Origin of the sequence: Actinomadura rugatobispora (genome assembly GCF_042656285.1) — a bacterium.
Lineage (GTDB): Bacteria > Actinomycetota > Actinomycetes > Streptosporangiales > Streptosporangiaceae > Spirillospora > Spirillospora rugatobispora.
The window spans coordinates 1-45,764 of sequence record NZ_JBHSON010000102.1 but is presented as its reverse complement, the minus strand read 5'-3'; the positions used below and the strand labels follow the sequence as shown (position 1 = coordinate 45,764).

The 45,764-nt window shown below is 74.2% G+C and carries 46 protein-coding genes; 20 read left to right on the top strand and 26 right to left on the bottom strand.

Going from position 1 to position 45,764, the window contains the following annotated elements:
• The coding region (locus tag ACFPZN_RS46355; RefSeq protein WP_378289728.1) for an ABC transporter ATP-binding protein at positions 1-450 on the bottom strand (450 nt) is incomplete at its 3' end.
• Positions 451-1,647: 1,197 nt separating this feature from the next.
• Here ACFPZN_RS46355 and ACFPZN_RS46350 point away from each other — a divergent pair.
• The 9 genes from ACFPZN_RS46350 (at position 1,648) to ACFPZN_RS46310 (ending at position 6,978) form a co-directional block, all read left to right on the top strand.
• Positions 1,648-2,220, top strand: coding sequence for a hypothetical protein (locus tag ACFPZN_RS46350; RefSeq protein ID WP_378289726.1), 573 nt, complete (start codon positions 1,648-1,650; stop codon positions 2,218-2,220).
• Between the two features lie 48 nt (positions 2,221-2,268).
• Positions 2,269-3,525, top strand: a complete 1,257-nt coding sequence (locus tag ACFPZN_RS46345; protein ID WP_378289724.1) for an SRPBCC family protein — start codon at positions 2,269-2,271, stop codon at positions 3,523-3,525.
• Positions 3,522-3,950: a gas vesicle protein GvpJ gene (gene gvpJ / locus ACFPZN_RS46340; RefSeq protein WP_378289722.1), complete on the top strand. Its 429-nt coding sequence runs from the start codon at positions 3,522-3,524 to the stop codon at positions 3,948-3,950. Before ACFPZN_RS46345 ends, gvpJ begins: the two co-directional genes overlap by 4 nt.
• Entirely contained in the window at positions 3,947-4,753 is an 807-nt protein-coding gene (locus ACFPZN_RS46335) for a GvpL/GvpF family gas vesicle protein (RefSeq protein ID WP_378289720.1), read from the top strand. The genes gvpJ and ACFPZN_RS46335 overlap by 4 nt, the downstream gene beginning before the upstream one ends.
• Entirely contained in the window at positions 4,741-4,986 is a 246-nt protein-coding gene (locus tag ACFPZN_RS46330) for a gas vesicle protein GvpG (RefSeq protein WP_378289718.1), read from the top strand. Before ACFPZN_RS46335 ends, ACFPZN_RS46330 begins: the two co-directional genes overlap by 13 nt.
• Before the next feature lie 88 nt (positions 4,987-5,074).
• Positions 5,075-5,566 (top strand): gas vesicle protein, encoded by a 492-nt coding sequence (locus ACFPZN_RS46325; RefSeq protein ID WP_378289716.1) that lies wholly within the window; start codon positions 5,075-5,077, stop codon positions 5,564-5,566.
• Positions 5,556-6,341: a GvpL/GvpF family gas vesicle protein gene (locus ACFPZN_RS46320; protein WP_378289714.1), complete on the top strand. Its 786-nt coding sequence runs from the start codon at positions 5,556-5,558 to the stop codon at positions 6,339-6,341. Before ACFPZN_RS46325 ends, ACFPZN_RS46320 begins: the two co-directional genes overlap by 11 nt.
• The gene (locus ACFPZN_RS46315; RefSeq protein ID WP_378289712.1) at positions 6,326-6,625 is read left to right on the top strand and encodes a gas vesicle protein; all 300 of its coding nucleotides are present in this window, start codon (positions 6,326-6,328) and stop codon (positions 6,623-6,625) included. The genes ACFPZN_RS46320 and ACFPZN_RS46315 overlap by 16 nt, the downstream gene beginning before the upstream one ends.
• Entirely contained in the window at positions 6,619-6,978 is a 360-nt protein-coding gene (locus ACFPZN_RS46310; protein ID WP_378289710.1) for a gas vesicle protein K, read from the top strand. The genes ACFPZN_RS46315 and ACFPZN_RS46310 overlap by 7 nt, the downstream gene beginning before the upstream one ends.
• 51 nt (positions 6,979-7,029) lie before the next feature.
• Here ACFPZN_RS46310 and ACFPZN_RS46305 read toward each other — a convergent pair whose 3' ends face one another.
• The 5 genes from ACFPZN_RS46305 to ACFPZN_RS46285 form a co-directional block, all read right to left on the bottom strand.
• Positions 7,030-8,352, bottom strand: a complete 1,323-nt coding sequence (locus ACFPZN_RS46305; RefSeq protein ID WP_378289708.1) for an FUSC family protein — start codon at positions 8,350-8,352, stop codon at positions 7,030-7,032.
• 130 nt (positions 8,353-8,482) lie between these two features.
• On the bottom strand, positions 8,483-9,454 hold the full coding sequence (locus ACFPZN_RS46300; protein WP_378289730.1) for an alpha/beta hydrolase: 972 nt from the start codon (positions 9,452-9,454) through the stop codon (positions 8,483-8,485).
• Positions 9,455-9,580: 126 nt separating this feature from the next.
• Positions 9,581-10,531: an anti-sigma factor RsbA family regulatory protein gene (locus ACFPZN_RS46295; protein ID WP_378289706.1), complete on the bottom strand. Its 951-nt coding sequence runs from the start codon at positions 10,529-10,531 to the stop codon at positions 9,581-9,583.
• Between the two features lie 252 nt (positions 10,532-10,783).
• Complete coding sequence (locus tag ACFPZN_RS46290) at positions 10,784-11,887, bottom strand: carboxylate-amine ligase (RefSeq protein ID WP_378289704.1); 1,104 nt, start codon at positions 11,885-11,887, stop codon at positions 10,784-10,786.
• Positions 11,888-12,145: 258 nt separating this feature from the next.
• Entirely contained in the window at positions 12,146-12,355 is a 210-nt protein-coding gene (locus ACFPZN_RS46285; protein WP_378289702.1) for an HGxxPAAW family protein, read from the bottom strand.
• A 281-nt stretch (positions 12,356-12,636) separates the two neighbouring features.
• Between ACFPZN_RS46285 and ACFPZN_RS46280 the strand changes: the two genes are divergently transcribed.
• The 7 genes from ACFPZN_RS46280 to ACFPZN_RS46250 all read left to right on the top strand — a co-directional run bounded on the left by ACFPZN_RS46280 (position 12,637) and on the right by ACFPZN_RS46250 (position 21,839).
• Positions 12,637-14,490, top strand: coding sequence for a methylmalonyl-CoA mutase family protein (locus ACFPZN_RS46280; RefSeq protein ID WP_378289700.1), 1,854 nt, complete (start codon positions 12,637-12,639; stop codon positions 14,488-14,490).
• A complete protein-coding gene (gene scpA, locus ACFPZN_RS46275; RefSeq protein WP_378289698.1) occupies positions 14,487-16,709 on the top strand; it encodes a methylmalonyl-CoA mutase in 2,223 nt (740 codons plus the stop codon). Before ACFPZN_RS46280 ends, scpA begins: the two co-directional genes overlap by 4 nt.
• Positions 16,706-17,683, top strand: coding sequence for a methylmalonyl Co-A mutase-associated GTPase MeaB (gene meaB, locus ACFPZN_RS46270; RefSeq protein ID WP_378289695.1), 978 nt, complete (start codon positions 16,706-16,708; stop codon positions 17,681-17,683). The genes scpA and meaB overlap by 4 nt, the downstream gene beginning before the upstream one ends.
• A gap of 44 nt (positions 17,684-17,727) precedes the next feature.
• Positions 17,728-18,714 carry a GNAT family N-acetyltransferase gene (locus ACFPZN_RS46265; RefSeq protein WP_378289693.1) on the top strand — a complete coding sequence of 329 codons (987 nt, stop codon included), beginning with the start codon at positions 17,728-17,730 and terminating at the stop codon, positions 18,712-18,714.
• A gap of 357 nt (positions 18,715-19,071) precedes the next feature.
• Entirely contained in the window at positions 19,072-19,509 is a 438-nt protein-coding gene (locus ACFPZN_RS46260; protein ID WP_378289691.1) for an HNH endonuclease, read from the top strand.
• Between the two features lie 493 nt (positions 19,510-20,002).
• A complete protein-coding gene (locus tag ACFPZN_RS46255) occupies positions 20,003-20,977 on the top strand; it encodes a coiled-coil domain-containing protein (RefSeq protein WP_378289689.1) in 975 nt (324 codons plus the stop codon).
• A gap of 37 nt (positions 20,978-21,014) precedes the next feature.
• Complete coding sequence (locus ACFPZN_RS46250; protein WP_378289688.1) at positions 21,015-21,839, top strand: endonuclease/exonuclease/phosphatase family protein; 825 nt, start codon at positions 21,015-21,017, stop codon at positions 21,837-21,839.
• On the opposite strand, the gene ACFPZN_RS46245 is transcribed toward ACFPZN_RS46250, so the two are convergent.
• The 10 genes from ACFPZN_RS46245 to ACFPZN_RS46200 all read right to left on the bottom strand — a co-directional run bounded on the left by ACFPZN_RS46245 (position 21,833) and on the right by ACFPZN_RS46200 (position 33,227).
• A complete protein-coding gene (locus ACFPZN_RS46245) occupies positions 21,833-22,888 on the bottom strand; it encodes a Gfo/Idh/MocA family oxidoreductase (protein ID WP_378289687.1) in 1,056 nt (351 codons plus the stop codon). The two genes, ACFPZN_RS46250 and ACFPZN_RS46245, sit on opposite strands and share 7 nt — an antisense overlap.
• A gap of 71 nt (positions 22,889-22,959) precedes the next feature.
• Positions 22,960-24,102, bottom strand: coding sequence for an acyl-CoA dehydrogenase family protein (locus tag ACFPZN_RS46240; protein ID WP_378289686.1), 1,143 nt, complete (start codon positions 24,100-24,102; stop codon positions 22,960-22,962).
• Positions 24,099-26,396, bottom strand: coding sequence for a molybdopterin-dependent oxidoreductase (locus ACFPZN_RS46235; RefSeq protein WP_378289684.1), 2,298 nt, complete (start codon positions 26,394-26,396; stop codon positions 24,099-24,101). The genes ACFPZN_RS46240 and ACFPZN_RS46235 overlap by 4 nt, the downstream gene beginning before the upstream one ends.
• Positions 26,393-26,809, bottom strand: a complete 417-nt coding sequence (locus tag ACFPZN_RS46230; RefSeq protein WP_378289682.1) for a 4Fe-4S binding protein — start codon at positions 26,807-26,809, stop codon at positions 26,393-26,395. The genes ACFPZN_RS46235 and ACFPZN_RS46230 overlap by 4 nt, the downstream gene beginning before the upstream one ends.
• Positions 26,806-28,398, bottom strand: coding sequence for an FAD-binding protein (locus ACFPZN_RS46225; RefSeq protein WP_378289680.1), 1,593 nt, complete (start codon positions 28,396-28,398; stop codon positions 26,806-26,808). The genes ACFPZN_RS46230 and ACFPZN_RS46225 overlap by 4 nt, the downstream gene beginning before the upstream one ends.
• Positions 28,395-29,183: an ABC transporter ATP-binding protein gene (locus ACFPZN_RS46220; RefSeq protein WP_378289678.1), complete on the bottom strand. Its 789-nt coding sequence runs from the start codon at positions 29,181-29,183 to the stop codon at positions 28,395-28,397. Before ACFPZN_RS46220 ends, ACFPZN_RS46225 begins: the two co-directional genes overlap by 4 nt.
• On the bottom strand, positions 29,183-30,166 hold the full coding sequence (locus ACFPZN_RS46215) for an NrtA/SsuA/CpmA family ABC transporter substrate-binding protein (protein WP_378289675.1): 984 nt from the start codon (positions 30,164-30,166) through the stop codon (positions 29,183-29,185). Before ACFPZN_RS46215 ends, ACFPZN_RS46220 begins: the two co-directional genes overlap by 1 nt.
• Positions 30,167-30,244: 78 nt before the next feature.
• Entirely contained in the window at positions 30,245-31,039 is a 795-nt protein-coding gene (locus ACFPZN_RS46210) for an ABC transporter permease (RefSeq protein WP_378289673.1), read from the bottom strand.
• Positions 31,036-32,022 (bottom strand): ABC transporter substrate-binding protein, encoded by a 987-nt coding sequence (locus tag ACFPZN_RS46205; protein WP_378289671.1) that lies wholly within the window; start codon positions 32,020-32,022, stop codon positions 31,036-31,038. Before ACFPZN_RS46205 ends, ACFPZN_RS46210 begins: the two co-directional genes overlap by 4 nt.
• A gap of 35 nt (positions 32,023-32,057) precedes the next feature.
• A complete protein-coding gene (locus ACFPZN_RS46200) occupies positions 32,058-33,227 on the bottom strand; it encodes an LLM class flavin-dependent oxidoreductase (protein WP_378289668.1) in 1,170 nt (389 codons plus the stop codon).
• 92 nt (positions 33,228-33,319) lie between these two features.
• On the opposite strand from ACFPZN_RS46200, the gene ACFPZN_RS46195 reads away from it, so the two are divergent.
• Positions 33,320-33,823, top strand: coding sequence for a cupin domain-containing protein (locus ACFPZN_RS46195; RefSeq protein WP_378289666.1), 504 nt, complete (start codon positions 33,320-33,322; stop codon positions 33,821-33,823).
• Positions 33,820-34,629 (top strand): IclR family transcriptional regulator, encoded by an 810-nt coding sequence (locus ACFPZN_RS46190; protein ID WP_378289664.1) that lies wholly within the window; start codon positions 33,820-33,822, stop codon positions 34,627-34,629. Before ACFPZN_RS46195 ends, ACFPZN_RS46190 begins: the two co-directional genes overlap by 4 nt.
• A 57-nt stretch (positions 34,630-34,686) precedes the next feature.
• On the opposite strand, the gene ACFPZN_RS46185 is transcribed toward ACFPZN_RS46190, so the two are convergent.
• Entirely contained in the window at positions 34,687-35,481 is a 795-nt protein-coding gene (locus ACFPZN_RS46185; protein ID WP_378289661.1) for a class II aldolase/adducin family protein, read from the bottom strand.
• Between the two features lie 199 nt (positions 35,482-35,680).
• On the opposite strand from ACFPZN_RS46185, the gene ACFPZN_RS46180 reads away from it, so the two are divergent.
• Both ACFPZN_RS46180 and ACFPZN_RS46175 read left to right on the top strand, forming a co-directional pair.
• A complete protein-coding gene (locus ACFPZN_RS46180; RefSeq protein WP_378289659.1) occupies positions 35,681-36,859 on the top strand; it encodes an RsbRD N-terminal domain-containing protein in 1,179 nt (392 codons plus the stop codon).
• A complete protein-coding gene (locus ACFPZN_RS46175; RefSeq protein WP_378289657.1) occupies positions 36,856-37,707 on the top strand; it encodes an LLM class flavin-dependent oxidoreductase in 852 nt (283 codons plus the stop codon). Before ACFPZN_RS46180 ends, ACFPZN_RS46175 begins: the two co-directional genes overlap by 4 nt.
• A 25-nt stretch (positions 37,708-37,732) precedes the next feature.
• On the opposite strand, the gene ACFPZN_RS46170 is transcribed toward ACFPZN_RS46175, so the two are convergent.
• From ACFPZN_RS46170 to ACFPZN_RS46130, 9 genes are all read right to left on the bottom strand, one after another.
• Positions 37,733-38,128 (bottom strand): YkvA family protein, encoded by a 396-nt coding sequence (locus tag ACFPZN_RS46170; RefSeq protein WP_378289655.1) that lies wholly within the window; start codon positions 38,126-38,128, stop codon positions 37,733-37,735.
• Between the two features lie 37 nt (positions 38,129-38,165).
• Entirely contained in the window at positions 38,166-38,705 is a 540-nt protein-coding gene (locus ACFPZN_RS46165; protein WP_378289653.1) for a hypothetical protein, read from the bottom strand.
• Positions 38,706-38,809: 104 nt separating this feature from the next.
• The gene (locus ACFPZN_RS46160) at positions 38,810-39,664 is read right to left on the bottom strand and encodes a helix-turn-helix domain-containing protein (RefSeq protein WP_378289651.1); all 855 of its coding nucleotides are present in this window, start codon (positions 39,662-39,664) and stop codon (positions 38,810-38,812) included.
• A gap of 58 nt (positions 39,665-39,722) precedes the next feature.
• The gene (locus ACFPZN_RS46155; RefSeq protein WP_378289649.1) at positions 39,723-40,472 is read right to left on the bottom strand and encodes a hypothetical protein; all 750 of its coding nucleotides are present in this window, start codon (positions 40,470-40,472) and stop codon (positions 39,723-39,725) included.
• 159 nt (positions 40,473-40,631) lie between these two features.
• A complete protein-coding gene (locus ACFPZN_RS46150) occupies positions 40,632-42,038 on the bottom strand; it encodes an aldehyde dehydrogenase family protein (protein WP_378289647.1) in 1,407 nt (468 codons plus the stop codon).
• A 114-nt stretch (positions 42,039-42,152) separates the two neighbouring features.
• Positions 42,153-42,656, bottom strand: coding sequence for a hypothetical protein (locus tag ACFPZN_RS46145; protein WP_378289645.1), 504 nt, complete (start codon positions 42,654-42,656; stop codon positions 42,153-42,155).
• A 104-nt stretch (positions 42,657-42,760) separates the two neighbouring features.
• Entirely contained in the window at positions 42,761-43,375 is a 615-nt protein-coding gene (locus ACFPZN_RS46140; protein ID WP_378289643.1) for a hypothetical protein, read from the bottom strand.
• 12 nt (positions 43,376-43,387) lie between these two features.
• Positions 43,388-43,987, bottom strand: coding sequence for a hypothetical protein (locus ACFPZN_RS46135; protein WP_378289641.1), 600 nt, complete (start codon positions 43,985-43,987; stop codon positions 43,388-43,390).
• 125 nt (positions 43,988-44,112) lie between these two features.
• Positions 44,113-45,764: DUF6077 domain-containing protein (locus ACFPZN_RS46130; protein ID WP_378289639.1), on the bottom strand; the 1,652-nt coding region annotated here is incomplete at its 5' end.

The following is a 45,764-nucleotide window of genomic DNA, read 5'->3' as shown; positions in this document are numbered from 1 at the left end:
CCCGGCCCGCTTCTTCATACCGCCGGAGATCTCGCCGGGAAGCTTCTTCTCGGCGCCGAGGAGACCGACCATCTCCATCTTCTCCATGACGATGCGCTTGATCTCACCCTCGGACTTCTTGGTCTGCTCGCGCAGCGGGAAGGCGATGTTGTCGTAGAGGTTCATCGAGCCGAACAGCGCGCCGTCCTGGAACAGCACCCCGAACAGCTTGCGCATCTCGTACAGCTGGGCCTCCGGCAGGTAGGGCAGGTCCCGCTCGCCGACCCAGATGTGACCGCGGTCGGGCTTGAGCAGGCCCATCAGGCACTTCAGGAAGACCGACTTGCCGGTGCCGGAGGGGCCCAGGAGCACGGAGATCTCTCCCGCGGGCACCGTCAGCGACACGTCCTGCCAGATGGTCTGGCGGCCGAACGACTTGGTCAGCCCTTCGACCCTGATCTCGATGCCCACTCGTCACCTTTCGTCCGCGCCGGAAAGCGGCAGGCCAGAATGCGACGCTGCGTGACAATTGCCGCTACGTGCCTCATGAGGCTAAGGCTCCGAGAATGCGCTTATCAAGCCTCGCGGGGATGTTTGGACTCCATGGCCGCCCTCGCTGACGTGAACTGGCCGTTCCGCTGCGACGTCGACCGGGGGCGGTGTCGGCGGGGTGCAGGCGTGGCGGTTCAGGTGGTCATAGCAGATTGCGGTCGGTCGCTCACATTGGCGGCGGTGACGAAAATGCCATGGCGCGCAGATCTTCGATGGGGGATGCAGCGCCGGTTGGCGCAGGTGGGCATGGTCGGCCTTGGACTTGTCACCTGGCGGAGACGAGTTCGGCCAGGTGGTGCAGCGAGACTGCGGCACCGCCGACCAGTCGTAGGTGAGCGTGACCGTGGTCTTGGACGGGCCGAGCGGGGCACCTGGACCTTGTCGGCCACCCGGTAGTCACCGTTGGGATGGCCCGGGTGGTACATGTCCATCCGGAAGATCCGCCCCACTTCGGTCAGCGGGGCTCGGTCGGCGGGTTGCCGAACCCCGCCGGTGCCGTCGATCGCGGAATGGGCCGCCGGGTCCGCCGGCACCGCGAACACCCTCGCGGCCGGCGCCTCGACGGTCAGGGTCGCACTCACGTGCTCCTGGTCCACGGTGTGCACTCTCCTTATCTCGGCCGTGTGGACGGAACCCGCACCCAGGGCCACCCAGGGGTGTTCGTGGGCGATCGCGTGTCGTCGTGCTCTCACCAGCGGAAGCGCCCTGGGACGCGTGGACGGCTCGGGCGCATTGGTCGGCCGTCATAAAAGATCGAGGTTGGTGCGGTCGGCTTGCTCAAATGTGCTGGAGCATAGGTAAAGAAAGTGGCGATCGTGCATTGGGCGCCATGTCCGTGTAAAGAACGTACAAGGCCAGAAGCGCCCGGTTTCGGGCTTTTGGCCCAGGGTAGGGCGCGCTGCGTAACATGCCGCGACCCGCTGTTGTGGCCGCTGCCGAAGCGGTTTCGCCGAAGCAGTCGATGCGGGGCCAGATCCGGTGGGCGCGTTGGGGCTGGAGACGTTTCGTCATTGACAGCCGTAATGCCGTGACGCCGATGGAATCTCGCCTCTGCTCGCCCATCACCTGCCGTCGCTCCATATCGCCGCCCTGGGTCGTGCAGGGGAGGAGAAGGGCATGAAGTGCGGAAGCCGGATGGCGGTCGCCATCGTCGGCGGCTACCTGCTCGGACGGAGCCAGAAGACGCGGCTGGCCGCGGTGATGGCGCTACTGGCGGCGGGCGGGAAGCTCCCCGTGGATCCCGGTGATCTCCTACGCCGCACGCCCCTGGGAGCCGAGGGCGGTCCGCTGGACAAGGTCACCGGCGACCTGGGGACTCAGTTGGTCGACGCGGGCAAGTCGGTGGTCATGGCGGCCGCCAGCAACCGTATCGATTCGCTGAGCGACAGGCTGCAGGAGCGTGCGGACCGCCTGCGCACCCCGGACGTCAAGGTGGGCAAGGAGCGGCCGAAGGACGAGGAGCCCCGGCGCGAGCGGCCGCGGCCGGACGAGGACGAGTACGACGACTACGACGAGTACGAGGACGAGTACGAAGAGGAGCCCGAACCCGAGGAGCCGGTGGCTCGGAAGGCGCCTCGCCGCTCGGCCCCGCCGCCGCGGCGGGAGGAGCCCCGCCGGCGGGCGTCCGAAGGCGAAGAGGCGCCCCGGAGGGCCCGCGCCGGTTCTGCGAGGGCACGCGCCGGACGATGAGGGGACAGCGCGATGACCGATCGGCAAGCGCCTGCGAGGAGCACTGATGTGACCGAGCGGCTGCCCACGGAGAGGCTCGCACAGGAAGCCCAGAACTTCCTGAACGCTCTCGCGGAGAAGGCGCTGCTCTCGATCAGTGAGAGGCTCAACGAGACCACGGACCAGTTGGTCGACCACCTGGAGCACGGCGGCCCGGGCATCAAGTCGGCGCTCAGCGGCGTCTCCGCGCTGGCGGCGGGCAAGTCGCCCTTCCGCGCGGTGGCGAACGCGGGGGCGACCGGGCTGAAGGAGAAGGTCAAGCAGGTCTTCGGCGGCGGCAAGGGCAAGACCGGCAAGGGCGGCAGGTCGGCGCTCAAGCTCACCAACATCGTCGAGCAGATGGACGTCGGGGTCCCGCTCCGCCTCGCCTATGACCAGTGGACGCAGTTCGAGGACTTCCCGGGCTTCATGAAGAAGGTCGAGGGCGCCGACCAGGAATCCGACGAGAAGATCAACTGGAAGGCGCAGATCTGGTGGTCGCACCGTAACTGGGAATCGTCCATCATCGAGCAGGTCCCCGACGATCACATCGTGTGGCGGTCCAAGGGTCCGAAGGGGTTCGTCGACGGGGTGGTGAGCTTCTCCGAACTGGCCCCGAACCTCACGCGGATCCTGCTCGTCATGGAATACCACCCCCAGGGGTTCTTCGAGCACACGGGCAACCTGTGGCGCGCCCAGGGACGGCGCGCCCGCCTGGAGTTCAAGCACTTCCGGCGCCATCTCATGGCGCACGCGATCCTCCAGTCCGACGAGATCGAGGGCTGGCGAGGTGAGATCCGCGACGGTGAGGTCGTCAAGACGCACGAGGACGCCCTCAAGGAGGAACGCGGTCGCGAAGAGGGCGGGGCCGAAGAAGGGGCGAAGCGAGAAGAGGCCCCGCAGGACGAGGACAGAGCCGCGCGGGCGGAGGAAGAAGCCGCCGGCGAGGAGGAAGAGTACGCCGAAGGCGAGCCTCCCGAGGAGAGGGAGGAAGCCGGCGCTGAGCCCGAGGAAGAGCCCGAGGAAGAGCCCGAGGAAGAGCCCGAGGAAGAGCCCGAGGAAGAGCCCGAGGAAGAGCCCGAGGAAGAGCCCGAGGAGACCCGGGCCGGGGCTTCCCGCAAGACCAAGGCGCCCCGCGAAGAAGAGGAACCTGAGGAGGAGACCCGCCGGAGGCGTCCTCCCGAGCAACGGCGCCGCAAGGCCCAGGAGGAGACCGAGGCCGAGCCCGAGCAGGCGGAAGAGGAGCGCGAACGACGGCCGGCGAGGCGAAGGAGTGGTGTGCGATGACCGTCTCTCAGGTTCCGGGCCCGCAGGTGGAGCGGTCGTCCGGCGGCACCCTCGCGGACGTCGTCGAGCTGATCCTGGACAAGGGCCTGGTCATCGACGCGTTCGTCCGCGTGTCGCTGGTCGGCATCGAGGTCATCACGATCGACGCGCGCATCGTCGTGGCGAGCGTGGACACCTACCTGCGCTTCGCGGAGGCCACCAACCGGCTCGATCTCTATGAGAAGGGCGGCGGCGGCCTGCCCGAGCTCGCCGAGAACATCACGGAGGGCGGCACCCGGGCAGGAGCGAAGGGCAAGGCCAAGGGGGTGCTCGACGCGGCCGGGGAGACGATCCAGGACGCACTCTCCGGCGGTGAGGACGACCGCGAGGAAGAGGAGGCCCGCGAACCGCGGCGCACCCGGTCACGGAGGGAGCGCGAGCGGTGACGGCGCATCCGGAGGCCGAGGCCCGCGAAGGCCGGGCCGGGGGAGAGGCCGTGTACGTGTACGCGATCGTGCCGGGCGACACCGAGGTGCCGGAGGGATTGAGCGGCACCGACGGGGCCGGGCTCTCGCTGGTCCGGCATGGCGACCTGGCCGCGGTCGTGAGCGAGGTCGTCACGGGCAGGCCGTTCGGTGCCCGGGAGGACCTGCTGGCGCACGAACGCGTCGTGGAGACCCTGGCGGGGGAGACGACCGTGCTGCCGCTGCGGTTCGGCGCGGTGGTCCGCTCCGCCGACGCGGTGACCGACGAGCTGGTGGCTCCGCATCACGACTGGTTCGCGAACGTCCTCGCGGACTTCGCCGGCCGGGCCGAGTTCATCGTCGTCGGCACCTATGTGCAGGACGCCGTGCTCCGCGAGGTGCTCATGGAGGACCCCGAGGCGATGCGGTTGCGGGAGAGCGTGCGGCGGAAGCCGGAGGACGCCGGGTACTACGAGCGCGTCCGGCTGGGCGAACTGATCGTCCAGGGCCTGGAGGCCAAGCGGCAGGCGGACGGCGCGGCCCTCGTGGAGGCGATCGCGCCGCACGCCGTGGCGGTGACTCCGCGCCGGCCCGCCGGCGACGAGGCCGCCGCCGACGTGGCCTTCCTCGTCGCCGAGGCGGAACGGGAGCGGTTCGAGCAGGCCGTGGACGACCTCGGCCGCCGCTGGGCCGGTCGCGTCCGGCTCCGGGTGATCGGCCCGCTCGCGCCGTACGACTTCGTCCCGCCGATCACGGAGCGGGAGGCCGCGTCATGGGGCTCCTGACCGGGCTGCTCACGTTGCCGCTGGCGCCGGTGCGCGGTGTCGTCTGGCTGGCGGAGCGGATCCGCGACCAGGCCGAACAGGAGCTGTACGACCCGGTGGCGATCCGCGGCCAGCTGGCGGAGGTCGACGCGGCGCTCGCCGCGGGCGAGCTCTCCGAGGAGGAGGCCGCGGAACTCCAGGACCTGCTGCTGGACAGGCTGAGGACCGGCTCGTCCGCCCGGACGGGCATGTGATCATGGGCGCCGACCCCCCACCGGCGCAGCCGAGGCGATGCGCGCGGCCGAGCGCCGGAAGAGGACGGTCGAGCAAGGGGAGAGTGACGTGACGGATCCGATGGAGGTCAGGGCACCGGGCGGAGTCCGGTCGCCCACTCCGGCACGGCGCCACGAGCCGGCGAACCTCGCCGACATCCTGGAGCGGGTGCTGGACAAGGGGATCATCATCGCCGGCGACATCCAGGTGAACCTGCTGGACATCGAACTCCTGACCATCAAGCTGCGGCTGATCGTCGCCTCGGTCGACCGGGCCAAGGAGATGGGCATCGACTGGTGGGAGCACGACCCCACGCTCTCCTCGCACAGCAGCGAGCTGGCGGAGGAGAACCGGGAGCTGCGCCGGCGGGTCTCGGCCCTGGAGGCCGGTGACGAGCGCGAGCCGACGTCCCGGGCCGGCCTGGAGGAAGGCGAGCCGACGTCCCGGGCCGGCCTGGAGGAAGGCGAGCCGACGTCCCGGGCCGACCCGGAGGAAGGCGAGCCGACGACGCGGGCCGGCCGGGAGGAGCGCGAGGCGTCCGGGAGGCGGCGTGGCGACTGAGACGGGCGTGTACGTCTACGCGATCACCCGCGACCCGCCCGCGAAGCTCGTCGAGCGGACCCGCGGCGTCGGCGGGGCCTCGGTGCGCGCCATCAGCCACGAGGGGGTGACGGCCCTGGTCAGCACCGTCGACCTCGCGGAGTTCGGCGAAGAGGCGCTCCGGCGCAACCTGGAGGATCTCGGATGGCTGGAGGGCACCGCCCGCGGCCACAACGCGGTGGTCGCGGACGCCGCCGCGCTCGCCGTGACCCTCCCGATGCGGCTGCTCACGGTCTACCGGAACGACGCGCGCGTACGCGAGGCGCTGCGGGACCGGAAGGAGGAGTTCGCCGAGGCGTTCGACCGGATCGGCGGGCGCGGGGAGTGGGGCGTGAAGGCCTTCGCGGAACTGCGCGACCTCATGACGGACGCCGCGGCCGGCGAGGACTCCGATGCGGGCCGCCCGGGGACCAGCTACCTGCTGCGCCGCCGCGCCGAGCGGCACACCGAGGAGGAGGCGCGGCAGGAGGCGATGCGGCGGGCGACCGAGATCGACACCCGGCTGAGCGAGATCGCCGTCGCCCGGCACCTCCACCCGCCGCAGAACCCGGAGTTGTCCGGACACCAGGGGCTGATGGTGCTGAACGCCTCCTACCTGGTCGACGACGAGCGCGTGGAGGAGTTCCGCAAGGCGGTGGCCTCGCTGGGAGGGCTGCGGGGCATCTCGGCGCAGCTGAGCGGACCGTGGGCGCCCTATTCCTTCGCGACGGAGGAAGGGCCGTGGACCGCGCGCTGACCGGCGTGCCGGTGCCGCCGGAGGAGGCCGAGCTCGCGCCGGCCGAGCGCATCGCGCTGGTGGACCTGCTGGACCGGCTGCTCGCGGGCGGGGTCGTCATCGCGGGGGACATCACGATCTCGATCGCGAACGTCGATCTCGTGCACATCTCGCTGCGCGCGATCATCGCCTCGATCCGCCCGGAGGTGGAGCGGTGCCTGCCCGACGCGGACGGACCCGCGCGCCCGGCCCCGTCCGGGCGGGACGGGACCGGGCCGCCGCCGCCCGGGGACGCGGCGTGGTAGACGGGCCCGGGCCACGGCGCGACGGCAGGGTCGCGCGGCGGCCGGCGTCGTCCCCGAACCGGGGGAGGACCAGCCGGCTGCAACAGCGTCTGGAGACCGACGCGGAGCAGGTGCAGCGCGACCTGGTCCGGCTGGTCCTCACCATCGTCGAACTCGTGCGGCAGCTCATGGAACGCCAGGCCCTGCGCCGGGTCGAAGGCGGTGATCTCTCCGACGACCAGGTGGAGGAGCTCGGGCTCGCCCTCATGAGGCTGGAGGAGGCGATGACGGAGCTGCGGGGGCGCTTCGACCTCGACGCCCGCGACCTCAACCTCGACCTCGGCCCGCTGGGTCCGCTGCTGCCCCCCGACTGAGCTTCGGTCCGGACGGCCAGGCGGCGGGCTCGAGTGCGACACCGGCCGTGATCACGGCCCGTCGGGCGGGTCGTCAGGATCCCGGGCGATCCGTTCGGCCTCGGCGTTGGCCTCGGCGGCCTTGCGGAGCTGGTGCCGTGCCTGCTGGACGGCGCGGGCCGGAAGCTCGGGCAGGTGCCGTGCCGCGCCCCGCTGCCGCCTCCAGCGCTGGCGTGCGCGGGCCCGGTGCTCGACGCGCAGGTGCCCGATGAGGCGGTCGACGTTCATGGAGACCTCGCCGTACAGCGGCCAGATGTCCCCGGCCGCGGCCCGTTCGTGCAGCCTCCGGGCGAGCCGGGCGCGCCGCTCGCGGGCCACGTCCACGCGCACCTCCAGCGCCTGCTCGGCGAGGAAGGGGCGGGCGTCGCGGGCCAGGTCGGAGCGGGTGAGCCGCCCGTAGGCGCTGATGCCGCCGGCGATGGCCTCGAGCGCGTCGCCGAGCTCCTCGCGCAGGTCTGGATCCGTCAGCAGCCGGCCCCGCGCGCCGAGCCGCTCATCGTCGGCGAGGGAGCGGGTCAGGCCGCGCAGCGACAGCGTGAAGTGCTCCATCGTCTCCATGGCGTCGCGCAGCGCCACACCGGCGTCGATGAGCTGCCGTGCCCGCGTCCGGGGGTTGAGGCGGACGCTCTCCTCGGCGGCGCCGAGATCCCGGTCGGTGCGGCCGATCTCGCGGGCGAGCTGCTCGGCCTTGTCCTGCCACCCGGCCGCCTCGTGCTCGGCGGGCGGGCCCCGCAGCCCGCCGGCGATCTGCTGGATCAGCTCCCGCAGCCGCTCGGCGATGTCCTCGACCGCCTCCTCGGCCGGCCGCACCCGCACCGACGGCACCAGCAGCGTCGCCGCCAGCCCCGTGGCGGCGCCGATCAGCGTCTCCAGCAACCGTTCGACGGCGCCGCTCTCACTGGCCGTGCCCAGCGCGAAGATCAGCATCGCGGAGATCGGCACCTCCAGCACGTGCTCGCCCAGCCGCATCACATGCCCGATGACCAGCGCGGCGAGGATGGTCAGCCCGAGCGCCCACCAGGAGAACCCGATGGTGCCCGCGGCCAGCACCGCGACCAGCACCCCCGAGGTGACCGCGGCCACCCGCAGGATGCCCGCCTTGATCGTCTGGTAGATGGAGTACTGCACGACGAGCAGCGCCGTCAGCGGCGCCAGCAGGGGCTGCGGCCCGTTCGGCGGCAGCAGGGAGAGGGCCAGCACGAACGCCAGCACGGCGGTGACGGTCAGCCGGGTGATGCGGTACACCGTGGACGGGACCTCCGTCGCCAGGCCGAGCGGCGATCGGCCGGCGCGGGCTTCCCTGTCGGAACGGCGGTGGAAGAACGCAGGTGTCATCTGCAGGCGCGAGTCGGTCGTGAGCGCCGGGTCCGTCGCGGACGTGAGGCGCTCGGACGTTCACGTGTACAGGTACCGTGTGCCCGCTCCGCCCCGGGGGCAGCCCGGCGCCGGCACAGATCTAACGGCCCTATTGAACGGCTTTGCGGTCCGTTGGCGGGGCGCCGCGGTTCAGACGGTCGTCCCGGGCGTGATCGTGCCGCACCAGTCCAGGAGCCTGTCCCACAGGAGGTGGCGGGTGGTGGCCATGTTGTGGCAGTGGGCGCTTCCCGGCAGCAGGTAGAGGGTGACGTCCGCGGCTGTCGCGGTAGAACGCCGGTTCCTGGTGGGGGTCGGGGGAGACGTCGACATCGCCGTAGCTCAGGAAGACGGGGACATCGACGGCCGCCGCCGCGTCCGTGGCGAAGCCCGGGACGGAGGCCTGCGCCGCGGGCCGCCGTGGGACGACGGTGAGCGTGGCGGCACGGTCGGCCTCCACCACGGTTCCGGGCACGTCGTCGAGGTAGAACCACGAGCGCATCGGGGTCCGGTCGGGCGCGGCGAAGCGTTCGGGGAGGGCCGCCTCGATCCGCTCGGCGAGAGCGGCGCGCCCTTCCGGGGTCCGCGCCGCCGCGGCCATCTCCGGCGTGGGCGGACGCTGGGCGACGTACTGGTTGGTGGTGCCGAGGATGGCCAGCCCGGCGTAGTCGTGGTGGCCGGCCTGCTGGAACATGGCGACGTATCCGCCCATGGAGTGGGCCACGGCCAGGAACGGACCGGGCTCCCCGAGCACCTCCGGCATCCGGGCCACTGCCGCCGCGACCGCCGCGGCCTGGTCGGCCAGGCCGAACTCCTGCGCCGGCCGGCTGCTGGCGCCGGTGCCCAGCAGGTCCAGCGTGACGACGCCGTAGCCCCTGGACGCCGCGTACCGCGCGAAGCTGTAGCCGGTCCGCCCGGGAACCCGCAGGTCGAAGTAACCGCGGTCGTAGGTGCCGCCGGGCAGGCAGACCAGGACCGCCCTGGCCGGCCCGGAGTTCTCGGGCGGGACGTACGTGCCGGCGAGCCGCGCGGCCTCCCCTTCGCGCCCGCCGACATCGAACTCCACCGTTCGCGGTTGCCGCACCGTCAAGGCGTGCCCCTCCCCGGCCCCGGCCGGTGCCGGGGCCCGCGTGCCGGAAAATGCCGATCTGGCATCCGAGAATTGTATTCTCGGCGGGCCGGTGATCTCCAGGCCGCCGGGCGGGCGGGGTCAGAGGCGCATGTAGACCCGGAACGTGGTGCCCTCCGGGGCGGTGTGCACGCGGACCAGGTCGGCCAGGTGGTTGACCATGAGGACGCCCCGCCCGCCGTCGGTCCGCATCCCCGCGGGGCGGCGGCCCATCAGGGGATCGGTGATCCGCCCGGAGTCGCGGATCTCGCACACCACATGGCCGTCCTCCGCCCAGACCCGCAGCACGCCGGCGCCTCCGCCGTGCAGCGCCGAGTTGGCGGCCAGCTCGTTGACGGCCAGCTCCAGATCGCCCGTGCGGGACGGGCCGAGGCCGAGGGCGGCGGCGCGGGCGGCGGCCAGGGCGCGGATCAGGGGGATGGCGTCCAGGTCGAACGGGGTCGCCTCGACGTCGGCGCGTTCGGGCAGCGGGCGGTTCCAGGCTCGCAGGACGCGGTCGGGGGCGTACTCGGAGCTGGAACGCTCCCCGGCGCCGTCGATGATCACGGGGTGGGTGGCGCGGGCGTCGGCGACGACGGCGCCGTCCAGGCCGGCGACGTCGTACGGGCACAGGATGGTCGCCGCGCGCCCCGCGAAGGCGACGTTGATCAGCGCCTCGTGCTGGACGCAGGCGGGGTACTCGGCGGACGACCGGCCGGCCCAGATCGGCTCGCCGATGATCCGCACCCGGGCGGGGGAGTGCCGGTCGCTGAAGGCGCGCAGCACCCCGGGGATGATCCGGCCGGGGTTGCGGCCCGCCTCCGACATGTCGATCCACTCCACCAGCGCCGCCGCCTTGGCGGAGGACCGGCGGACGGTGTCGCGCAGGATTCTCAGCCGCGGCCCGGGGACGGCGACCGCCACCGGCTCGCCGGCCTCGCACCCGTCCAGGACGAACGGCACGGTGCCGTCCAGGTATTCGGCGCGGTCGCGGTAGAAGAGGGCCGGATGGACGAACGCGTCCTCCGGCGGCGCGCCTGGCCCGGTGGTCATCGGCCGGTCACCTCGTTCGGCGCACCATCGGTGTCGGATGGTGCAGCGTCATGCTGGGGTCCCCTCTGTCGGGTCGGCCGGGCGGGCGGGCATCGTCATCATGACCGCTACCCGCCCGACATTGCGGAAAAACGACCCATTTAGGGCAGGTAGAAAGCCAGGTTCGGTAGGCCCGGGTCATCTCCATGATGCCGGTTCCGGGCGGATGCTCACGACCGTGGTCCGCCGATCACGTCCGCGACGACCCGACGATCATCCCCGGGACGGCGGGCCCCCGTCCAGCACCGCGACGTCCACCACGTCGGCGAGCCGCTCGCGGCGCCGGTAGGCGGCCCGCTGCCGCTGCGCGCCGTTCCCCTCCTCCAGCACGGCCGCCAGACCGGCGGCGGCGCGGTCCAGGTCGCCGGCCTCCGCCAGCGCGGGCCGGACGTGCGCGAGCAGGTCTCCGGCCAGCCGGCGGAACGGGACCCGCCGCCCCGTGCACACGTCGATGCCGTCACCCGGCAGGCCGTTGCGGGCGGCCAGCCAGTAGGCCGCCCGCAGCAGTTCCGGCGCGGGGTCGGGCGCCGGCTCGCGCGCCTCCACGGCCGTCAGCGAGACCCGCACCAGCGCCCGGGCCAGCGCGGCGAACAGCACCGCCTCGGCCACGGTCATCGCCACGTCGCCGAGCCGGATCTCCAGGGTGGGCAGCCGCGCCGAGGGCCGCACGTCCCAGAAGATCGTCCCGGTGTCCATCAGCGCGCCGCAGCCCAGCAGCGTCTCCACGAGCTCCTCGTAGTGCGCCAGGGAGCGGAAGAACGGCGGCGGGCCCGCCACCGGCCAGCGCGCCCACGTCATCACCCGCCAGCAGGCGTACCCGGTGTCGCGGCCCGCCCAGTACGGGGAGTTGGCGGCCAGCGCCACCAGCGTGGGCAGCCAGGGCCGCAGATGGTTGCTCACCAGCACGGCCCGTTCCGGATCGGGCATCTCGACGTGCACGTGGCAGGCGCAGATGCACTGCTCGTCGTCCAGCGCCCGGTAGGTGGCCAGGCTCTCGGCGTACCGGGCGCCCGCGACGATCGGCGGCGGCAGCAGGTCGCCCAGCACCGGGGTGCCGGTGGCGGCCAGCAGCACCCCCTCGCGGGCGGCGGCCGCGGCCATCGCCGCCCGCATCTCCCGGATCTGCTCCTCCAGCTTGCCCAGATCGTCGCAGGGGGAGGTCTTGGCCTCGGCGAGGAAGGCGATCAGCTCGGTGGAGGCGCGCTCGCCCAGCGCCTCGGACGCCCGTTCCACCACCGCGGGCGCGCGGGGGACCACCATCCGGGAGCCCGGGTCGGCCACGAAGTACTCTTCCTCGACTCCGAATCTGAGGGCCATTCCACCACCTCGTGCTCGGGAGCAGAGCAGGCGGCCGCGCCGTGGCGAAGCCCTTCCGACGTTACGTCGTGACGGGCACATTCGCACGCCCGGCCGGTCAGGGGCCGGGGCCGAGGGAAGAGAGGAGGGCCGTGCTCGGAGTGGCGGCCCCCTTCAACAAGCCCCCGCCCGCGCCGCCTCGCGGCGTCGCATTCCTGGAACGGGGGCCGGTTGAAGGGCGTCAGGCGTCAGGCGAGCGCCCTGACCGTGGTCACCGGCTCACTGGCGAGGGTCGTCGACGACGACGTCGCTCATGATGTCGACGATCAGGGAGAGCACGCCGCCGAGTGCGATGACCACCGCGCCGGCCCAGAACATCGGCCAGTTCGGGCCCACGCACAGCGCCACGCCGCCCACGGTGAAACCGACGAAGATCACGGCAACGGCGACCCAGGACTTCGGCCGTCCCGCGTGGCTGCCAGTCGACATGCGCTATTCCTTCTTGTCCGAGCTGATCCAACCCGAGCGTTGTGCCGGGGGTTTTCCGCCCCGAACACTAGCAACGCCCGTGCCCGGACCGGATCCGGGGTGGCTTCCGGCGCGTCCCCCGGGCCCGCGGGGACGGCAGGATCCCGTTCCCGGCGTCCCGCCCCCTAACCGGCCCGTCCGGCCAGGCCCTTCGCACCCGGCCTCCGCACCCGGCTACCCGGGCCGCCAGAAGGGCCACCCCGGTCGCCCGCCGCCCATACGCGCTCGCTTAGCATCCAGGCATGACGGTGCCGCCTGAAGAACTCGAACTGGCCGCCGCGTTCCCCCCGGCGGAACGTGACCGGTGGCGCGAGCTGGTGAAAGGGGTGCTGCGCAAGTCGGGCGCGGCGAGCGAGGACACCCCTCTCGACGAGATCGAGGGCCTGCTGACCCGCGAGTCCTACGACGGCGTCTCTGCCGCGCCCCTCTACACGCGCGACGACACCGTGCCGGGGCGGCCCGGCCTCGCCCCCTACCTGCGGACGGTGCGCCCCGAGGGCGAGGGCCTGGCGGGCTGGGACGTGCGGCAGCGGCAGGTTCACCCCGACCCGGCGGCCGCCCGCGAGGCGATCCTGGCCGATCTGGAGAACGGCGCGACCTCCGTCTGGCTGGGCCTCGGCGAGCCCGGCCCGCCCGTGGAGTCGCTGCCCGAGGTGCTGCGCGGCGTCCACCTCGACCTGGCGCCCCTCGTGCTGGACGCCGGCGCCCGGACCGCCGAGGCCGCCGAGGCCCTGCTCCGCCTGATCACCGAGCGCGGCCAGGCCGGCGAGCCCACCGGCGGCCTGGGCGCCGACCCGCTGGGGCTGCGCGCCCGCACCGGCGAGCCCGCCCCGATCGAGGGGCCCGGCGGCGCGGCCGAGCTGGCCGTGCGGTGCGCCCGCGAGTTCCCCGGCCTGCGCGCGATCACGATCGACGCGACCGCCTACCACGACGCGGGCGGCGGCGACGCCGAGGAGCTCGGCGCGGCCGTCGCGGCCGGGGTCGCCTACCTGCGGGCCCTCACCGCCGCCGGGCTCGGCCTGGACGAGGCGTTCGGGCAGCTGGAGTTCCGGCTGGCCGTGAACGCCGACCAGTTCTCCTCGATCGCCAAGCTGCGCGCGGCCCGCCGCCTGTGGGCCAGGGTCGCCGAGGTCTGCGGCGCCGGCGGGGACGACGCCGCCGGACGGCGCGCCGCCCGCCTGCACGCGGTGACCTCCTCGGCGATGATGACCCGCCGCGACCCGTGGGTGAACATGCTCCGCACCACCGTCGCCGCCTTCGCCGCCGGGGTCGGCGGCGCGGACGCCGTCACCGTGCAGCCCTTCGACGTCCGGCTCGGCCTGCCCGACGACTTCGCCCGCCGCATCGCCCGCAACACCCAGACCCTGCTGCTGGAGGAGTCCAGCCTGGCCCGCGTCGTCGACCCGGCGGGCGGCTCCTGGTACGTCGAGCGGCTCACCGAGGAGACGGCGCAGGCCGCCTGGGCCTGGTTCACCGAGATCGAGAAGGCCGGAGGGCTGGCCGCTGCCCTTGACTCCGGGCTGGTCGCCGGACGGCTCGCCGCCACCTGGGAGCGCCGCCGCAAGGACCTGGCCCGTCGCAAGGCCCCCCTCACCGGCGTCAGCGAGTTCCCCGACCTCGCCGAGAAGCTGCCCGAGCGCGCCCCCGCGCCCGAGCCGGCCCCGGCGGGCGGCGGGCTGCCCGTCGTCCGGTACGCGCAGGACTTCGAGGCCCTCCGCGACCGCTCCGACGCCCACGCCGAGGCCACCGGGGCCCGCCCGAAGGTCTACCTGGCCACCCTCGGCCCGATCGCCGTCCACACCGCCCGCGCCTCCTTCGCCGCCAACCTCTTCCAGGCCGGCGGGATCGAGACCGTCAGCGGCGACCCGGAGGGGTTCGCCGCCTCCGGCGCCACCGTCGCGTGCCTGTGCTCCAGCGACAAGCTCTACGGCGAGCAGGCCGAGGACGCCGCCCGTACTCTCAAGGAGTCGGGAGCGGTGAAGGTGTGGCTCGCGGGTAAGGGGACCTTTGAGGGAGTGGACGCGCACGTGTTCGCGGGCTGCGACGCGGTCGCCGTGCTGGAGACCACCCTCGACGATCTAGGAGTGAACCGATGATCCCCGACTTCTCCGAGATCGAGCTCGGGACGGCGGCCCCCGCCGACGAGGCCGCCAAGCGCTGGCGCGCCGCGGTCACCGAGGCCACCGGCCGCGACCCGGACGCCGAGACCTGGGAGACCCCCGAGGGCATCGGCGTCAGGCCGCTCTACACCGGCGACGACCTCACCGGGCTGGACTTCCTGGACACGCTGCCGGGCGTCGCCCCCTACCTGCGCGGCCCGTACCCCGCGATGTACGCCACCCAGCCCTGGACGATCCGGCAGTACGCCGGCTTCTCCACCGCCGAGGAGTCCAACGCCTTCTATAGGCGCAACCTGGCCGCCGGGCAGAAGGGCCTGTCGGTGGCCTTCGACCTGGCCACCCACCGCGGCTACGACTCCGACCATCCGCGGGTGGCCGGCGACGTCGGCATGGCCGGGGTCGCGATCGACTCGATCTACGACATGCGGCAGCTCTTCGACGGCATCCCGCTGGACCGGATGAGCGTGTCGATGACCATGAACGGCGCGGTGCTGCCCATCCTGGCGCTCTACATCGCCGCCGCCGGGGAGCAGGGGGTGGAGCCCGAACGGCTGGCCGGGACCATCCAGAACGACATCCTCAAGGAGTTCATGGTCCGCAACACCTACATCTACCCGCCCGGGCCGTCGATGCGGATCATCTCCGACATCTTCGCGTTCACGTCCCAGCGGATGCCCAAGTACAACTCGATCTCCATCTCCGGCTACCACATCCAGGAGGCGGGGGCCACCGCCGACCTGGAGCTGGCCTACACCCTGGCCGACGGGGTCGAGTACATCCGGGCCGGGCGCGACGCCGGCCTGGACATCGACGCGTTCGCGCCGCGGCTGTCGTTCTTCTGGGCGATCGGCATGAACTTCTTCATGGAGGTCGCCAAGCTGCGCGCCGCCCGGCTCCTGTGGGCCAGGCTCGTCAAGGGCTTCGACCCCAAGAACCCCAAGTCGCTGTCGCTGCGCACCCACTCCCAGACCTCCGGGTGGTCGCTCACCGCGCAGGACGTGTTCAACAACGTGGCCCGTACGTGCATCGAGGCGATGGCCGCGACCCAGGGGCACACCCAGTCGCTCCACACCAACGCGCTCGACGAGGCCCTCGCCCTGCCGACCGACTTCTCCGCCCGCATCGCCCGCAACACCCAGCTGCTCCTCCAGCAGGAGTCCGGCACCACCCGGACGATCGACCCCTGGGGTGGCAGCGCCTACGTCGAACGCCTCACCTACGACCTGGCCCGCCGCGCCTGGGCGCACATCGCCGAGGTCGAGGAGGCCGGGGGGATGGCCAAGGCCATCGACGAGGGCCTGCCCAAGCTGCGCATCGAGGAGGCCGCCGCCCGCACCCAGGCGCGGATCGACTCCGGACGGCAGCCGGTCATCGGCGTCAACAAGTACCGCCCCGACGCCGACGAGAGCATCGAGGTCCTCAAGGTCGACAACGCCTCCGTCCGCGCCCAGCAGATCGACAAGCTGCGCCGTCTCCGCGAGGAGCGCGACGAGGACGCCGCGCAGGCCGCCCTCACGGCCCTGACCGGCGCCGCCGAGGCCGCCGACCGCGGCACCCGCGGTTCCGGGCTGGAGCAGAACCTCCTCGCCCTGGCCGTCGACGCCGCCCGCGCCAAGGCCACCGTCGGCGAGATCTCCGACGCCCTGGAGCGGACCTACGGCCGGCACGCCGCCCAGATCCGTACCATCTCCGGTGTGTACCGGGAGGAGGCGGGACAGGTGACCGCGATCGAGAAGGCCCGCGCCGCGACCGCCGCGTTCGAGGCGGCCGAGGGCCGGCGGCCCCGCATCCTGGTCGCCAAGATGGGCCAGGACGGCCACGACCGCGGCCAGAAGGTGATCGCCACCGGCTTCGCCGACCTCGGCTTCGACGTCGACGTGGGCCCGCTGTTCCAGACCCCGGGCGAGGTCGCCCGGCAGGCGGTGGAGGCCGACGTGCACGTCGTCGGCGTCAACTCCCTCGCCGCCGGCCACCTCACGCTGGTGCCCGCGCTGCGCGAGGAACTGGCCGCGCTCGGCCGCGACGACGTCATGATCGTCGTGGGCGGGGTCATCCCGCCGCAGGACTTCGACGAGCTGCGCGCCGCCGGCGCCGCCGCGATCTTCCCGCCCGGCACCGTCCTGGCCGAGGCCGCGCTCGGCCTGCTCGACGACCTCGCCGCCAGGCTGGGCCACCAGGCGGGGACCACGGCTTGAGCCCCGGCCTCGACGACTACGTCAAGGGGGTGCGGGAGGGCTCGCGGGCGTGGATCGCGCGCGCGATCACGCTCGTGGAGTCCACCCGCCCCGACCACCGGGACCTCGCCCAGCGGCTCCTGGTGGAGCTGACCCCCTACACCGGGCACGCCCGCCGGATCGGCATCACGGGCGTGCCCGGCGTGGGGAAGTCCACCTTCATCGACGCCCTCGGCACCGACCTCACCGCCGCGGGGCACAAGGTGGCCGTGCTGGCGGTCGACCCGTCCTCCACCCGCACCGGCGGCAGCATCCTGGGCGACAAGACCCGCATGCACCGCCTCGCCACCGACCCCGCCGCGTTCATCCGCCCGTCGCCGACCGCCGGGACGCTCGGCGGGGTGGCCAAGGCGACCCGCGAGGCGATGGTCGTCATGGAGGCCGCCGGGTACGACATCGTGCTGGTGGAGACCGTCGGCGTCGGCCAGTCCGAGACCACCGTCGCCGAGATGGTCGACTCGTTCCTCTTCCTCACCCTCGCCCGCACCGGCGACCAGCTGCAGGGCATCAAGAAGGGCGTGCTGGAACTGGCCGACGTCATCGCCGTCAACAAGGCCGACGGCCCCCACGAGATGGAGGCCAGGAAGGCCGCCCGCGAGCTCGCCGGCGCCCTGCGCCTGCTGCGCAGCGACGAACGCGTCCGCGACACCCCCGTCCTGACGTGCAGCGCCCGTGAGAACATCGGCCTGGACGCCCTCTGGCAGCACCTGGTCGACCACCAGGACGCCCTGGCCGCCACCGGCGAACTGGAGGAGCGCAGGCGGCGCCAGCAGGTCGGGTGGACCTGGTCCATGGTCCGCGACCGCCTCCTGGCCGAACTGCACGCCGATCCCGCCGTCCGCGACCTGGCCCCCGAGCTGGAGGCGGCCGTCGCCGACGGGACGCTGACCCCCGCCCTCGCCGCCGAGCGGATACTCAACGCCTTCACCCGGTGACGGTTTGAGGGTCGCGGACGCCCCGGATCCTGTACAACAGGCTGATGGACGTCATCTCGCTCGATGATCCGACCGACGCCCAGATCGGGCAGTGGCACGCCGTGCTCGAGGCCGTCCACGCCGGCGACCCCGCGGGCGAGCCGGCCCCGGCCAGGGAGCAGACGGCCGAGCACCTGCTGGGCGCGCCGCACCAGCGCCTGTGGGCCGCCGTCGAGGGCGGCGAGGCGGTCGCCGTGGTGGTCCTGCGACTACCCGGCGGGCCGGGGGCCGACCGCCCCGGCGAGATCGACATCCGGGTGCACCCCGCCCACCGGCGGCGCGGGCTGGGCACCCGGCTCATGGCCGTGGCCGCCGAGGGCCTGCGCGCCGACGGCCGCACCAGCGTCATCGCCCAGGTCCTGGCCGGCACCCCCGCCGTCCCGTTCCTGGAGTCGCACGGCTTCGTGTGCGTGCTCACGCTCAGCGGCCTGCTGCTGCGCCTGGACGACCTGCCGCCCGACCGCGTCCCCGCGCTGGTCGCCGCCGGCCCGCCCGGATACCGGCTGGTGCGCTGGCGCGGCTCGGTGCCCGACCGGTACGCCGACGCCCTCGCCCGCGCCAAGCACGCCATGGCCGACCTCGCCGAGTACGAGGGCCTGCCGTGGAACGCCCGGCGCGTCCGGGAGATGGCCGACATGGTCGCCAAGCGCGGCGACGACCTCTACACGGTCGCCGCCGTGCAGGGCTCGACGGTCGCCGGTTTCACCGAGATCGTGGTGCCCGCCGAGGCCCCCGAGCGCGCCGCCCAGTACGACACCGCGGTCGTCCCCGAGCACCGCGGCCGCCGCCTCGGCATCTGGGTGAAGGCCGCGATGCTGCGGTGGCTGGCCACCGAGCGCCCCGAGGTCCGCGAGATCGAGACCGACAACGTCGGCGACAACGCGCATATGCTGGCCGTCAACGAGGAACTGGGATTCCGCCGCCAGCGCGAGTCCCGCGAATACCAGGCGGCCGCCCGCGACCTCCCGAGCATCCACAGATCGCCCCTCTAGTTGTGTTCCCGAGTCCCGGCCTACGGTGCTCGCCTGGCGGCTCGCGCCTGACCGGGCCTTGGCGAGCGCGGCATCGCTTCGCGATCTGGCCGGTGATGCTCGCCTCCGGCGTCGCACCACCGCCCGGGTAACGCGCTCGCGTGGTCCCTCAGCCCGGCCGAAAATGCGTTGCCGCCCGCAACGAGGATCGGCACTCTGAAGGAGGTCTTCGGAAAGTCCGCGGGGCCGGGAAATTAGCGGATCATTCCTTTCGTGTTCAATGGTGGTCGTCGTGCCGTTAAGGCCGGCGGACCATTGCTGGGACGGACGGGCGCCGGGCCCGCGGGCGGAGTGGACGCGACGGGGAGGAGGTGGCCGATGAACGTGCTCGTACTGAACGCTTCGTATGAGCCCTTACAAAACGTGGACCTGCGGCACGCCATCCGCATGCTGGTGCGCGAGGTGGCCGTCGTCGAGGAGGCGGAGGAGGGCCGGACGATCGGCCGGTTCCCCGTGCCGCGGGTGCTGAGGCTGGTCAGGTACGTCGCCATGCGGTGGCGGCACGGCAGGCGCCCGCCGTGGAGCAAGCGCGGAGTCTACCTGCGCGACCGCGGGGAGTGCGGGTACTGCGGCAAGCGCGGTCACACCATCGACCACGTCCTGCCGCAGTCGAGGGGCGGCGGCGACACCTGGGAGAACACCGTCCTGGCCTGCGGCAGGTGCAACAACCGCAAGGGCAGCCGCACGCCGCGGGAGGCGGGCATGAAGCTGCGCGTCAAGCTCCGCGTCCCCCACTGGAACGAACTGGTCCGCTGAGCGGGGGCGGTCTGCCGGCCGCCCCCGCCCGGTCCCCGCACCCTTCACGAGGTGCCTCCGGCCCCCGGCTTCCGGTCGCTTCATCTCTCGGCCCTCCGTGTCGTCTTCTCCGAGGTCTGTGGAGCCCTCAGGCCCCGCCGCGGGTTGCGGGACGTTCTTCCCCACCCGCCGATGCGTGTGCTCGGGCGGTGGTGCGCCGGGGGCGGAGCGTGACGTGCGTCGCCGGATCGAGGGCGGGCGCCGGTGCCGCCGGGGTGTGATGTGGTCGTGATCTGAGATCGAAAAGGTCCTTGTTTTCAGGGGGTGTGGCGCGATCCCCGGTGGGCATTTTAAGGATTGGTCATGCGGGGAGTAGTTTCTGTGTAACGCTATGTGTTGTCGAGAGCGTCAAGGGCGAAATGGGTGATTGTGGTAGCGTGCCGCCAATCTTCTCGTTGGTGCTAAGGAGAAATCAGTGGCGGCCCTCGATCCTCACGGCAGCGCACGGAGCTCGTTGCGTGCGCGCGCGGCGCGGAGCTGTGCCGTCATCGCCCTCCTCGCGGCGGCCTCCGCCGCGCTGCCGGCCGGCCCTGGCAGCGCCGCCGGGCTGGCCCTCGCGCCCGACGACCCCAAGGAGCTCGCCAAGCTCGAGAAGCGGGCCGCGCAGCTATCCAAGGACTACCGCGGCGAGCTGGTCTCCCTGGACGAGGCCAAGACGGCCGCGCAGCGCGCCCGCAAGGACGCCGAACGGCTCGCGCGGGAGTTCGAGGTCGCGCGGTCCGACGTCCGCCGGATCGCCGCGTCCACGTACATGACCGGCAGGCTGGACACGACCACGATGGTGTCCGCCGACGACCCGCGGGCCGCCGTGCGCGACGCCGCGGTCATCGAGCACATGTCGCGCAACAACGGGATGCGGCTGCAGAGCCTGGAGACGCTGTCCGTGCAGGCGGCCCAGTCGCAGCGGACGGCCAAGACCAAGGTCGACCAGGTGCGCAAGGAGGTCGAGGACCTGGAGGGCCAGCGCGCACGGGTCAAGAAGCTCCTGGCCAAGTACAAGCCGGAGGCCCCCGTCGCGCCCAGCAGCCCGGCGGGCAGGCCCGACGGCGCCGGCGGCACCAAGTCGAGCATCATCGGCAACTCGATGACCGCCCGCATGCGCACGGCGATGGTGGCCATCGACTCCAAGTTCGGCCCGTTCCCGGCCATCGGGTGCGCCCGGCCCGGCGACGCGCAGGACCACGGCAAGGGCCAGGCCTGCGACTTCATGGAGAGCACGGGCGGGCAGATGCCCAGCGCCTCCGCCCGCGCCCACGGGGACGCCGTCGCCCAGTACGTGATCGACAACGCCTCCCGGCTCGGCATCAAGTACGTGATCTGGCGCCAGCGCATCTACGACATGCGCGGCAGCGGCGGCTGGCGCCAGATGGAGGACCGCGGCAGCATCACCCAGAACCACTACGACCACGTCCACGTGTCCGTCCTCTGACCTGATCCCCGCGCCGCCGTCATGGCAGGCTCGGCGCATGGACTACGACATCGAGCGGCCGTACGGCCCGCTGATCGAGACGACGGCGCGGGTGGCGTCGTGGAACGTGTGGGCGCGCCACGGCCCCTGGCCGGAGCGGGAACGCGCGATCATCGCCGTGCTCGCCGCCGCGGCCCCCGACATCGCGGTGCTGGTGGAGGCATGGGAGGACGGCGCGGAGACGCAGGCCGTCCGGCTGAAGGAGGCACTGGGGCTGCCGCACCACCGGTTCGGCGGCGCCGACCCGGCGTCCGGGGTGGCGATCCTGTCGCGCTGGCCGCTGACCAGGTGGGACATGCGGCGGCTCGGCGGCGCGGAGCTGACCGTCGCGGACGCGGGGCTGGCGGTGTTCGCCCGGGCGGAGGGGCCGCGCGGCCCGGTGCAGGTGTTCGGGGTCGCGCTCGGCTGGAAGCTCGGCCACAGCCGGCAGCGGCAGGAGCAGGTGCGCGACCTCGGCGCGTTCGTGCGGTCGGCGGCGGGCCACGAGGCTCCGGTGGTCGTCTGCGGTGATTTCAACGCGCCCCCCGACAGCGACGAGATCCGCATGCTGACCGGCCGTGCCGCGGTGGCGGCGCCGGGCGTGGTGTTCTACGACGCCTGGGAGGCGGCCGGCGACGGCACGCCCGGACACACCTGGTCGGGCGCCAACCACTGGACGAAACCGGTGCTGTGGCCCGATCGCAGGATCGACTACGTCTTCTCAGCCTGGCCCCGGGCGGGCGGTGCGGGGCATCCCGTCCACTGCGAACTGCTGGGCACCGAGCCGGTGGACGGCGTCATCGCCTCCGACCACTACGGCGTGCTCGCCGACCTCCGCTACTGACCCGCCCCCGGCCCCCCGGCGTGCTCGGCGGCCTGCTCGATGGCGGTCTCGATGATCTCAAGGCCGATGATCGCGTCGTCGAGGGCGACCGGGGGAGGGGCGTCGCCGCGCAGGGCCCGGGCCACCTCGGCGTAGAAGTCCTGGTACGCGCCCGGGAGGGTGGGCTCCGGGCGGTCGGCCGTGGGCGTGCCCAGGCGGCCGTACGCCTCGGGCGGCGCCTGCCCCCAGCCCGCGTCCTTCGGGGTGCGGCCGGCGCGCAGCGCCTTCTCCTGGCCGTCCATGCCGGAGACGGTGTACGCGGCGTCCGACCCCAGCACCCTGAAACGCGGCCCGAGCTGGGCGGCGGTCGCGCTCATCCACAGGTGCGAGCGGACCCCGCCGTCGTGGGTGAGGGCGAGGAAGACGTCGTCGGCGGTGGCCGCGCCCGGACGGCGGACGTCGATCTCGGCGTAGACCCCGCGCGGGCGCCCGAACAGGGTGATCGCCTGGTCGATGAGGTGGGAGCCCAGGTCGAAGAGGATGCCTCCCGCGTCGAGCGGGTCCGTGCTCTCCTTCCACCCGGCCGAGACCTCGGGACGCCAGCGCTCGAAACGGGACTCGAAACGGCGCACGCCCCCGAGGGCGCCGTCGGCGACGAGCCGCCGCAGGGTGCGGAAGTCGCCGTCCCAGCGCCGGTTGTGGAACGGGATGACCGGCAGCCCGCGCACGGCCGAGAGCGCCGCCAGGGAACGGGCCTCGTCGGCGGACGCGGCGACCGGCTTGTCCACCACCACCGGGAACCCGGAGGTCAGCGCGGTACGGGCGAGCGGGGCGTGCTGCCGGTTGGGCGCGGTGACCACGACCAGGTCGTAGTCCTCGGGCGTCTCCCACAGCCGGTCGGCGCTGTCCAGGACCTTCGTCCCGGGGTAGCGGCGCCGCGCGGCCTCCTGCCGCCCGGGGTTCCTCGTGACGACGGCGGAGAGCCGCAGGTCGGACACCGCGTCGATGAGCGGCGCGTGGAACACCGCGCCGCCGGTGCCGTAGCCGATGAGTGCCACCCGCAATGCCATGCGCCGATCATTTCGCACGTCCCGGGGCCGGGTGCGCGCCGGGTCCGTCTCAGTGCCGTCTCAGGGCTTCTTCAGGGGGTCAGGGCGGTGCTCCCGGCGTCGAGGAGGATGGTGTCGTCCTGCGGCGTGTGGATCCGGCTGCACAGCACGTTGCGGTAGTGCCGTTCCAGCGGGTTGCGGCGGGACAGCCCGGGGTTGCCGGTCAGGGAGAGCGCCAGCTCGACGGCCTGCATGGCGTTCCCGGTGACGGTGTGCTTGATCAGCCCGGCCCGCGCGGTGTCGGGCGCGGTCAGCAGGGCGTCGTTGGCCAGCAGCAGCCCCTCGACGCGGCCGACCGCGGTCTGGAAGCGCGGCAGCGTCGCCAGCGGCCTTCCGAGGTTGGACGGGGCGCGCTCGTTGAGGTAGCCGACCAGCCAGTCGCGGGCGGCGCGGGCGACGCCGTCGTAGATCGCCGTGATCAGCAGCGCGTTCCAGAAGGCGACCCAGGGCGCCGGGCGGGACGGGCGGCCGGTCGCGGGCGCCAGCTCGACGGCGTGGCCGGCGGGCACGGTGACGCCCTCCAGGATCACGTCGTCGCTGCGGGTGGCGCGCATGCCCAGGTGGTCCCAGGTCGGCTCGACGCGGTAGCCGGGCGTGCCCGCCGGGACCAGGAACGATCCGGCGGACGGCTCGTCGCCCGCGGTGCGGGCCCAGACCAGCAGCCAGCGCAGCCCGGGGATCCCGGTGGAGTAGATCTTGTGGCCGCGCAGCGTCCAGCCGTCGCCGGTCCGCTCGGCGACGGTGCCGGGCAGGCCGCCGCGGGCGGGGGTGCCCAGGTCGGGCTCCACCCGCAGCCCGTTGATCAGCGCGACCCCCTCCAGGGAGCTGCGCTGCACCTCGGCGCGGACGCCGGGCGGCCAGGCGTTGTCCGGGTGCCGCAGCGCCGCGTGGTTGATCAGGTGCATGGCCAGGACGAGCGCGACCGACGGGTCGGCCGCCCCGACGGCGCGGACGACCCGGATCGCCTCGGGCAGGTCGGCGCCGCCGCCGCCCAGTTCGGCGGGCACGGTCAGGTTCAGCGTCCCGGCCCGGTGCAGCGCCTCGAACGCCTCGAACGGGAACGAGGCGTCGCGGTCGTGCTCCGCGGCCCGGTCGGCGATCCCGGCGAGCGCGTCCTCGAACGCGGCGGAGGCGCCCGGGGCGGCGGGGGCGGTCGTCTCGGCGGGCAGGGTCATCGCGGTCTCCTGACGATGGGCGGCGGTGCGGTGTGGCGGAGCGGCGGGAGCGGGCCGATGTGGCGTTCGACCTGGACGAACGCGTGCTGCCCGCTGCACCCCTGCGACAGCACGGAGGTCGGGGCGTCGGCGGTGAGGACGTTCGGGTTGCCGTGCACGCACAGGCCGCCGAGGTCGTCGGCGGGGTCGTACCAGGCGCCGGTGGCGAGCTGGACGACGCCGGGCCGCAGCGCGTCGCTGAGCCGCGCGCCCGCCAGGCAGGCCCCGAGGTCGTTGAACACCCGGACCACGTCGCCGTCGGCGATGCCGCGGGCGCGGGCGTCGGCGGGATGGATCCGGATCGGCTCCCGTCCGGAGACCTTGGAGTCCCGGCTGGTGGCGCCGGGGTCGAGCTGGCCGTGCAGCCGGGTGGCGGGCTGGTTGGCGATCAGGTGCAGGGGGTGGCGGCCGGTGGGGCGGCGGCGCGGCGGCAGCCACGCCGGGTGGCCCGGGCAGTCGGCGTACCCGAAGGCCGCGATGACCTCGGAGATGAGCTGGATGCGGCCGCTGGAGGTGTCGAGCGGACGGCCCTCGGGGTCGGCGCGGAAGTCCGCGAACAGCGTGCGGTGCTCCGGGCCGGACGGCAGGACGTACTCGCCGGCCTCCCAGAACGCGGCGAACCCGGGGACGTCGTGCCCCCGCGCGACCAGGTCCTCCCGCCAGGTCTCGTACAGGTGCTCCAGCCACTGCCGGACGGTGCGGCCCTCGGTGAACGCCTCGGCCGCGCCCCCGCCCAGCCGCCGCGCCAGCCCCGCGAGGATCGCGTGGTCGTCGCGGGCCAGGCCGAAGGGCGCGGCGGCGCGCCGCATCGCGATCAGGTGGGTGTCGCGCCGCCCGCCGCCGATGTCGTCGCGCTCCAGCGTGGTCGTCACGGGAAGGACGATGTCGGCGTGCCGGGCCGCGGCCGTCCAGTACGGCTCGTGCACCACCACCGTGGCGGGCCGGCCGAACGCGCGGCGCAGGCGCCCGAGGTCCTGGTGGTGGTGGAACGGGTTGCCGCCCGCCCAGTACACCAGCCGGACGTCCGGGTAGGTCAGGCGCAGCCCGTCGTAGTCGTAGGTTTCGCCCGGACGCAGCAGCATGTCCGCCACCCGCGCGACCGGGATGAAGGTCGCGACCGGGTTCTCGCCCTGGGGGAGATGGGGGAGCCGCAGGTCGGGGCCGTGGTCGCCGACGTCGCCGATGGAGCCGTAGCCGTGCCCGAACCCGCCGCCGGGCAGGCCGATCTGGCCGAGCATCGCCGCCAGCGCCAGCCCGGCCCACACTGGCTGCTCGCCGTGCTCGATCCGCTGCAGCGACCAGGTCACGGTGACGAGCGTGCGCGTCGCGGCCATCCTCCTGGCCAGCCCGACGATCGCGTGCGCGGGGACGTCGCAGATCGCGGCCGCCCAGCGGGCGTCCTTGGGCGTGCCGTCGGAGGCCCCGCGCAGGTACTTCTCGAAGTCCTCGAAGCCGGAGCAGTACCGGTCGAGGAACGCCCGGTCGTGCAGGCCCTCCGCCAGCAGCGTGTGCGCGAGCCCGAGCATCAGCGCGGCGTCGGTCCCCGGCCGGATCGGGTACCAGCGTGCCGCCGCGCTCGTGGGCGCGTCGTCGCGCAGCGGGCTGACCAGTGCCACCTCGACTCCGGCGGCGCCGAGCGACTCCAGCGCGGCCGAGGAGGCGTGCCGGGTGACGCCGCCGGGGGTGACCGCGACGTTCTTGGCGGGCAGCCCGCCGAAGGCGACCAGCAGCCGGGTGTTCGCCAGGATCGACGGCCAGCTCGAGCCGCGCCGCAGCACCGCTCCGGCGTCGCCGACCAGGTGCGGCAGCAGCACCAGCGAGGTGCCCAGGCTGTAGGAGTTCCGGGAGGAGGTGTAACCGCCGATGATGTTGAGGAAGCGGTGCAGCTGGCTCTGCGCGTGGTGGAACCGCCCGGCGCTGGACCAGCCGTAGGAGCCGCCGTAGACCGCCTCGTTGCCGTGCTCGCGCCGCACCCGGTCCAGCTCGCCCGCCACCAGGTCCAGCGCCTGATCCCAGCCGACCTCGACGAACTCCTCGCGGCCGCGCCGGTCGGAGGGGCCCGGGCCGTTCTCCAGCCAGCCGCGCCGGACGGCGGGCGCCGCCACGCGGGTGCGGTGCCGGGCCGCCGCCGCCACGTTCCCCAGCAGCGGCGAGGGAGCCGGGTCCTCCGGATGCGGCCGCACCAGCAGCGCTCCATCGGTTCCGGTGGCGACCTGGTACGCACCCCAGTGCGAGGTCGTCGTGGACCACTTCATGAGGTCTCCTCCTCCGCGACGTCCCCGCCATGATCGCCCGGACGCGGCGGGCCGGGATGCGGCGGGGCCTCGCCGAGCAGCCGGTACGCGGTCGCGAAGATCTCGCCCATCCGCCAGCTCTCGTTGGGATGGGCGCGGCGGTGGCGGCCCCACCCGGAGTCGCGCCGGTACTGCCCCGGCCAGTCGGTGCCGGCGATCTCCTCCTCACGCGCCGCGACGGGACGACGGCAGTCGGGGTCCACGTACAGCGTGTCCGCCGGGCAGTAGAGCTTGCACATGAAGCAGGTCTGGCAGTCGGCCTGCCGCGCGATCACCGGGACGCCGCCGGGCCCGGTGTCGAACACGTCGGTCGGGCACACCCGCACGCACAGATCGCACCCGACGCAGCGGTCGGCGAGCACCAGCTCGATCATGACGGCCCCACCGGAAGCGGGCGGGTCCTGACTTCCGCCAGGCCGCCGACGGCGACGCGGTGGGCGCGGGCCGGGTCGGCGCCCGGCGCGTCCACCCGCCAGTGCATGCCGCGCGACTCCCGCCGGTGCAGGGCCGCGGCCTTCACCCACCGGCCCATCGCGACCAGCGCCGCCGTCTCGCGCGCCCGCACGGCGGCGCGCTCGGCCCCGGGCCCCGGCGCGGCCGCCAGGTGGTCGCCGATCTCGCGCCACGCCGAGTCGAGGAGGCCGGCGGACGCGCGCAGGCCCGCCTCGCTGCGGAACATGTTCTTGCCGTAGGCGTTGAGCTCCTCCCGCACCAGGTCCGTGATCGCGTCCGCGTCCACGGCTGCGGTGGCCCTGGCCGGGCGCAGACCGGCGCGGCCCGCCGGGCGGGCCGGGCCGCCGTGCGGTCCTGAGCGGGCGTGCCGCACGGCCGCCGCGCCCGCCCATGTCCCGGACGACACCGCCCACGCCGAGTTGGGGGAGCCGCCGCCCGACACCGCCCCCACGATGTGCTCCCGGGATGCCACGTCCCCGGCGGCGAACAGGCCCGGGACGCCCGCCGAGCAGCCGGCGCCCGTCACCGCGATGCCGCCCGTCCCGCGGACGGTCCCCTCGCCGAGCAGGGTCACCTCGAACAGGTCGGTGAACGGGTCGATGCCGCGCGGCGCGAACGGCAGCAGGAAGTTCGGCTGGACCAGGTGGATGACGCGGCGGACCTCGTCGGGGGCGCGGTCGAGCCGGGCCCGGACCGGGCCGCGCTGCATGGCCCGGCCCAGCGCCCGCATCCGCCCGTGCTGTCCGGCGGGCAGCTCGATCTCCGCGCCGTCGGCGTCGACGTAGGTGCCGAACATGTACGACATCGAACGGGCCATCGTGGAGTAGGCCGGCGCGAGCGTGTAGTAGTTGGAGAATTCCATCCCGCTGAGGGCAGCCCCGGCCTCGGCCGCCATCAGGTGGCCGTCCCCGGTGTTCCCGCGCGAGCCCAGCAGGTGGGACCGGAACGTGGTGCCTCCGGTGGCGAGGACCACCGCGCCCGCGCGGATCCGCCAGCGCCCGCCCTCCCGGCGCCGCACGCCCGCGGCGCCCGCCACCGAGCCGTCGTCGCGGACCAGCAGCTCCAGGGCGGGGTGGTGGTCGAGGATCCGCACGCCCGAGCGTCGCGCCAGGCCGCGCATGGCGCGCAGGTACTCGGGGCCCCGGACGTTCTGGGCGCGGTCGGGGGCGCCGTCGGGTCCCTTGGGGAAGGGGTAGCGGCCGTCCAGGTCCGGGAGGCGCTGCCAGGTGGTGCGCAGGACGCGCAGCGCCCATTCGGGATCGGACAGGCCCGCGGCGCCCTCCTGGCGCTCGGCGACGGCGCGCCGCCAACGGCCCGGAGGGACGAACCAGTGTGTGACCCCGGCCGTCGCGGTGACCCCGCTCGTGCCGCAGTAGCCCTTGTCGACAAGGATGACCGAGCCGCCCTCCCGAGCCGCCGACAGCGCCGTCCACGTCGCCGCCAGGCCGCCGCCGACGACCAGCACGTCGGCCCGCGCCTCGAGCGCGGCCCGCCCGCCGGGGCGGGTCACGCGCCGCCCTCCCCGGCACCGGCCGCCTCGCCGCCCTCGGAGCCCGTGTCCTCGGTCACGCCCAGCTCGGCCAGGAGGGTGGCGCGCAGCCGCTGGAACTCCGGGTCCTGGCGGCCGCCGCCGCGCGGCGCGGTGATCGCGTGCTCGGCGGCCAGCCGGCCGTCCCGCATGGTCACCACCCGCTCGGCCAGCAGGATCGCCTCGTCCACGTCATGGGTGACCAGCAGCACGGCGGGCCGGTGCCGGTCGACCAGGCGGCGGACCAGGGTGTGCATCTTGATCCGGGTCAGCGCGTCGAGGGCGGCGAACGGCTCGTCCAGCAGCAGCAGCTCCGGGTCGCGGACCAGCGCCCGGGCGAGCGCGACGCGCTGGGCCTCGCCGCCCGACAGCGTGCGCGGCCAGGCGTTCACGTGCGAGGCCAGGCCGACCTCCTCCAGCGCCTCCTCGGCCGCCCCGCGCGCGTCGCGGTCGCGCAGGCCGATCGCGACGTTGCGCCAGACGCGCCGCCAGGGCAGCAGCCGGTGCTCCTGGAACACCACCATCCGCCGCTCCGGGACGCGCAGCGCGCCGCCGTCGGGACGGTCGATCCCGGCCAGCAGCCGCAGCAGGGTGGTCTTGCCGCAGCCGCTCTTGCCGATGAGCGCCACGAACTCGCCGCGGCCGATGGACAGGTCGAGGCCGTCCAGCACGGTCCGCGCCCCGAACGCCCGCACCAGCCCGTCGACCTGGACGGGCGGCTGGACGGGCCGCCGGGCGGGCGGGGCGGTGAGCGTGTCGCCGGCCATCACAGCTTCACCGTGTGCTCGGCGATGTCGATCTTCCCGGAGAGGATCCTGCGCTCGGTGAGCCAGTCGGCGCCCCACTGGAGCTGCCGGATCCCCTCGTCGTTCATCAGCGTGAGGTTCTGCCGGGTGCGGTGCCGGACGATCTGCGCGACCACCTCCGGCGGATACTTGGACACGTCGTTGCCCAGCTCGATGCCCTCCTTGAAGTGGTCGTTCTGCCACTGCTGCTCGACCTGGAACGCCTTGATGACGGCCCGGACCGTGTCGGGGTGCTTCTCGGCGTACTCGCGCCGCACCAGGAACGACCGGAAGTCGATCTGCCGCTCCAGCTCGTCGCCCTCCACGAAGATCGCCCTGGCGCCGTGCCTGATCTCCGCGATCTCCCGGAAGCCCTCCCAGATCGACCAGGCGTCGATCTTCCCGGAGGCGAACGCGGCCGCGGCCTCCGGCGGGTTCATGTACAGCACCTTCACCCGGTCCCGCGGCACCTTGTACTTCTCCAGCGCCGCGACCAGCAGGAACTCGCCCAGTCCGGCCTTGTTGACGGCGACCGTGCGGCCCGCGAGGTCGGCGACCTTCGCGATGCCCGAGCCGGTCCGGGCCAGGACGGCGGTGGTGCGCGGCTCGGTGGTCGCCCACGCCACGTACACCAGGTCGGCGCCGGAGAGGATGGCCTGGTCGGCGGGGGTGCTGCTGCCGCCGAAGCTGAAGTCGGCGGTGCCGGTGGCCACCGCCTGCAGGGTGGGGGCGTGGTTGGGGAAGGGGCCGATCCACTTCACCGTGATGCCCTGGGACCTGAGCGTGCGGTCCAGCACGCCGCGGATCTTGGGGACGGAGATGTTGCCGTGCGTGAGCCGTACCGTGCTCGCCGAGCCGCCGCCCGTCCCGCCGTCCGCGGAACCGCAGCCGGTCAGCGCGGCCAGCGCGCCGAGCCCGGTGGCCGTCAGCACGGTCCGGCGGGTGACGCGGGGATGTTCGATCAATGTGGGTCAACTCCAGGGGACGGGGCACGGAACGGGGCGGCGGAGGGCGACGGGGTGCTGGGGCGGCGGCGGGCGGGGTCAGGCGCTGAGGCCGGCGTAGGTGGCGTGCCAGCTCAGCAGCCGCCGTTCCAGGAGCCGGGCGAGCAGGTCGCAGGCGATGCCGATGACCGCGTACAGCACCACCACCAGCACGATCACGTCGACCTGCAGGAACTCGCGGGCGTTGGTCGCCATGAAGCCGATCCCGGCGGTGGCGCCGATGGTCTCCGCGATGACCAGGGCCAGCCAGGCGTGGGTGAGCGAGAGCCGCAGCCCGCCCAGGATGGAGGGCAGCGCGCCGGGCAGGATCACCCAGCGGACCCGTTCCAGCCGGCCCTGCCCCACGACCCGGCTCATCTCCAGCAGCCTGGGGTCGATCTGCCGGATGCCCAGCACGGTGTTGAGGTAGAGCGGGAACGCGGTGCCCAGCGCGATCAGGAAGATCTTGCCGGACTCGCCCACCCCGAACCACACGATGACCAGCGGCAGCACGGCCAGGAAGGGGATGGCGCGGACCATCTGGACGCTGCGGTCCACCAGCGCCTCGGCCACCCGCGACAGCCCGACCGCCACGCCCAGCGCGAGCCCGGCCGAGGTGCCGATGGCGAAGCCGGACGCCGCGCGGCGCAGGCTGGCCAGCAGGTGCCGGGGCAGTTCCCCGTTGGCGGTGAGCTCGGTGGCGGTGGCCGCGACGGTGCTGGGTGCCGGCAGCACCTGCGTGGGCAGGACTCCGCCGCGGGCCAGGGCCTCCCAGAGCGCCAGCACGCACACCGGCGCGAGCCAGGAGACCGTCCTGTACGGGAACGTGCGGGGCAACGCGATCGACGTGCTCACGGTGCCGCCGCCAGGTTCCGGTAGACGTAGGGCCCGAGGTCGCGGCGGCCGCTGACCACGCCCGCCGTCACCCAGGTGTCGTGGGTCCGCTGCAGCTGCCCGGCGAACGCGTCGTCCATCGCCAGCCGCCGGTACTTGGCCTCCTCCGGCTGCACCTGGGCCGCCACCGACTCCGGCTGCCCGGCGAACTCGGCGAACCACCTGGTGAACGGCCCGGGGTTCTGCCTGCCCCAGGCGTAGCCCTTGTCGACGCGTTCGGCGAAGTCGGCCATCGCCTTCACCTTGCGGCCGTCGCCGAGGGCGGTGTCGGTCGCGCTGAGCACGTACAGGCCCGCGTTGATGCCCCGGCCGTCGAGCAGCACCCGCGCGCCGAGCTGCCCGCGCGTGCGCGCCGCGAAGACGCCCCAGGTCACCCAGGCGTCCAGGCGCCCGGTGGAGAACGCGGCGCTGGCGTCGGCGGGGGCGAGGTAGTTGAGCTGCACCTCGTGCGCGCCCACACCGGCCTGCTTGAGCGCCCCGAGCAGCAGGTAGTGGGCGACGCTGCCCTTGGTGCTGGGGGAGACCCGCTTGCCCCTCAGGTCGGCCACGCTCCGGACGGGGCTGTCCTTGGGCACCAGGATGTAGGTGCCGGTGCCGCCGTTGCTCCAGGCCGCCACCGCCTTGATCTTCGAGCCGCCGGCGATGGCGGCGACGGTCGGCGAGTCGGCGGCGCCGCCGATGTCGACGGCCCCGGCGCGCAGCGCCTCGTGCAGGTGCAGCGCGGCGGGGAAGCGGGACCACTGGATCTTGTACGGCAGGTCGTCCAGGAGCCCGGCCGCCTCCAGCCGCGACTGCGTGATGCCGGTCTGGTCGCCCACCCGGAGGGTGACACCGCCGGACGCCCCGTCCGTCGCGCCGGCCGGGCCCGTCCCGCACGCGGCGGCGGCGAGCGCGAGCACGGACGCGCCGAGCGCGGCGGTGAGGGCCTGTCGCCGGTTGCGCATCTGCTTCCTCTCCCTGGTCGGTGCGGCCGGCGCGCTCACCGGGCGGCGGTCTCGGACCCGGCCCCTGCCCCGGTGCTCTGCAGGGGGTCGTTGCGGGAGTCGCCGGGACGGGACGCCTCGCGCGCGGCGAGCTCGGAGCGCACCAGGGGCAGCAGCCGGCGGCCGTAGTCCACCGCGTCCTCCAGCGGCTCGTAGCCGCGGATCAGGATCGTGGTCACGCCGATGTCGATGTAGTCCAGCAGCGCCTGGGCCACGGTCTCCGGGCTGCCGACCAGGGCCGTGGAGTTGCCCGCCGCGCCGGTCGCCCGCGCCGTGGCCGTCCACAGCGCGCGGTCGTGCCGCTCGCTCTTGTCCGCCGCGGCCAGCAGCCGGTGCGACCCGACGCCGCGCTCGTCGGCGGGGTAGCCCGACAGCATCGCCCCGTCGCGGCCGGTCGGCGAGGTCCGGCCCTCGATGGTGGCGAGGATGCCGTGCGCCCGCTCCCAGGCCTCCTCGTCGGTACGGCCCAGGATCGGCCGGAACGACACCGAGATGCCCAGCTCGCCGGGGTCGCGCCCGTGGGCCGCCGCCGAGGCGCGCACCGAGGCGATCTGCTCGGCGGTCTCGGCCAGCGGCTCGCCCCACAGCGCGTACACGTCGGCGTGCCGGCCGCCGACCCGGTAGGCGTCCGCGGAGGAGCCGCCGAAGTAGATCGGCAGCCGCCCGCGCACCGGCTTGACCTTGGAGTGCGCGCCCTCGAAGCGGTAGAACTCGCCCCCGTGGTCGATCGGCCCCTCCGCGGCCCACACCCGCCGGACGATCTCCAGGTACTCGTCGGTGCGGCGGTACCGCTCCGGCTTGCCCGCGTAGTCGCCGTCGCGGCGCTGCTCGGTGTCGCTGGCGCCGCTGATCACGTGCAGCGCCAGCCGCCCGCCGGTGAACCGGTCGAGGGTGGCCAGCTTGCGCGCGGCCAGGGTGGGCGAGACGAAGCCGGGGCGGTGGGCCAGCAGCAGGCCGAGCCGATCGGTGTGCGCGGCGGCGTACGAGGCGACCGAGAAGCCGTCGGCGTCCCAGGAGTGGTAGCCGATCAGCACGCGGTCGAATCCGGCCTCCTCGTGCGCCCGGGCGAACTCGCGGGTGTAGCCGGGATCGATCTCCGGTCCCCGGGGCGGCCGGATTTCGGACGCGTCCGCCGTCCGGATCATCCCGATGAACTCGACCGTCATAACCGGCCCTCCCATATCGCGGTGTCGATGTGCCGCATTGTAGTAATCTCTACTAATAAGGTCAAGATACTAGAGAATGCGAGAATCGGACCGTGACCGACGACACCTGGACCTCGGAGCCGGCGCGCGGGGCGCGCACGGCGGGCACGGCGGCCTGGCACGGGCGGATCGAGCACGTCCGCGGCGGCGAGCTGGGCTCCTACACCGCGCAGACCTCGGGGATGCGGCGCTTCGAGGCGATCTCCGGCACGACCGTCGGCTCCGCGCGGCTCTGGATGGGCCGCACCCATGTCGGCCCCGCCACCAACTCCGGCGACCACCACCACGGCGAGGCCGAGACCGCGATCTACATCGTCTCCGGGCACCCGGTGTTCGTGTTCGCCGAGGGCGACCGCGAGGTGCGGGTGAAGACCGAGCCGGGCGACTACATCTTCGTGCCGCCCTACGTCCCGCACCGGGAGGAGAACCCCTCCGCCGACGAGGAGGCGGTCGTGGTCATCGCGCGCAGCACGCAGGAGGGCATCGTGGTCAACCTGCCCAGCCTGTGGGCCGAGGTGGAGCGCCCCGGCGACCACGACGCCGGCGCGGGCACATGACGGAGGTCCCCGGCGGGAACGGGGGAACCGGGGGCGAGGCGGCGGGCGCGGCGTCCGCCCGGCCGGGCACGCAGGCGGTGGACCGGGCGATCGCCGTGCTCCGCTCGTTCGAGAGCGCGCCGCAGCAGACGCCCACGCAGATCGCGCACCGGCTGGGCCTGACCGTCAGCACCGCGCACCGCATCGTCCGCGCCCTGCACGCCGCCGGCATGCTGGGCCGCGACCCGCGCACCGACCGCTACTTTCTCGGCCCCGCCACCGCCATCCTCGGACGGCTCGCGCTGGAGCGCATGGGCACCACGCTCATGCAGCCCGAGCTGACCGCGCTGCGCGACGAGACCGGCGAGGCGGTCAGCCTGGGCGTGCGCGTCGGCGACGAGGTGGCCGTGCTGGTGCAGATCCCCTCGGTGCACCCGCTGCGGTACGACCAGGAGCCCGGCGCGCGCAACCCGATCCACGTGTGCGCGATGGGCAAGGCGCTGCTGGCCTACGACGACGCGCGGGTGTCCATGGCCGAGCCGTACCGCCGCTTCACCCCCGCGACGATCACCACGCGGGCCGGGCTGGACGCCGAGCTCGGCCGCATCCGGCGCCGCGGGTACGCCACCAACGACGAGGAGCGCATCGTCGGCGTGCGGGCGCTGGCCGCGCCGATCCGCGGCCCGGCCGGGCAGGCGGTCGCCGCCGTGACGCTGCAGGGGCCCGCGGTGCGCTTCACCGACGAGCGCCTGCCCGACCTTGCCAAGGCCGTGACGGCGACCGCCGAACGGCTGACCGGGCTGTACGCGGGCGCGGGCCTGACCTGAGACCGCCCGCGGCCGCGTACGGCCCGGCCCTGCCCGGTGCCGCGGCCGATCGGCCGGTCAGTCGAACAGGTCGGGCTGCTCGCGGGTGATCTGGTCGAACAGCGGCTGGTAGTTGATCCACCCGACCAGGTCGTTGCCGATCTGCTGGTGGGTCAGCGCCGCGTTCTCGTGCTCGATCGGCACCACCTGGCCGGCCGCCTTGGCCAGCAGCTGCACCTGGCACGAGCGCTCCATGGTGATGAACCACCAGGCGGCCGCGTCCACCGAGTCGCCGACGGTGAGCAGGCCGTGGTTGCGCAGGATGACGGCCTTGTGGTCGCCGAGGGCCGCCGCGATGCGCTTGCCCTCCTCCAGGTCGGTCACCACGCCGGTGTAGTCGTCGAACAGCCCGTGGTCCTGGTAGAACGCGCACACGTCCTGGGTGATCGGCTCGAGCCTCTGCCCGAGCGCCGAGATCGCCCGGCCGTGGGTGGAGTGGCTGTGCGCGGCGGCCACCACGTCGGGACGGGCCTGGTGCACCTGCGAGTGGATGGCGAAGGCCGCCTCGTTCACCGGATAGCGGCCCTCGACGACCTGCCCCTGGTGGTTGACCAGGATCAGGTCGCTGACCTTGATGTGCTTGAACGACATCCCGAACGGGTTCACCCAGAAGTGGTCGGTGTGCTCGGGGTCGCGGGCGGTGATGTGGCCGGCCACGCCCTCCTCGAAGCCGAACTTGCCGAAGACGCGCAGCGCCGCGGCCAGCCGCTCCTTGCGGTGCCGCCGCTCCTCCTCCACGGTCTCGAACGTCGGCGGCAGCCGGAAGATCAGGTCGGTCGCGAGCTTGTCGAGGAACTTCTCGTCGTCGGACATGGGGCGGCTCCTTCGGGACGAGCCCCGGGCGGGCTCGGGCGCGGGTCCACGGTGGCTGGCTCGGGGAGCGGGCCGGCTAGTCGTGCCACCGGCTCGCCTGACCACACCGAACCCCACCCGGGGCGGGCTCGTCTAGGCTGGTCGGGGTCAAGGGGCGTGGCGGTGGTTGTCCGCGCGGGACAACCGTGGCGGAGGGGCGATGGCGGACGTCGAGGGCTTCCTCCGGCTGCTGGCCGCCCGCACCGACGACCCCGAGCTGCTGGAGTCCACGGTGCGCGCCGCCCGCGGCAGGTCCGAGCTGGTCGCGGCGCTGCCCGAGGAGGAGACCCGGCGCCACACCCGCGCCCTGGTCCAGGGCGTGCGGGCCGCGCTGGAGGGGGGCGGCGAGCCCGGCGAGGAGGTGCTGGCCGCCGCCGAGCGGCTCGGCTCCGACCGGGCCCGGCAGGGCGTGCCGGTCGCCGCGTTCCTGGACGGCTTCCAGGCCGGCCGCGCCCACCTGGTCGGCGCGCTGATCGAGGAGGGCCGGCGGCTGCGGGTCCCCGCCGAGGCGCTGCTGGACGGCGTCACCCGCATCGACGCGATCACCACCGCGCTGGTCCACCGGATGGTCCACGCGCACCGGATCACCGAGCTGGAGATGGCCCGCACCGCCCGCGAGGGCCGCCTCCAGGCGCTGCGGCAGCTGCTGCACGGGGAGCCCGCGGCCGTCCCGGCGCCGCTCGAACCGGGCGGGACGTACCACTGCGTGGTGTCCGACATCAGCGATCCCGCCGTCGCGGGGCGGCTGGAGGGGGTGCTGACCTCGGCGGGACCGGCCCTGTGCGGGCTGGTGGACGGCCGGCTGGCCGGCCTGGTCGCCCGGCTGCCCGATCCGGCGCTGCTGCGCGGCCTCGCCCGCCCCCAGGGGACGGGCCATCCGCTCCTGGTGGCCTCGCCCGCCGTCCGCCCCGCCGCGGTCGCGCCGCTCTACCGGCTGGGCCGCCGCGCGCTGCGCGCCGGGGCCGCGTCCGGGCTGACCGGGCTGCGGCCCCTCGCCGACCTCGCGCTGGTCACCGCCGCCGAGGGCGAGGCGGAGCTGGGACGGCTGCTGGCCGCCCGCCTGCTGGACGGGCTGGACCCCGTCGACCCGTTCCACCGCGAGCTGGCCGAGACCGCGCTGGCCTTCCTCGACCACGGCGGCCGCATCGAGCCCACGGCCGCCGCGCTGCACGTCCACGGCAACACCGTCAAGTACCGGCTGCGGCGCTTCCACGAGCTGACCGGCGGCACCCTCGCGCCCGCCGCGCCCCCGGCCGGCGCGGTCGCGCACACGGTGCACTGGTGGTGGGCGCTGCGCGAGTGGATCAGGCGCCCGCCGGGTGATGGGATGGGCGCATGAAGATCAGCACCGTGATGTGGCCGGAGCGGTCGTGGCCCGAGGCGGGCGACGAGTGGCGCCGCGCCGAGGACCTCGGCTTCACGACCGCGTGGGTGTACGACCACACCGCCTGGCGGGGCGCCACGCCCTGGTACGACGCGTACACCACCCTGGCCGCCGCGGCCGCGGTGACCTCCCGGGTCCGGCTGGGCACGCTGGTCACCTCGCCCAACTTCCGGCATCCCGTGCCGACCGCGCACGCGGCCAAGACCATCGACCACGTCAGCGGCGGGCGGCTCACGCTCGGCATCGGCTCCGGTGGCGTCAACCGGACCTCCGACGGCGGCATCCTCGGCGGCCAGGAGTGGACGCCGCGCGAGCGCGCCGCCCGCTTCGCCGAGTGGGTGGGGCTCCTCGACCGGCTCCTGACCGGGCCGGAGACCACGGCGGAGGGCGAGTACTACTCCGCCCGCGAGGTCGTCACCGGGCCCGGCTGCGTGCAGCGGCCGCGGGTGCCGTTCGTGATCGCCGCCAACGGCCCCAGGGGGCTGCGGCTGGCCGCCCGGTACGGCTCCGGCTGGGTCACCAACGGCCGCCGCGACGGCGCCGCCCCGCTGGACGTCGTCCGGGAGCAGCTCGCCGGGCTGCGCGCGGCGTGCGAGGCCGAGGGCCGGGACTTCGGCGAGATCCGCCCGCTGTTCCTGACCGGGTTCACCGACGAGCCGTGGCTGGAGTCGCCCGGGGCGTTCGCCGACCTGGCCGGCCGCTACGGGGAACTGGGTTTCGACGAGATCGCGCTGCACTGGCCGCGGCCCGGCACCCCCTGGGACGCCGACATGAAGGTCTTCGAGGCCATCGCCGCGGGGTGACGCCGTCCCGGGCGCCCCGGGGCGGTCAGCCGTCCTCGAGCGGCCGGGCCCGCCGCCGCGCCATCTCCTGCCCGGCGGCGAGCACCAGCCACAGCAGCGCGCCGGCGTCGTCCACCACCCCGACCGGCAGGAACACGTCGGGGACCAGGTCGATCGGCGACACGATGTAGACGACCACCGCGATCATGGCGAAGATCTTGCCCTTGCCGGTGCGGTAGGGCGCCGGCGCGGCCCCCGGCCCCCGCGCGACGGCCCGCCGCGACGCCCGGCGCAGCCGCAGCAGGCCCGCGACGAGCAGCACGGCGCCGGCGACCATGACGGCGGCGCCCGCGGCGGTGAGGTCGACCCCGCCGAGCGAGCCGTCGGCGGTGAGCGCGAGCACGCCGCCCGCGACGAGGGCGGCGAGTCCGGCGACGATCATGGGGCACCTCCGGGGGGACGCCGGACCCGTGCCCGGCTCACATCCGGTATTGCCCGCCTTCCTCGCCCCATTCACCGAACGGCGGATCCTCTCCGGCGTCCAGGGCCGCGAACACCGGTTCGTCCAGGAGCACGAACACCAGCCGCCGCACCTCCAGCCGCCGGGCGGCCGCCGCGGTCGCGCCGAGGTCGGGCCCGGTCCCGGCGAACGCCAGGTCGGCTCGCTCCGCCCAGCCGGGGAACGCGGCGAACTCCGGCGCCCAGACGGCGGTGCGGTGGCCGGCGACGATCCGGTAGCCGTAGACCCCGCCGCCCGCCGGGAGCGGATCGACGTGCAGCGGACCGTGCCGGAAGGGCGCCACGGCGGGCGGGCGCATGCCCGTCTCCTCGGCGATCCGGTGCAGGCCGGGGTGCGCGCCGCCGTCGCGGACGAGCCAGGCGTGTACGTTCTCGGGCGGTTCGGAGCCCGCGCCGCCGTCGATCCCCACCCGGGTGTGGCCGTACTCGACGAGCAGGCCCGCCGGGGCGAACCGGGGCGACCGCGCCGCTCCGACACCGAGCAGGATCAGACGCGGCATACCTGGATCGATACCCCGGGACCGGCCCCGTCCACCCCCGGCCGGAGACGGACCGCCGCGGCGGTCGGCCAGGGCGGCCATGCCAGGGCGTTCACGCGGAGGCGTCAGGCCGGGGCCGGGACGAGGTCGGCGCCGACGTCGAGGGGCTGGGGCCGCAGCTGGGTCAGCAGCTCGGTCGGGGTGCAGCCCGCCAGCGCGCGGAACTCGCGGTTGAGATGGGCCTGGTCGTAGAAGCCGCAGCGGGCGGCGACGCCGGCCCAGCCGGGGTCGCCGCCGGCCAGCAGGTCCAGCGCCCGCTGGAAGCGCAGCACCCGGGCCATCACCTTGGGCGGCAGGCCGACCTGCTCCTTGAAGCGGTGGGTGAGATGCCTGCGGCTCCACCCGACCTCGCCCGCCAGCTCGGCCACCGGCGCCATTCCGCCGGTGGCCTCCAGCACCTGCCAGGCCCGGACGACCTCGGCGGCGGGGGAGGGGCCGATCTCCAGCCGGTGCAGCAGGAACCGGTCGAGAAGGTCGAAGCGTTCGGGCCAGCCCGGCTCCCCGGCGAGCCGCTCCACCAGCTCGCCGGCGGCGGGGCCGATCAGGTCGGCCAGCTCGACCGCGATGTTGGTGAGCAGCGCCATCGGAACCCCGAGCAGGGTGTAGGCGCCCAGCGGGGTGAGGTCGAGCTGGACGCCGCGCTGGCCGCCGGGATGCTCGTAGGAGCCGTGCGCGTCGTACAGGCCCGAGACGAACGTGCCGTAGTGCCCGGACCCGGCGCCCGGCACGGTGAGGCGGAGCGGCGTGCCCAGACTGATGATCACGACGGCGTGCCGGCCGGGCAGGGTGCGCATGCGGCTGGGGACGACGGTGTCCTCCCAGTAGCCGTCGTAGGAGGCCAGGAACGGGCGCAGCGCCGGATGCGGGCGCGCCTGCGCCAGCCGCCAGCCGCCGCGGTCCTCCATCCTGACTTCTCTCACCGGGCCAGTCTCGCACCCGCCACCGACAGAACACCCGGTCCGCGCGCGGGAGGCGGGGTCACTCGTACATCTGGCCGCACACCGCGATCCGGGCGAGGTCGCCCCAGGTCATGGTGGTGATCTCGCGCACGTACGAGCGGGCGGGCGGCGCGCCGTCGGCGGCGGGCAGCGGCACCCGGGCGCCGTCACCGGCGTCCCCGCCGCCCAGGCTCCCCGCCACGGCGCACTCCAGGTACGTGGCCGGGTCGAAGTTGTACCAGCGCCGCGGGGTCGCGCGGCGGCCCGTGCCGGGCGGGCGCGGCGCGTCCACGCCGAAGCGGGCCTGCGGCCCCGGCGGGTGGGCCAGGAAGTCCTCCAGGTCGGCGAGCTGGGAGAGGATCACCCGTTCCCAGTCGGCGTACCCGGCCGGCTCGTCACCCGGCAGCGACAGGTCCCGGGTGCTCCAGGCCGGGCGGTAGTCGGCGGGCGGCACCGCGGCCGCCGCCGAGAACATCGCCGCCACGTCGTCGGACTGGAGCCGCTCGCGACGGCTCAGCGGGCCGCTCACCTTCCACAGCGCGCGCAGGAACGCCGACAGCGACCACGACGCCGCCCGCGCCTCCTGGCCGAGCTGCAGGAAGTGCAGGTACAGCTCCCGGTTGGTGCGGACGGTCGGCGAGGACGGACCCGCCACCCAGTAGGTCTGCTTGTGCGGGACACCGCTCTCCATCGCCAGGACCTGGGCCAGGGCCGAGATCCGGGAGTCGTGCGAGGCCATGTGGACCTGGTTGCCATTGTCGTCCTGGCGCATGACGTCCCAGGTGTGCATCCGGCGCCCTCCGCGGTCGGGGATGTGGCGATTGCGGCCCCCGAGCAGAGAGTGTCCCATTTTCATGGTCGTCCACCAGTCGTGGCGCTATCACTTTCATCATCGGGGGATCCGTGCGGGGGCGGCCGCCCGGGAGCGCCGCGGACCGCGGCCCGGCGCTCAGTGCTTGGAGCGGTGGATCACCTGGATCTCGGTGAAGCCGTACAGGCCCCACGGGCCGTTCTCCACGCCGACGCCGCTCCACTTGAAGCCGCCGAACGGCTGGTGCGGGGCCAGCGCCAGGTGGGTGTTGACCCAGGCGGTGCCGCACTCCAGTTGCGCGGCGACCTCGGCGGCGCGGTCGGCGTCGGCGCTCCAGACCGAGCCGGACAGCCCGAAGTGGGTGCCGTTGGCGCGGGCCAGCGCCTCGTCCAGGTCGGTGTACTTGATGACCGGCAGGGCCGGGCCGAACTGCTCCTCGTCGACGATCCGGGCGCCGTCGGCGACGTCGGCGAGGATGGTCGGCTCGAAGAAGTAGCCGGGCCCGTCGACGGCCTTGCCGCCGGCCGCGGCCCGGGCGCCGCCCGCGATCGCGTCGGCGACCAGCTCGCTCACCCGCTCGAACTGCGGCCGGTTGTTGATCGGCCCGTACTCCACGCCCTCGGTCAGGCCGTCGCCGACCTTGGCCGCCGACGCCTTGGCGGCCAGCGCGTCGACCACGTCGCCGTACAGGGCCTCGGGGACGTACACCCGCTTGATCGCCGAGCAGACCTGCCCGTTGTTCATGAACGCGGCGCCGAACACCTTGTCGGCCACCGCCGCCGGGTCGGCGTCGTCGAGGAGGATCGCCGGGTCGTTGCCGCCCAGTTCCAGCGTCACCCGCTTGAGGTCGGGCGCGGCGGCCGCGGCCACCCGCTTGCCGGTGGCCACGCTGCCGGTGAAGCTGATCTTGCGCGGGATCTCGTGCCCGGTCATCCAGGCGCCCAGGTCGTCGCCGCCGGTGACCACGTTGAGCACCCCGGGCGGCAGCACGTCCCGCAGTGCCTCGCCCAGCTTCAGGCTGGACAGCGGGGTGAAGGGGGACGGCTTGAGCACCAGCGTGTTGCCGGCCAGCAGCGCCGGGGCGATCTTCCAGACCGCCAGCAGCAGCGGGTAGTTCCACGGGGTGATCGCGGCGACCACGCCCATCGGGCGGCGGACCACCTCGACCAGCGCGTTGTCGTCGTCCTGGATCACCTCGCGGGGCACCTCGAGGTCGGCGTAGTACTTGAGCCAGACCCCGGCGCCGACGACCTCCATGGTGGCGTCCTGCAGCGGCTTGCCCTGCTCCAGCGTGAGGACGCGGCCGATCTCCTCGGACTTGGCGAACAGGAGGTCGGCCGCGGCCTGGAGGGCCTTGCGGCGCGCGGTCTCGTCCCGCCGCCACTCGGGCAGCGCGTCGCGGGCCGCGGTCATCGCCTCGTCGAGCTGCTCGCGCGAGGCGTCGGGCGCCTGCTCGGCCACCTCTCCGGTGGCCGGGTTGACCACGCCGAACGTGCGCGGCGCGGTCACGGCCCGCCCGCCGATGGTCATCGTGAAGTCGGACACGTGGATCCTCCGGTTCGTGCGCCTACCGAATGACGTTCAGTATTCACCCCGGCGGCGCCTCGGGCCACCCCGAAGGCTCATCGGCACGGAACTCCCAGGTCGGCGGGCGGGCCTTCAGCGGGCGGGGCCGCCGGAGGCGGACGGCCCGCCGAACGCCGCGTCCAGCCAGGCGGACGCGGCGGCGGCGCTCTCCGGATGCCCCGCGTCCATGGCCAGCCGGGCGGCCGCGGCCGCGCCGGCGGTGTCGTCCCGGCGCAGCCGCAGGGTGCGGAGGTGGTCCCAGGCCACCCCGGTGAGCTCCGGATCGCCGCTGGCGGTGGCGGCCAGCGCGAGCCGCTCGGCCTCGGGCAGGTCGCCCTCGTCGGCCGCCAGCGAGGCCAGCCCGATCCGGGCCCACCCGGCCCGCACCGCCCCGCCGAACTCGACGGTCAGCTCGAACAGCGCCCTGGCCTCCCCGGGGCGCCCGGCCCGGCAGCGGTCCTGCGCGGCCCGGTGCACCAGGTCGACGGCGTCGCCCGCGCGTTCGGGCTCGCGCTCGGCGACGCGGCGCAACAGCGGCCGCACGGCCTCCGGCTCCTCCGCGCCCAGCGCCGCGACGAGTTCGGCCCACGACGACATTCCGGTTCCTCCGCCTCTAGATGATCACCGCGACCGCACAAGGTACACAGCGGCCGGGCCTTCCGGAGCGGGAACGCTGGAATCGCCCGGACGGGTGGACGGGATCAGAGGCCGAGCAGGCGGTTGACGAAGTCGCGGTAGTCGTGCAGCGCCAGGCGCAGCCGCTCGGTGTCGGGCGCCGTGCCGGGCGCGGTCTCCGGCGCGCCGTCGGGGGAGCCCTCGCCCCGCCCGCGACCGGACTCCTCCAGGGCGCGCTTGCGGTCGGCGAGGGCCTGGCCGACCGCGTTGACGATCTCGGCGGCCAGGTCGTCGGCCTCGCGCACGGCCGTGGCGGGATCGTCGACGAAGTCGCCCTGGATCCCGCGCAGGCGCAGGCGGAACGCGTCGGCCGCGGCGGCGGTCAGCAGCCGGTCGGCGCCCTGGTCGGTGGTGCGGTCGGCGGCGGGCTCGGGCGGGGGCGGGGGCGCCGCCGGGCGCGCGGCCTGGTTCCGTGCGGCCTGGTCTTCCGCGGCGGTCAGGTCCGGTTCCGCCGCGGCGCGGTCCGCTCCGGCGGCCGGCCGGTCCGGCGCCGTCACGGGCTCGCCCGGTGCCCCGGTCGGCCGGTCCGGTGCGGTGTCCTCCAGTTCGGAGGGGGGCGCGGGCCGCGCGGGAGCGGCCCCGGCGACCCGTACGTCGTCGCCCGTCGCCCTGCCTGCGGGGCCGGGGGGTGTGTTGGGCATGGTCATCTCTCGTCAGCTCCCCTGGGCCTTCTCGCCGTTGTGCCGCCCGGGAACGGCCGATCCTCCGGAACGTTCCCCTGCGGGGACGGCCAGCAGGTCCTCGAAGAGCACCCGGTAGTGCACCATGGCCTGCCGCAGGTCCTCGGTGCTGGCTCCCTGCTCGGAGGCGCGGGCGCTGATGTCGTGGCCCTGCCGGTAGTGGTCGAGGGTCCGGCCGTGCTCCACCGACAGGTGCTCGACCCGGTCGTCGAAGTCGCGGGTCGGGTATCCGCGCTCGCCCATGACGGTCGTCACCAGGCGGTCGGCCTGCTCGACGGCCGGGGCGGGGGCGTCCACGAAGCGCTCCTGGACGAGGACCCACTGATGGCGGTACTGCTCGCGCCGCTGCGGCTCCAGATCGTGCAGCTCCAGCTCCTCGTGCCGCCGCCGGCGGGACATCAGCTCGTGCTCGGCGGCGCCCCGGTTCCCGTGGCGCTCCACGGCACGGTCGTACTCGGGGCCGAACCGCCGGCGGAGCCCCCGGGTGCGGGCCCCGGCCCGCAGCGCGTACCCGGCCCCGGCCAGCAGAGCGATGATCACTACGGCGAGGACGACCATGAGGACGGTCGACATTGCTCCTCCCAGTGCTTACGGTCCAGCGCGGATGGTGCGACTGGACGATGCACCGCCGATGCCCCGACAAAAGCCTTCAAAACAGGCTCAGCGTCGGCAGCGGCCGGTTCGGCCGCGGCCGCGGATCAGGACCGTCCGGGAAAGACGCAGGTCAGACTGCCCGCGCGGGAGCGGTCGCCGTACCCCGCGGCCTCCAGCAGACGCAGCCCGTCCCGGTCCGACCGCCGCACGCAGGCGACCGTGACACCGGTCCGCCCCAGCGCGCCGCGCACCTGTCCCGCCGCCGGATCGGCGGCCCGCGGGGAGGTCACCAGCGTCGAGAGCATCAGCCGGTCGTCGATGAAGGAGCGGGGCGCGGGCACCAGCCTCAGGTAGTGGCTGTTGGGGTCGATGGCGTGGTCGGTGGTCGACAGGAGCGGCATCACGCGCATGTACTGCTTCGGCATCAGCGCCACCGCCGGCCCGTCCGCGCCGCGGGCCGCCTCCGCCCGCAGGACGGCCCGCGCGGTCGCCAGGTCCCGCGCCGAGATCTTCCAGGACGGGCGCTTCGCCACGGTCGTCCCGTTCTCCTTGGACCACAGCGGCACGCCCCCGGCCACCATCACCGCGCACAGCGCGACCGGGACGGCGGCGGCGAGCGGGCCGCGCGCCCTGGGCGAGGACAAGCGGGCGGGCAGCAGCCGCGCGGGCGGGCGGACCGCGGCCAGCAGCCCGACCAGCGCCGGCGCCGGGACCGTCCACAGCGTCCGCCACATCACCTGCGCCGCGCCGGTGGCGTCGGCGAGGAGGGCCAGCACGCCGGGCAGGAACAGCACGGTGGCCACCCCGGCGATCCCGGCCGCGATCAGGGCCGGGACCCCCGGCCGCGCCGTCAGCGAGCCGAGCCACAGGGCGCACCCGGTCACCACGCCCAGCGTCGCGCTCAGCAGGACCCACGAGTAGCTTACGGGCGCGTCGGTGAACGGGCCGATCACGTTGATGTCGTCGTGCAGCAGCACCACCGCGAGCCCCGCGCCCAGCGGGTACAGCATGGCCGCGCACGCCGCGGCGCCGGTGCGGACGCGCCCGCTCAGCACCAGCGGCCCGGCCACCGCGGCGGTGACCAGCGGCACCACCATGGTCGCCGAGGACGACAGCCCCACCGCGGCGATCCCGGCCGCCGCCGCCAGCGCCAGCGCGCCCGCCGTGCGCCGCTCCGCCCACCGGGTCAGGTAGACGTACAGCAGCGGCACCATGATCGAGACCATCATCGCCTTGCCCTGCCACATCCGCAGCAGGTGGAACGACCCCAGCGAGGCCTGCCCGACCCCCGACCACAGCAGGTACACCACGGCGACGCCGAAGCAGGCCGCCGCGCGGCGCGGCGCCCATCCGCGGACCAGCCGCCACAGCGCCCAGACGGCGACGAAGGTCACCGAGGGCAGCACCACGTACCAGAGGAAGGAGGTGGGGTGCATGCCCACCAGGCGTGCCAGCGATCCGGCGAGCACCTCGACCGAGGACACCGGCGGCTCGCCCGCGATCGGCCCGGTGGTGTGGGTGCTGAAGATGACGTCGTGCACGGGGATCCGGCCCTCGGTGGCGGTGGCCACGGAGCGGGACACGAAGTAGGCGTCGTCGCCGTCGGGGTTGACCGTGAACCAGGAGGCCACCGCGAACCCGGCGGCGGTGACGAGCGCGATCAGCGAGCCCCAGCGCTCCCCGAAGCCGCCTCCGGAGCGTGCGGCCGGCGGGACGGCGCCGTCGCGGGCCGGGCCGCGCTCCGCGGGCGGCGGCC

What these genes read in the sequence shown, in the direction of transcription:
- ACFPZN_RS46350 (WP_378289726.1), top strand. Translation starts at nt 1,648, where the DNA reads ATGAAGTGCGGAAGCCGGATGGCGGTCGCCATCGTCGGCGGCTACCTG.
- gvpJ (WP_378289722.1), top strand. Translation starts at nt 3,522, where the DNA reads ATGACCGTCTCTCAGGTTCCGGGCCCGCAGGTGGAGCGGTCGTCCGGC.
- ACFPZN_RS46330 (WP_378289718.1), top strand. Translation starts at nt 4,741, where the DNA reads ATGGGGCTCCTGACCGGGCTGCTCACGTTGCCGCTGGCGCCGGTGCGC.
- ACFPZN_RS46305 (WP_378289708.1), bottom strand. Translation starts at nt 8,352, where the DNA reads ATGACACCTGCGTTCTTCCACCGCCGTTCCGACAGGGAAGCCCGCGCC.
- ACFPZN_RS46295 (WP_378289706.1), bottom strand. Translation starts at nt 10,531, where the DNA reads ATGACCACCGGGCCAGGCGCGCCGCCGGAGGACGCGTTCGTCCATCCG.
- ACFPZN_RS46290 (WP_378289704.1), bottom strand. Translation starts at nt 11,887, where the DNA reads ATGGCCCTCAGATTCGGAGTCGAGGAAGAGTACTTCGTGGCCGACCCG.
- ACFPZN_RS46285 (WP_378289702.1), bottom strand. Translation starts at nt 12,355, where the DNA reads ATGTCGACTGGCAGCCACGCGGGACGGCCGAAGTCCTGGGTCGCCGTT.
- ACFPZN_RS46280 (WP_378289700.1), top strand. Translation starts at nt 12,637, where the DNA reads ATGACGGTGCCGCCTGAAGAACTCGAACTGGCCGCCGCGTTCCCCCCG.
- scpA (WP_378289698.1), top strand. Translation starts at nt 14,487, where the DNA reads ATGATCCCCGACTTCTCCGAGATCGAGCTCGGGACGGCGGCCCCCGCC.
- ACFPZN_RS46265 (WP_378289693.1), top strand. Translation starts at nt 17,728, where the DNA reads ATGGACGTCATCTCGCTCGATGATCCGACCGACGCCCAGATCGGGCAG.
- ACFPZN_RS46260 (WP_378289691.1), top strand. Translation starts at nt 19,072, where the DNA reads ATGAACGTGCTCGTACTGAACGCTTCGTATGAGCCCTTACAAAACGTG.
- ACFPZN_RS46250 (WP_378289688.1), top strand. Translation starts at nt 21,015, where the DNA reads ATGGACTACGACATCGAGCGGCCGTACGGCCCGCTGATCGAGACGACG.
- ACFPZN_RS46245 (WP_378289687.1), bottom strand. Translation starts at nt 22,888, where the DNA reads ATGGCATTGCGGGTGGCACTCATCGGCTACGGCACCGGCGGCGCGGTG.
- ACFPZN_RS46240 (WP_378289686.1), bottom strand. Translation starts at nt 24,102, where the DNA reads ATGACCCTGCCCGCCGAGACGACCGCCCCCGCCGCCCCGGGCGCCTCC.
- ACFPZN_RS46235 (WP_378289684.1), bottom strand. Translation starts at nt 26,396, where the DNA reads ATGAAGTGGTCCACGACGACCTCGCACTGGGGTGCGTACCAGGTCGCC.
- ACFPZN_RS46230 (WP_378289682.1), bottom strand. Translation starts at nt 26,809, where the DNA reads ATGATCGAGCTGGTGCTCGCCGACCGCTGCGTCGGGTGCGATCTGTGC.
- ACFPZN_RS46220 (WP_378289678.1), bottom strand. Translation starts at nt 29,183, where the DNA reads ATGGCCGGCGACACGCTCACCGCCCCGCCCGCCCGGCGGCCCGTCCAG.
- ACFPZN_RS46205 (WP_378289671.1), bottom strand. Translation starts at nt 32,022, where the DNA reads ATGCGCAACCGGCGACAGGCCCTCACCGCCGCGCTCGGCGCGTCCGTG.
- ACFPZN_RS46200 (WP_378289668.1), bottom strand. Translation starts at nt 33,227, where the DNA reads ATGACGGTCGAGTTCATCGGGATGATCCGGACGGCGGACGCGTCCGAA.
- ACFPZN_RS46190 (WP_378289664.1), top strand. Translation starts at nt 33,820, where the DNA reads ATGACGGAGGTCCCCGGCGGGAACGGGGGAACCGGGGGCGAGGCGGCG.
- ACFPZN_RS46185 (WP_378289661.1), bottom strand. Translation starts at nt 35,481, where the DNA reads ATGTCCGACGACGAGAAGTTCCTCGACAAGCTCGCGACCGACCTGATC.
- ACFPZN_RS46180 (WP_378289659.1), top strand. Translation starts at nt 35,681, where the DNA reads ATGGCGGACGTCGAGGGCTTCCTCCGGCTGCTGGCCGCCCGCACCGAC.
- ACFPZN_RS46175 (WP_378289657.1), top strand. Translation starts at nt 36,856, where the DNA reads ATGAAGATCAGCACCGTGATGTGGCCGGAGCGGTCGTGGCCCGAGGCG.
- ACFPZN_RS46170 (WP_378289655.1), bottom strand. Translation starts at nt 38,128, where the DNA reads ATGATCGTCGCCGGACTCGCCGCCCTCGTCGCGGGCGGCGTGCTCGCG.
- ACFPZN_RS46165 (WP_378289653.1), bottom strand. Translation starts at nt 38,705, where the DNA reads ATGCCGCGTCTGATCCTGCTCGGTGTCGGAGCGGCGCGGTCGCCCCGG.
- ACFPZN_RS46155 (WP_378289649.1), bottom strand. Translation starts at nt 40,472, where the DNA reads ATGCACACCTGGGACGTCATGCGCCAGGACGACAATGGCAACCAGGTC.
- ACFPZN_RS46145 (WP_378289645.1), bottom strand. Translation starts at nt 42,656, where the DNA reads ATGTCGTCGTGGGCCGAACTCGTCGCGGCGCTGGGCGCGGAGGAGCCG.
- ACFPZN_RS46140 (WP_378289643.1), bottom strand. Translation starts at nt 43,375, where the DNA reads ATGCCCAACACACCCCCCGGCCCCGCAGGCAGGGCGACGGGCGACGAC.
- ACFPZN_RS46135 (WP_378289641.1), bottom strand. Translation starts at nt 43,987, where the DNA reads ATGTCGACCGTCCTCATGGTCGTCCTCGCCGTAGTGATCATCGCTCTG.